This is a genomic window from Enterovibrio makurazakiensis (genome assembly GCF_050336585.1).
GTDB lineage: Bacteria > Pseudomonadota > Gammaproteobacteria > Enterobacterales > Vibrionaceae > Enterovibrio > Enterovibrio gelatinilyticus.
Genome location: NZ_JAKJSE010000017.1, coordinates 1 through 57,671 on the forward strand (window position 1 = coordinate 1; position 57,671 = coordinate 57,671).

Sequence of the window (57,671 nt, forward strand, 5' to 3'; positions counted from 1 at the left end):
GTATTAACTTATTAATATTCCTGATTTTATTTTTCCGTCAATCCCGTTGATTTGTTTATTTGTTGATGTTTTCTAATTTTTTAGATGATTTTAAATTTGTATTTTGTGTGATTGGTAAATATGAAATAAATTTATCTTTCTATTTTTTGAGATTACGTTTCATATTTGGAATGAGTAGGGTGATATAACTAATTTTGGACTTGTCGCTATGTTTTTGTAGCCATACCCCTATGTCCAGATACCCTTATGTCAAGATACGCCTACTGACATGCGTATTCAGGGTGTTTGGGTATGCACTGACACTCATTGTTGTTAGATTAGAGAGTGAAAACAACGAGAAGGAGAACTTGATGTTTACGTTATCATTGGATGATGAGTTGTCCCTTTCCCTGGTTCAGCACTCTTACGCGAAAGATTACTATCGTATTGTTTGTGGTGAGCGCGAGTACCTTTCTGAATGGTTGGCTTGGCCTCCACACGCAAATGGTGAGGCCTTTTTTGAGCAATTCATAAAAGGTGCGCTTCATGGTTATGCCGAGGGAAAATCCCTAACATGCGCCATGATTTACCAAGGCAATGTCGTGGGTAATGTCAGTTTCAACAGTATTTCTCGCTCGCTGAAAAAAGTAGAGATTGGATACTGGTTAAGTAACGAATACCAAGGTAAAGGCATTGCTTCCCGCTGTGTCTTGGCATTGGTTCAACTTGCTTTTGATGAAATGGGGATAGAAAAAGTCCAGATCGCCGCAGCGACAGGCAATCAACCTAGCCGTCGGTTATGTGAACGCCTAGGGTTTCGGTTAGAAGGAGTGATAACGAATGCCGAGGATCTTAACGGACGCATTGTTGATCATGCGATTTACGGACTGAGATCCGGACAAGAGGAACAAGCATGAAGTCACTGGAAGAATGGTTTGATGAGTATGGTGAGAGTCATCAACACCCTACCAACCAGAAAATTCACAAGGTGGCGGTACCGGGGATCTTCTTCTCTGTCGCAGGATTTCTCTGGCTACTGCCATCGTTTTCTGTTGCTGGGTTTCAAGTCGCCCCTTACTTTCTCGTGTTGGCATTTGTCTTGGGATTCTATGCACGGTTGTCTATTAAAGCACTGATTGCCATGGCGTCGTTTTCGGCATTTTGTACTCTGGCGTTGATTCAGCTTGATGCGGCGAACATCAGTATAATCAATTTATCCTTAGTGCTGTTTGTTGCTCTGTGGATATTGCAGTTTGTGGGTCACCACATTGAGGGGAAGAAGCCTTCTTTTCTGAAAGATGTGCAGTTCTTGTTAATCGGCCCCGCTTGGGTATTTCACTTCTATGTGCCGCTTACTCCCCATCAGCAAGACTAATGCGGCTGACATACTAAATTGAGATCTGCCGAAGAACAAAAAAACAGCCATCAGGCTGGTTTTTATCATTTAATCATGAGTCGCTAGTGATGTGTTACGCGCCAATCACGCCGCCATCTTTCCGTGTGATTCGCATGACCGTAGAGCGAGGCACTGAGTCACCGCCATCAGGGAAGTGAGAAGGTGCAAGATTCTCACCTGGGTGTTGAACACCCACGAACATGGTTTTTCCATCAGGGGAGAAGGTGAGCCCCGTGATTTCGCAAGCAATTGGACCCGTTAGGAATCGGCGAATCTCGCCCGTTGTAGGGTCAGCACAGAGCATTTGGTTATTGCCCATGCCAGCAAAATTGTCCTTATTGGAGTATTTACCGTCGGTTAATATCCACATGCGGCCTGCAGTATCAAATCCAAGGCCATCAGGGCTATTGAACATGTTGTCTTTGTTGATGTTCGATGTACCCGCCATTAAGCCTTCGTGCACTTCTGGGTTACCAGCCACTACAAACAGATCCCATTCGAAATCAGTCGCTGTGTGGTCGCCGCCTTTCGGTTCCCAACGAATGATATGTCCATAAGGATTTTTTTCACGTGGGTTAGCGACATTCACTGGCTGATTTTCCCTGACCCCACGATATTTGTTATTCGTGAGCGTACAGAAAACGTGCTTGTTATCAGGATGAACAGCCACCCACTCAGGACGATCCATTGTTGTTGCACCAACGTGTGTCGCTGCTTCACGGGCAAAGATCATCACTTCCGCTTGGCTGTTAAATCCATTTTCTGGTGTGAGTCCATTCTTACCAAAAGTAAGCTCTAGCCATTCACCGTTGCCTTTGAGTTCGCCTTCTTTTCCATCCAATTTAGCCACATATAGCGTACCCTCTTCGAGTAAATCTCGATTGGATGCGTGAGTGCCTGGTTTGTATTTGTTCTTCGATACGAACTTATACAAGTGCTCGCCGCGTTCATCATCGCCGAGATAGACGACAACATGACCGTCATCGTTAATGGCCATTGCTGCATTCTCGTGCTTAAAACGGCCCAATGCCGAACGTTTCTTCGGTGTCGAGTTAGGATCCATCGGGTCGATTTCTACCACCCAACCAAAGCGGTGTGGTTCATTGGGGTTTTTGGCTACGTCAAAACGCTCATCATGTTTCCACCAATCGTAACCCCAATCTTTGTCTCGCACCCCATAGCGCTTGTACGTCTTCCCGAGTTCGACCTCTTCAGAGGCCGCGAAGTAACCATTGAAGTTTTCTTCACAGGCAAGGTAGGTTCCCCATGGGGTTTGTCCGTTTGCACAGTTGTTGTATGTCCCCAGTATTTTGGTTCCTGTTGGGTCGGCTTTGGTTTTTAACAAATCATGACCTGCTGCTGGCCCTGTCATTTCCATTGGGGTGTAGGCGGTGAGCTTACGGTTTAGTCGACCATCAAGGTTAACTTGCCATTCACCGTCTTTTTTCACTAACTCAACAATGGAGACCGCATGCGCAGCTTGAGATTTGCGCACATCATCTGCGGAAATGTTTTTACCTTGGTGGGTATAGAGATATTCATTGTTGGTGTATTCGTTGTTGGCAACTAGCACACCGCGAGTCTCTGAGATAGGAAAAAAGGTCATGCCGTCAGTGTTGTCGCCATACTGCATTTCCTGCGCTTTTGAGTCATTGGACTGACTGAAAGCTGGTGAGTTCACGAACAATGGGTCACCCCAAGAAATGAGGCGTTCAGCCACATAGCCTTCAGGCACGACAACCGTATCTGCGGTGGAGGCGGGAATAGCTTTGAAACCCATTAGCGTGCTTTTGTCCATAGAGCCTGCCACGGCCTGTGCAACCGGGCTGGCCGCGAAGAAGGCAACAGAGCCCGCAGCCCCTGTTGCACGAAGGAAATTGCGGCGATTCATCGCTGCATCAATAAAACGGTTGAAGGCTGGCTCTGCGTCCAGTTCACGTTGATCGTTATGTTGGTTATATTCGCTCACGATAACTTCCTTTACGTGTAGTTTGACGGGAATGAAAACGTTTGGTTTAGGCTGCGAAGTTTGCGTAGGAAGTGTTAAGTATTCGTGACTTGCGAATGAACATAAGATGTCATTTTACGAATACTTGATTGGCATTAAGGGAATGGAGAAAGTTCAAATGCAGTAAATTGCATTTTTATATGCCGTTCGTCCCTGTACAATATGATGCATAAATCATTGTAAAAACATGCATCTTTCTCGCCTGTACACACTCAAGTGTGGTGCAAAAAACTGGGCAAGCGTGAAACATTTTGGAGACGAACCATTGAACAATCTTTTGGGCAGCCTTTTATTTATGGCAGTAGTTTCGAGCCCTGCAGCGGCAAATATGCCTGAAGGAAATTCAGAGCTTGGGATGCAAAAAGCCTACACCTGTCAGTTTTGTCATGGCGCGACGGGAATCAGCCCGCGTGACGATTACCCTAATATGAATGGCCAAAACGCAGAATATCTTTTTGACGCCATGATGGCGTATAAAGAGGGCTACCGTGACGGTGCAATGGGTCGATTGATGAAGCAGCAGATGTCAGTGCTGAATACGCAAGATATGGCGGATATTGCTACCTATTACGCTGAACAATCGCGTTAGAAGGCCCAATTACATTGAATATTTGCGGCTTAACGTTGCCGCTGGTAATGTGCCATCCAAACGTCTTCCAAAGGAAACAATCATGGCAATAATCTGGGTTGATGCTGACGCCTGCCCGACGGTGATCAAAGAAGTGTTATATCGTGCAGCAGAACGTACTCAAACCGAATTAGTGCTGGTGGCTAATCAGTCATTGCGTACACCGCCTTCTCGGTTTATTCGTAGTATTCAGGTGGAGAAAGGCTTCGACGTTGCAGACAACGAAATCGTCCAGCGCGTAGAGCGTGGCGATTTGGTGATCACAGCGGATATTCCTTTGGCATCTGAAGTGATAGATAAAGCTGCCGTGGCATTGAACCCAAGAGGTGAACTGTATACGAAGGAGAATATTCGCCAGCGATTGAACATGCGTGACTTTATGGACACGCTGCGCTCAAGCGGTATTCAAACCGGTGGCCCTGCGACAATGAGCCAGCAAGACAGGCAAATGTTTGCGAATGAGTTAGATAAGTTCTTACAGAGAAGCAAAGCAGCCAAATAGTTTACGGCTGATCATAGCTTACGGCTTATCGAAAAAAGGAGCGACGAATCGCTCCTTTTTTGTGTCGGTTGTTTAACGTCAATTCATCCAATGGTCGAATTAGTTAAAGATCTTGCTCCAACAGCCATTAGTACAGGTAACGTTTTTGTTCCAATGTAACTGAGCACGGTGACCTGTTCTAACGTTGTAGTATTGACCATTAGGGCCTTTGAGTCGTGCCCAAGCAATATCACCTGCGTAGTAATAACGCTCATGATTTCCATGTTGTTCGTAGTATTTACCACCACTGCTGATGGAGATACTGCGAAGGTGTGAGCCAGTTTGGTAAAACTCAAGCGTGGTGCCCGGTGGAATGGTGCCGCTGATATTGGCATGTACGCCACGAATCCACTGGTCTTTTGTAAACCAATTTCCGCCACGGCTACCGTGCCAAGCAACGCCGCTGTTATTTGCAGCGTTCGTCAAGAGTGTGTGTACATCAGGGTCATTGTCCACGATAGTGACATTAGCAGCACTCAAATCGCTCTTGTCTGAAGCCACCCAAGCATTCAACGTAAAGTACTCGCTGTTCTCATGTGTAGAATCGTTAACGGTTGGCACGCCAATACGCACTGAGTCTACACCCTGAGGTAAGCTGATCTCGGTCAATGTAGAAGAAATTGTCGCAGAACCGGTTGAGCCATCAGAGAATAGCAAGGCAACCGTATTACGATAATCGCTGTTTAGTACGGCGGATCCGTTTTTCAGTGCGACACTGAGTTTGGTTGTGGCATCGCCTGTGGCTTTGTCAAAGTTGACAGTGAAGTAGGCTGTTGAGCCTTCGTTCACAGAGCTAGATGCCAATGTGATACCTGAAACCTCAGGCTTCAAATCACTTGGAAATAAGGTTTCCTCGTAACATGTATGATCTTCAGATGTCACTGTCCCCATCGCACTGATGCGGCTAGGGAACAACCCGACTTTCTTTTTCTCACCCGTTGATGCTTTTAAGCGGTAGAGATGGTTACTGTTCACATTGCCGGAAACGTTTTGGTTTTTTGCGGCTAAGAGGATTTGACCATTTTGATCCAACGTTGCGGTTGTTACAAAGTCGATAAAGTGGAATGCCTTAAAGGTCAGTGCACCTGTTGTTGTGTTGACGGCGAAGGTGCGCCCATTCGTGACAAACAACAGCTCCCCATCTTGGAAAACAAAATCCCCCCAGCTGGTATACCCACCAGATTTTAGATCGCTAGAGAAATCTGCAAGGTGAGTGGAATCACCTGTGAGCGGGTCGATTTTGAAAATTGTTCTAGAGTCAGAGGCATACAGCTCACCGCTGTCAGGATCAAAGGCCATACGAAGAATTTGTTTTTTCGTTACAGGGCCAGCAACGTGGTTACCCGTGGCTGGATCCATGTAGGCGAGTTGATACGCTTTATTTTTGTTAGCGTGTAAATCTAGGCTTTTAAACTCGTCAGCGCTGACATCTGCTTCTGGCCCTTGAACATAGTAAGAGGTGGGTTGTGGGGCACTTGCATAATACAGGCGATCTGAAATGCGATCATAGGACATGCTTGACGCACTGAATAAGGCACGTGAATGATACTCTTCGCGGTCAACGGCATCAGCATAGTATTTAGAAGACATTTGTTTTGCTTCTTGAATGTCCATCAGCAACCCAACGTGGCCGCGCCCTGCATTCATTGAATAAACATTACCTGCGCAATTTGCGAAGGCTTGAGCAGAGGTCATTGCCCCAGCAAGAATTGCGGTTGTAAGCAGTGTCTTCTTCATCACGATTACCTGTCATCCATGTAAAGAGTGGCCCGGTTCCAGTGTTGTATCCGGTACAAACATATCGTTTAAGGCATGTCCTTGCCCAATGTGCCTTAGCTGACGATACGTAGCGATAATTGGAGACTATTGAAAAGTGGATAACTTTGTTGTCTCAATATAGAGACGTGTGGTTTTTTGATGACTTTTAAGGAGTAGCCCATGGAACTTTTGGGGAATAAGCATGAAGAAGGACGTAGGGGTTTGGAGCGTGAGACTCGTTCTTTTGTCAGCATCAGGATGTGAAAAGTAGTAGATTATGTTTTCGTCATGTAATGCGCAAAGAGCATATGTTTTCAAAGGCATGTCTGCATTTTTGACTGGAGACTGGCTGGATGGCTAAGTTGTTCGTCTCTAATGTGAGTTGTTTGTCTCTCTGTTAGTGCTTATCAAAATAGTCCTTACGCCGAATGTATTTGTCCATAAAATGATACGCAATCGGTCGCAATAACCAGCTAACGAGTACACGAATGATGCGAACGATCGAAGGCATATTGTGATGGATGCGATCATTGTGGAGCCATAATAGTTCTCCAACGTGCCAAAATAGAAAAGGAAGTCCGGGCAGGAAGGTGACAATATCTACGTCGCAACATATTCGGTATGTTTTTGATTTTAAGCGGTACTTGTCTTTGAATGTCCAATACCCTGTTGCGGGTTGACCAAATGTCACAACGCGCTTTACGGTATTCGGATACTTTTGCTCAATAATTTCAGCGGCAATAACCGCCATGCTTCCGCCAGATGAATGTCCCGTGAATGACAATCTCTTTCCTCGTTCAATTAATGGCAATATACACGACTCGAGCTTTTCAATCACAGAGACGCCATCAACCTGGCTATTTTCAATGGAATGAATGATGTCTGCCTGCTGGGCGGTTGTAAGGTTAGAAGCGTGTCTTTTTCTATTTTGGGGTATAGCGCGACTAGGTTGCTTTAATAGAAATTGAAACCCCCAATGGACATGACCGGCATAATAAGGGGCGTCGACTCGGCTCGGAAAAACAGCAAGATTAAGGACCCAATCCCATAGACTATGTGACCCTTTAAACACGACCACTACGTCCCCGTCTTCCTTCCAAAGCACGCGAATAATGGTTTTTCCCCATCGGTTGCGGATATCTCGCCTGCCATGTTCAGAAAAACCGTATTGGCGGTGGTCAAATTGCACAGGGTAAGCATCACGACAAAGAATGGCGTAACGCTCATATTGATAACGCTTGAGTTTTTCTACCTTTGTATACAATGCCTACTCGTGTTTCATTTATTTGCCCATTGGCAGTGTAGCCACTGAAAATGACGATACGACGACAGTGATTTCGTAAGCGATAACACCAAGGCGGCATGAATAACTGTATGAGCAATGAATGAAGAAAAGAGGGCCTGAAGAAGGTCTCGGAGAACACGGGGAAGGTGAAAGGTAATGCCGCTGACAGCGGCATGCTTGATCAATCGTAGTGTTGCAGAAATGGGGTAATGTGGCTGTTGTAGGTGAGTGCTTTAACGGCACTGTGGTTCTTAAGTAGCCATTCGGCTTTTGTGCAGTTTCCAATGCCAATGATGGCTTGCACAAGCAGCTTGAAATCTCTCAACCAACGATCTTTTTGATCCTCACTCCAATCATCACGATAGGTTTCGTGATAGTGCTCCACCCACCAATAAGCACCACGTATAAAGGATGCGACAATGGTGGTTGCTGGGGCAATTTGTTCGTCTTTTCCATCAATGAAATATTCGTCAGCCAGCGGCGTGCCTTGTGAGAAGGCCGCATAGTTGATGCAGTACTTATATAAAGCGAGTTGTAAGGCTGAAGCCGAATCACAATGGTTGAGTGACAGTGTTGTAATCGGCAAATGCTTGGTATTACTGCGAAATAGCTCAACAGTGCGTTTGCCCGGTAAAAGCCGTTCAATCACAAAAAACAAATCGATACTGATGAGTTTATTGCTCAAAATTGTGGTGTCCTTGTTTCTATACTTTGCCTTAGCGCGATCTTGCGAATGAATGACAAAATGATGATGTTAACCAATATAGACGGAGCATACTCTGTCCACCTGTAAAACGGAATCGCTTTGCTAGAAAGCCAACACATAACTCGCTATAAACTCGTAGAAAAACGTGCGCAATGATGCAAAAACATGTCGGCCTTTCAGCACACTCTCTTTCTAAAAATGGTTACCCTCGCAAACCTCGTAACTTACGTGCTACCAAAACGTCGTTCTGAACATACCCAGCATTTATTTTCATTTAATCGTTGAATAATTAGGCGGTTACTAAATGCATCGTACAAGGAGATGGTATGAAAAAGATAATAGCAGGGGCTGCGCTAAGTGCGTGTTTGACAGTGCCAGCATTTGCAGAGAATCACGTCGTTGGTGGATATTTTGCCGATTGGCAGTATGCAAACCCAGAAAATCCTTACACGGTTGCAGACATACCTGCAGAGAACCTTACTCACATTATTTACGCTTTCTTAAGTATGTGTGGCCCACATGAAAGCGCATCAGAAACCGTTCAACAACAGGTTGCCAAAGCCTGTGAAGGCAAAGCGCCATACTCCGCAATCATTGTTGATCAGAAGTCTGCTTTTGATATCGATTTCGGCGATGTGAGCGTGAATGTTCCTTATAAAGGTCATTTTGCACAACTCGCACAATTGAAGAAAGATCACCCAGATTTGACCATTCTGCCTTCGTTTGGTGGCTGGACAATGTCTGAACCCTTCCATGCGATGGCGAAAGACGATGCCGCTATTAAACATTTCGCGAAAACGGCGGTTGAATTAATTGCAGAATACGATTTCTTTGGTGGTATAGATCTTGATTGGGAATATCCTGGTGGCGGTGGTTTGACGACTTCTCCTTGGAACCCTGATACTAAATTGTCTGATGAAGCGAAAGCGTCAGAGCGTGCTGCATTTACTACCTTGGTAACGGCGTTGCGCGGTGAATTGGACACATTGTCAGATAAAACGGGTTCGGAGTACGAACTATCAACGGCTGTTGGCGTTGGACCTAAGGCCACGCAAATCGATTGGAACGCAGTCGCACCAATGATGACCAACATGTTTGCGATGACGTATGACTTCCTGGGTGGCTGGGGCCCTCAAACAGGGCACTTGACCAACTTGCATGCGACAGACCGCAGCTGGTGGGGTATGGGCGCTGATGTGTTCATCAATCAAATGATTGAAGCCGGTATTCCAAAAGACAAGCTGGTTCTAGGTGCAGCATTTTATGGTCGTGGTTGGGAAGGGTCTGAATTCGATGGTACGTTACCTTCGTCTGATTTGGCTTCGGAAAAAGGCGCAAGCTTTGGTTCAGGTGAGCCGGGCTACTTTATGTACTGGGACTTAAAAGCCAATTACACGAAAGACCAAGGTTATGAATATGGCTACGATGAAGAGTCCCATGCTCCGTTCTTGTGGAATTCAGAGAAGAAGGTATTCATTTCTTTTGAAGACCAACGCTCTGTAAAAGCAAAAGCCGAATGGGCGAAACAGCAAGGTCTTGCTGGTGTGTTTACATGGGAGCTATCTGGTGATCCCAATGATGAACTCACGGGTGTGATGCATCAAGTGCTTCGAAGCAAAACCGCGAAGAACTGATTCATACCAATATATAGTCCGTGCTAACACGGCATTGTAGATAGCCGACCAAATCAGAAAGCCCAGCAAAGTTGCTGGGCTTTTTTGTGAGAATCACATTGCTGTTAGAGGCATTTGTTGTGATGGCCATTTTTCACGGGACGTCATTTGGACTGCTCAGTCCGTACTTCTCCTTAAGTAAGGATATGTAGTGAGTGTTGTCTACCAAGAATTGGTTGAACTGAACCACAAGTTCTGGGTGTTGTGTGCTAGATAGATGTCGCGTGCCGGAGAGAAAGGGAAGGTGACGATTTAACGACATAATGGGTGCGTTGGGGTGATATTTGAGCAGCCTAAGGCGAATAACCGCGGTGTTAGTGTAAATACCATCTATTCGTTTCGTTAAAAGCATTTTAATCAGCGCGTCCATGTCTCCAGCTTCAAACACGTTGATCTTTTTTGCTTGGATATCCGAAAGGAAAGGCCAAGGCGTAAAGCCTGAAATCATTCCGATGTTGCGAAGATCTTCTCTTGGGTTGTTATGATCTTGATCCAACATAACGATACCGTCAACAAATGACACAACAGGTTCGCTGTAAACCACCTCGTGACCTTCTTTTAGATTTTGCGACCATCTAGGGTTGTCAGGGTATTTCGCGTCTATGCTGCCAGAGAGAAGACTTCGATATAGGCGTTTTAGCGGCAAAGCTTGGTACTCAAAGTGATATCCGTTTTTCTCTGCAAAGGCATCGAGTAACTCACGATTAAACCCTTGGTAGTCACCATTTTGATAGCTTGAGTAGGGCGAGTAGTCAGGGAAGGGTTGGACACCGATAGTAAAGGTGACTTTTTGAGCGGCCTGAAGATTAGTTGACATCAAGCTCGCTAAAATGAGCAAACCCCAGTTTTGCCATTTGAAAGAAGAAATCTTCATATGCGGCCCATTCTTAACAATAAGAAAAGTATAGTCAGTATTAAGAGTTAGTCGTGACTAAAAATGGCAACATTCAGAAAGACAAAAACCCCGCATGGCGGGGTTTTGTCTTTTACTAGCAAGCAAAGGTGACTTCGTTTTTTCTTGGTATGCGAAGAATATAGTGACGGATGATCGCGCTGTCCAATAAATAACACATACAATTTAAAGGTTGGACAGTACATCACTTTTATAATGTAACCGACTATGTTGCAGGTATTTTTTGGCGACTCATTTCCAGAAATACGCCAATTTTCGGGCAGAATTAAAAATTTATGCTTGTAATGAATTCTTTACACTTGGCGTTTGGAATGGCTCTTACTGACATTCAACACGCTATTTCATTGGTGTTGGTGAGAGGCGGAGTAAGGCACCATCAGACGAATCCGTTAAAAGATAAATGAGACCATCAGGCCCTTCGGCTACATCTCGAATACGACCAAATTTCCCATCCAATAATTTTTCTTGTGCGACAACATATTTACCTTGTTCGTCATCTATCTCTACACGTACTAACAGACCAAACTTCAGCGAACCAAGCAATAAATCACCTTGCCAATTTGGAAAAGCATTTCCTCTTACCATCTCCAAACCTGAGGGGGCGATGGATGGCACCCAATACTCCACGGGTTGTGCCATACCTTCTGCCGCAGTCCCCTGACCGATTGATGACCCTGTTACATAATTCACACCATAAGTAATGGTAGGCCAGCCATAATTAGTACCAGATTCCATGAGGTTGAGTTCATCTCCGCCCTGAGGGCCATGTTCATGTGTCCAGAGAGTCGCGCCATCATTGTCTAAGGTCATGCCTTGTATGTTGCGATGACCGAAGCTGAATATCTCGGGCTTAGACGTTGGGTCTGAGAGAAAAGGATTGTTGAAGGGAATAGACCCATCAAGATTAAGTCTCACTAACGTACCGATGTGAGTATCATTCTGTTGTGCTTTATCTCGATTGCCACGATCGCCCAACGCAATGTAAAGATGCTGCTCAGTGGCGAGCAAGCGGCCCCCGTAGTGGCGACCACCCGCAACTTTTGGATATTGCTGAAATATCTGGGTGATGTTGGAAAGTGTTTTAGTGTTAGTACTCGTGCTTTCGTCCAGCGTTGCGCTGATAACGCTCGTACCCGATTTTCGATAATTTCCTTTTTCGGCGTACGCGAGGTAGATTTTTCTCGACGTTTTAAAGTCTGGAGATAGCGCTAAACCGAGCAAGCCGCCTTGACCTGAATAATTCAGTTTGTCTGGCAATCCCTTAACGCTCGTCACGACGTGATCCTTCGACACGTGTTTCAACCCACCATTTCGCTCAGAGATGAGCATGGAAGCATCGGGAAGAAAAACCAATGACCAGGGGTGGTTGAGGCCAGAGGTTATCGTGTCGACCGTAAAACTGTGTTTCTGTGATTTGATGGTTTCGCCATGGGCTGGCGTGAGCAACAGCAAGCCAACAGCGAAAAGCAGAAATGCGAATGAGGCAGCGCGTGCAGTCACAATACGACGGAGATGAGGAAAAAGATTGATGGTAAACAATACAATGATCCTTAAAGGTAACCGCGCCAAACAAGCGAAGAGCGCGGTCAAAAAATTAAGTGAATAATGTGTGTCGAATTACGTGAAGTGTTGAGCGAATCGGAATTTCAATCGTCTAACCCCTCGTGATAATCGCTGCACATGATCGGTTAGGTTATTCTTGCTGCTCGTCGTTGAGCCTGATTTTGCATCACTTTCCTTGCTCATGGTGCCTTCAACACGATTGCGACCATTTTGTTTCGCACGGTACAAGAGTTTGTCGACATGACTATGGATGTCAGACAGCGATTGGTCTTTTCCTACCTCGATAACACCAAAACTTGCAGTGACATTAAAGTCATCGCCTTGCTCACTTTGGAACGACAATTCATTGATACGTAGACGCAAGTCTTCTGCGATCACTGAGGCTTTTTCTATGCCACTGTTTGGAAGAAGTAGCATGAATTCCTCGCCACCTACGCGCGCACATATGTCATCACGGCGGAGGTTGTTGTTGAACAACTCTGCAACGCCAACAAGCACTTGATCACCGACTGGGTGTCCATACGTATCGTTAACTTGTTTGAAATGATCAATGTCTAGAAGCAAACAACTGACGGCCATATCACCGGCAGCCATGTCTTTTTGAACACGCTCAAGCTGAGTGCCCAAATAGCGGCGATTGAATAGCCCTGTCAAACTATCTGTGTTGGCGATTTTACCCCAGCGAATACGGCGTCGGTTTACCCAAAGTGCGATGAGAGAGGCAATAATAGCGACACTTATACTCGCAACAATAATGACATTAAGGTATTCCACTTTGTCTTCATTTGTTTTCAATTCAAGCGTTTGTAACACATTGTTCCAGCTTAAATGTTGGTTTTCCGCTTTGAGTTTTTCTAGGTTAAACAGCATTTGTTGTCGCTCTAAACTGTCAACCTGCTCATCTGATGTGAAAGTGTTGAAGCGTTCTTGGTAGTCCAATAACGTCAGATAAGCATTCTTATAGTCTTCCATTCCAAAATGTGCTTTTGACGCTACCAAATAAAGTGCAATTTCGGAGCGATACAGACGGGCCTGCTCCTTGAGCGTTCCCATTAATGGCGTCACCAAATCAATCGCCGCTTGATAGTTATTACTGAGAAGGCTTTCATTGGCTTTTAGGTAATTATATTTACTGATGTAGTAGCGGATGTTTTCGCGTTCACGCAGCGTATCTGTGGCTTTTAAGTAACGCATCATGTTTTTTGAGTCGCCAGATTGCAGGAGTAGATCGGCAATTTGTAGATTGATGCGAAAGCGGTGGGAACCATCACCAAGTACTTCTGCAATCTGCAATGCTTGTTTGTATTCGAGTAAGGCTTGATTTTTGTCGCCTTGTTTTTTTGCCAACTCAGCCATGTCGAGCTTAACCAACAACTGATTAAATGACATTTTACGTTGTCGGAAAAATTGGTATGACTGTTCGAGCAGCAACGAGGCTTTATCAAAGCCATTTAACTGAACCAAAATACCGCCAAGGTTCGATGCAATACGCTCAATAAGCAGCTCATTGTCGGTATTCTTAGCGGCTTCCAACGAACTCATCAATGCCGCCATAGACACATCGTATTCATTCTGCGCTTTGTAGGCTTGTCCCTTGACCAACAAAATCTCAGCCGTTACTTCAGGGTTGTTGAGCGATTGTGACTCCGAAAGTAGATCGTCAAGCTGTGTGAGAACCAGAGCTTCTTCACCTTTAAGAATGCGTGCTTGGCTGAGCCTTAACTGCATCAAATATCTATCGGCTTGAAGTAATGGGTCGCTAGCGGTGAGTTCAATGCCTCTGTTCGCCGCTTCAATGGCGCTTTCTGGATCGTTTAAAATTAAGTCAACCGTCGACTTTTGCAAATAATAGCGGGCCAGAAGCGGTAATGGCTGATTCTCTTTTAGCTCAACTTTTTCTAGTTCACTCAACAGGGCTCTCGCCTTGATGGGCACGGAATAAAGGATAGATTGCACGCCATTTAGCGCGCGCTCGAAAGATTGTGTTTTTTCTACGGTAGCGTGAGCATTCACAGTGAAAAGCACTGCTAGCAACAATAGAGCTGAGTGAATGAGAGGTATACGCATTGATTGAGCTTCCCTGACCGACATCGCGATACATAAATAAATGAATTGACGGTTTATTGTGTTTTTAGAGGCTATAGATTACTCAACCGGAAGGTTTCTCCGTGTCTTATTATGAAGACGATTGTTTAATTATTTAAATCATCTCTCGATAAGCGTAGATAGGGATATGACATTTTTCCTGCTGTGGGTTGAAATTGATATCTAGAAAGTTGGACGAAAACAAAACACCAAGTCGCCCGCACTTGAATGAAATGGAACCTAGTACGGGCTTTGTCTCAGCTATTGGCTGATTTGCTGATAGATGTCATCTTTGAGCTGCACGCGCCGCATTCGTAAATGTCTAAAATTGTCATCATCAGTGGGGATTTTTGCCATTTCTAGGCCGCGAATTTTGTGGTCGAGCTGGTGGTACTCATCAACCATTCTGCAGAACGCTGTATCAGCCATTTTCATTTCGTGAATTTTATCTTTTAACTCTGGGAACTCGAACATGAGTGCGTGATTTTCACCGTGCATAGTCGCTCCTGTAGGTATTTGTTGAACGCCAGACGCTACTGCATAACTCTGCCCACCATTTCAGCGAGGGTGTTAAAGGGCGATGCAGGGCTTTTGGTGAACAAGTCGACGTTACTTTGATCTATTTTGCGTTGTGCTCACTGCACAGAGAATAAGAACAATGAAGATGTGATTCTAGTTGCGAAGATTGGGGGATGAAGGCAAGTCTTGAAGGTAAAACGGGTCTTGCAGATAGGACGGGTAGTGATAACTATCCCGTCACTGACGTTAAGGCGTGAACGGCGCTTAGCGTTTGTCTTTGATTGATGCGGCTTCTTTCTTCAACAGCATGATTTTGCTGAATCCTAACTTGTTGAAGTAGCTGTCTCGGTGGTTTTTCACCGCTTTGCCATCCGCAATCACCTCGAGCTGCCTTTCCATTTTTAGAAAGTCAGTGATGTCGATACCTTCCGCTTCTGCAGCAGCTTCGTGTGGAGAGCGGTGCTGACGGTAAGAGAAAGTCATGACTTTGGTTTCGCCTTTGTATTCATACTGGAGTTGGCGTGACATATCTGCACCTTGAACAAATTTTTTAGGTGGCGGAGTATTTATCAGCCACCACTGCAAGTCAATCCCGCGTCACAGAATCAGAGCGAGAAACATAAGATTCGGTAGGCGCCTCGACCTCTTCGCAGGGATTGAACACAATCTGCTCTCCTGCACCTGTCAGCAGCCCAATGGTCGCCGGGGAACCGTCCGGATATAGTAATACCTCACCAACGGCACTGGCGTTCACTAAAAGCTGGGGGCTACCGTTGTCAGGACGTCGCCTTTCAATACGCATGCGCTTTCGGCGCGTGAAAATATTGAGGGGTGATTCTGGCCAGAATAGCTTGCGGTCAAACCATTCAAAAACGGACAAATAGGGTTCAGGGAACTGATTGCGAAATCCGCTACACGTAATTTGCCAAATTCTTGGGCTGCCTTTACGAAACCGTATACGAATATCGTACGCAAAGGAGTAATGAACATCTCCCGATAGGATAACGAAGTTTTTCGGTGTTTTGGGGTGTTTGAAGATGTTCAACAGTGCATTGGCAGAACCTGGATGCGCCATCCAGTTTTCTGAATCAGTCGCCAGAGGGTGACCACAGAAGGTGACAATACGCTGAAGCGTTTCAATGAACTTTACACCAAACATCGGCGCAGGCGACACGACCACGACAGCATCGGCGTCGATGACGTCTTGCTGAAAATCCATGAGGGATTCCCAGTCCATTAATCCTGACGGTTTATTGCTACTGGACTCAGATCGCCACCTCCGTGTTCGCGTGTCTAATACAACGACTCTTGGAGTGGTGGGAAGCGTGTAATGCCAATGCTCAAAATGAAGAATTAGCTGGTTAACTTCGTTGAGGGAGCGCGGTGTGGGTTCCGCCGCGAATTGGGTAATGGTGTGCCAAAAGCCCGAATCAAATGCGTTTGGGTTGTTTCCCCAGCCTTGACAGAAGAAGTATCCAAGCATGGCATTGGTCAAGATATTCTGCGCCAAAGGCGATTCATACACCGCCCGCTCCCAGCCGACAGTCAGGTTAAAATCATCAGTAACATCGTGATCGTCAAAAATCATGTAAGTAGGAATATGCGCAAATAAGCGCCTTACATTTTTTAACCCTGAACAGAATTGAGAAAGTTCCTGTTTCTCTCTCGTCCATCGCAGCTTATGTTCATCACTCAGTCCCTGCATAGCATCGGCGTCAGGAAGGGGAATATGAGACCACAATGAAGGTGACCACACCAAGATATACATTGCGATGAACTCGTTGAAGCTGATCAGGTGGTTTTCCGTGGTATTGGAACTGAAAACAGGTTCAGGGGCTGATTTGAGAAGACGCTTGATCAGCCCATGGTTCACCGTGGTATATGGTAATCGCTCCGTGCGCCCGTAAAGAGGCATGATGTCGGGTACTAATTGACTGCAATGCGTGATGGTGTCGTCGTCAAGCGCTTGATCACGAAGTCCAAGTATGTCGATAGCTTCTCGAATCGCGTACATCATTGGACCGCAGACATCATCGGCGTAGATTTGATCGCCACCCATGATCAGAAGATCTGCGCGATCTTGGACTGTGATTGCATTGTATTTTGTATCGAGAGCCACGAGTGCGTCATCACATCGATGATGAGGATGTCGACATGAACCATGTGCGATATTTTCAGCGCGTGTTGAAATCACAAATGTTGGACGTTTCTCATCGGAGTACCGCAGACCGTCGATGTCCGTCAATAATGAACCTTGGTCAGTCAGAATGTCATATTGGAGTGGGGTATCAATCGGAAACCCTGCGCTTTTGGGGCTATTTTTATCTGGAGTTTCAGCTGCTGTGGCGTTGTCGCGTGAGAATTGAGCGAGCACAATAAAACATTGCTGCCCAAGTTGAACTTGCTTATGAGCGCTGAAAGAGGCACGAAAAATGGTGTGCTCACTGTCTGGTGAATACAGTGCAAACTCTGCGTCGAGTGGCGCAGAGGTGACTGCCCAAACACAAAGTTCATGTTGAGTGGATCTTCTTATTATAGGCCCAGCTAAAAACAGGGGCAGCGACGTTGACATGTCAGACTCAGTTATTCAGTTCTAATCTCCTTACTCTACGCGGCGGGAAACAGAATTTGTAGCTTCACAAGTGTAAATCGATGCAAATTCGTTACTTAAGCTTATGGGAATTGGGTGTTCTACCCACTAGGGCCTGCCCCGTTAGGCTGTTTGCATTATTTAGCCAGAGTGCAGCCATGACTTCTTCATTTATGCCCTCTAGCGCGTCCGAAAGTGCAAATTGGGCTTGAATGTGGTTTTGGTGCGCGGCAAGACTTAAGAAATAGATGCCTTTCTCTGTATCCTGATCTGTAATAAATCCATCGTGAAGCATTTTACCTAACGCATATTGCTCTACAGGACTATTGCACAAGGCCAAATCTAGTACCCATTTGAATTCATCGTAGTCTATACCGTGCGTCAACTTCTCACTCTGATAAATGCTACTGGCGTTAAGAGCATTGAGATCAGGCGTGTCGTTACAAAAGTCGAGGTAGAGTGTCGACAGTTCGAAGGCGGTTTCTTTGTTCACTGCGGTCACAAAATAGGGCAAAGCCATGTCGCAATTTTGTCTCGGTGAGGCGCCGTGCTGAAGTGTTTTCCAACCTTGATAAAAATCGCTATTAAGAAAAGCCGTTGAATAGTTTTGTTCTGTTGGACATTCGGTGACCAGCGGGAGAGTCTCATCAGAACAACTGGCTGTGCTGGCGATTAACAATGGAAGCAACCACTTCATACTTCGCTCCTTCATACACAAGCAATCTCAATATGTTTGCTCAGCGAGAATGTGTTGTCAGGTAAGCCGCGCCAAGCAGATACGCCAACAATTCCTTTGCAGTATATGAACAGAGGCTTGTTGGGTTGCGTAGCAAAGTTAGGACTTTTCGGAATGGGTTACGCGCTTGCTCAAGAATTGACACAATGATATTGATGTAAGAAGAAGAGACTTCCTTCGACGGTAAATAATGGAAGAGATGATGAAACAAACAAAGATTCGTTGGGGCATGATTGGATGTGGAAGTGTTACAGAGCGCAAAAGCGGCCCTGCATTCTGGCAAGTTGACGCTTCGTCGCTAGACTTAGTCATGGCGCGCCGTGAAGAGCAAGCGAAAGACTATAGTGAGAGACATGGTATTCCTCAATACACAACTGACGTCGCTGAACTGATCAATCATCCCGAGATTGATGCCATTTATGTAGCGACGCCGCCGGATAGTCATCGTGATTACGCCTTGATGGCTGCAAAAGCTGGAAAGCCCTGTGTTGTGGAAAAGCCGATGGCACTGACGACAGCAGAATGTGATGAGATGATTGCTGCGTTTGAACTGGCTAATGTTCCTTTGTTTGTGGCCTACTATCGTCGTTCGCTTCCTCGCTTTAAAACAGTAAGTGAATGGGTTAGTCAGGGTAAAATCGGCAAGGTTCGTCATATCCATTGGACGTATCATCGATCGCCAAACCCTGACGATATTGCTGGCGAAACGAATTGGCGAGTCAACCCTCGCCAAGCGGGTGGCGGCTACTTTGTGGATCTTGCTAGCCATGGTTTGAATCTGTTCCAACAATGGTTTGGTGACATAACATTGGCGCAGGGTATTGCGGTTAATCAGCAAGGTTACTATGAGGCGGAGGATGCGGTATCTGCGTCTTTTGCGTTTGAATCTGGGGTGCTGGGTTCTGGGTATTGGAATTTTGCAGCCGCTACACGAGAAGATCGTGTGGAGATTATTGGAAGTGAAGGTCGCATACTTTGTTCAGTCTTTGGTGATGAAGCCTTTGTGTTGGAAGGCGTCGAGTCGTTGACGTCACTACAAGAAAATCCGGATCCCGTTCAGTATTTTCATGTGGAAAACTTGGTGAAGCATTTAACTGGGCGAGAAACGCACCCAAGTCTTGGAAAGAGTGCGCGAAATACAACGTGGGCCATGGAGCAGATTCTATCTAAATGACGCTGGATTTCACTTTGATCGGGTTGATATGGCTAGAATCGGTTATCAATTAGCCACTTGACTCAAAAAATGCGGCGTATTGTGAATTAGTGCTTGCAAGCCTAGCGCGCATTTCCTAATATCAACCTCGTTCTCAGGAACGCACAATTCCCCCTTAGTTCAGTCGGTAGAACGGCGGACTGTTAATCCGTATGTCGCAAGTTCAAGTCTTGCAGGGGGAGCCAAATWTAAGAAACYCGCCTTCATGGCGGGTTTTTTGCGTTTGGGCGATCGCAACGCGATTTGTCGCAAGCCTAGGCGGCCCYGTTAAGTCTTGCAGGGGGAGCCAAATWTAAGAAACCCGCCTTCATGGCGGKTTTTTTGCGTTTGGGCGATCGCAACGCGATGTGTCTATGAATTTTCCGTTACGGGTTAACGGCGGTGGCCTGTAATGTTATATTATAACATTGCGCTCAAGAAAAGCCTGATGGATCATGCTGCTATTGCTTCGAAAAGTATTACTGCCTCTATGTCTTGCTGTCCTTTTGGGTTGGCAAGGCTTTGTGTTTGCAGAACATCAAGCTAGTCACCAACATACATTCCAATCTGATAATCATTGTGCGCTATGTGCGATAGGCCTCCCTTTTACTACTACTGATAATGCCGTTATTGCAGTGGTGAAAGCCGCTGGTTATGCCTCCTTCGACATTCCTTGTTATCTTCCTCAAACCCTCGCGTTGACTCCCAAAGCGCGCGCCCCTCCGCCAGTGTCTCCAACGTTGATATAGAAACTCATTTTTAAAACTGGAGATAACATGCGTAATAAAACTTGTTTTGCGCTCAGTGCAATTGCGTTGGGTATGACGGCTTCTGTGGCTGCGAAAGACGGCGATTTCATTCAACACGACTCTCATCAACATGGTGTTGTTGAATGGCATATGGCTCAGGATGGGAGTGATTTTTTGGTTGAGATCACCGCACCTGGAAGTGACATTGTAGGGTTTGAACATGCGCCAGACAATGGAGAGCAGGAAGCGGCAATACACAAGGCTATCGACATTCTTAAAAAGCCAGACACTTTGGTGGCGTTGAATGCATCCGCCGATTGTAAGCTGGTCGAAACGCGAGTGACGCAAACTCTCGATGACCACGATGACCACGATGACCACGATGACCACGATGACCACGATAACCACGATGACCACAAAGATCATGACCATGATGAACATGCTTCGCACGAAGAGTATCATGATGAACATGCGGATCACGACGACCACAAAGATCATGACCATGATGCACATGCTTCGCACGAAGAGCATCATGATGACCATGCGGATCACGATGACCACAAAGAGCATGACCATGATGCACATGCTTCGCATGAAGATCACCACGACGAACATGCAGATCATGATGACCACAAAGGGCATGACCACGACGGCCATGAAAAGTCAGGCTCATCACATGGTGAGTTTTCGGCTCAGTACACGTATCACTGCGGCAGTCCCGCAAACATAGAGACAGTAGTAACTGACTGGTTCACAGTGTTTGAAAAGACTGAAAAAATCAGCGTTCAAGCCATTACAGATAAAGGTGTTTTGGCGACAGACCTGACTTCAACATCCAATACCATTCGTTTTTAGCTTTGGGGTGGCCTCATTATTGGGGCCTTAAGATATAAAATGCTATTGATTGAAAATCTATGCTTTAAATGGCCAAGGCAGGCCGAGTGGCAAATTGATATTCCTCACTTTGAAGTCAAACAAAATGAGAAGGTATTTCTTAAAGGGGCAAGTGGCTGTGGCAAGTCGACGTTACTTGGGCTGATCGCCGGTATAAACGTGGCTGAATCGGGCGTATTGCGTATTTTGGATACCGATCTATCGTCGATGAAAGGTGCAAAAAGAGACGCGTTTCGAGCTGATCACTTGGGCTATATCTTCCAGCAGTTCAATTTGCTGCCATACCTTTCTGTGTTAGATAACGTGACGCTGCCTTGTCGATTTTCTTCAAAAAGAAAGCAAAGAGTTGAGGTCAAGCTAGAAGAGGAAGCAACGCGTTTGCTGCGCGCCTTAGCTTTGCCTGACTCGTGCCTCAATAAGCCAGTGACCGAGCTAAGTATTGGACAGCAGCAACGTGTTGCCGCTGCTCGAGCATTAATTGGACGTCCGGCATTGCTGTTAGCGGATGAACCAACCTCTGCGTTGGATCATGACAGCCGTAATGCGTTTATTACGCTGTTGATGAAAGAATGCGAGCGTGCAGGCACCAGCTTGCTTTTTGTTAGCCATGATCACACGCTTGAATCCCATTTTGACCGCGCCGTGTCTCTGACTGACATTAACCGTGGTGCTATGCAAACGGAGGTGTTGTAGATGGCTATTTTCCGTCTGGCGCTTCAAAGCCTTAACAACCGCAAAGCCACGGCCTTTCTTACCATTTTGACCGTCGCCATCTCTTTGCTGCTGTTGTTAGGTGTAGAGCGTGTTCGAACCCAAGCAAAAGAGAGCTTTGCCAACACCATTTCTGGTACTGATCTTATTGTGGGAGCACGTTCAGGTCAGGTGAATTTGCTGCTCTATTCTGTGTTTCGTATCGGTAATGCAACCAATAATATTGATTGGTCTAGCGTGGAAGAAATACAGCGTAATCCCGCAGTGGCATGGACCATTCCAATTTCGCTTGGAGATTCGCACCGAGGCTTTCGTGTGGTAGGAACTACAGGGGAGTATTTTGAGCATTATAAATATGGTAATAAGCAGCCTATTTCCTTTTCTGAAGGCCAGCCGTTTGAGAGCCTGTTCGACACAGTGATTGGCGCAGAAGTCGCGGCAAAGCTTGGCTATAAAATGGGCGATGACATTGTGATTGCGCACGGCCTGTCAGACGTGAAGTTTAGCCGTCACGACAATTTGCCATTTACCATTACAGGGATTTTAGCGCCAACCGGAACGCCGGTTGACCAGAGCGTACATGTTTCTCTTCCCGCGATTGAAGCCGTGCACGTCGGATGGGAACGTGGTGTGCAGATTGGCAATGGGGTGAACGCTCAAAACATTGACCCTGACAAACTCGAAACAGAGCAAGTCACAGCGTTGTTGGTTGGTTTGAAAAGCAAAATTCAAACCTTTGCTCTGATGCGAACCGTCAACGAATATCCAAGGGAGCCATTAACCGCCATTATGCCCGGGATTGCGCTACATGAGCTTTGGGGGTTAATGTCTGTGGCAGAGCAAGCGCTGTTAGTGGTATCGGGATTTGTGGTGATAGCGGGTTTGTTGGGCATGCTTTCCAGTCTTCTTACTAGCTTGAATGAACGTCGACGAGAAATGGCAATACTGCGGGCTATGGGCGCTAGGCCTGCTCATATCTTTGTGTTGTTGGTGAGCGAGGCGGTATTCTTAACACTGCTGGGAATTATATTGGGTGTACTCGCACTGTTTGTCATTCTCGGCGTCTCTGCGCCTTATGTATTGAGTCAGTACGGGCTCCAACTTTCTTCAACATGGCTGAACACACAAGAACTGACATTGATTGGTATTGTTTTGATCGCAGGCTTTTTAGTGGGTGTATTACCCGCACTGCGCGCTTACCGCCAGTCACTCTCTGATGGAATGACGATACGGATATAACATAATGAAAAAATGGTTTTTACTGTTGGCAACTTGTTTGCCCTTGTTGGCGCAAGCCGACGATACATTGACCCTTGATTGGATTGACCTGATACCGGAAGCAGAGCGCAAGATGTTTGCTGAAAATGGTATGCCCATGATTGATCACAACGGTGACGTCACACAGCAAAATTTAGTGGGAAATATACGTGAAGAACTAAACAACAGTCAGGTGAAAATTCCTGGTTTTGTTATCCCTCTTGAAGGAGACGCCAACACAGTGACCGAGTTTTTACTTGTGCCATTTTTTGGCGCTTGTATTCATGTGCCACCGCCACCACCAAACCAAATTGTGTACGTGAAATTTGAAGCGGGCGCACCAGTGCAAGAGCTTTGGGATGTGGTTTATGTGGTCGGTACGCTCAAGACACAAACTGTTTCGCACGACATCGCCCAAGCGGGTTATTTGCTTGAAGGGGTGACAATAGAACCGTATGACGAATAAGTGATTTGGCTCTTGTATGATTAAATTAAACCGCCCGTGCTAGGGCGGTTTTTTGTTATTACTCGCTAACTTTTCACGTTTATACGTTCAGGTTTGGTGTCAACGAGGGTGGGTTACTCAGATAGCCCATCTCGCGAGAGACTGCGCTTAACATTTGAAAAGTAGACTGTCTGTGCGGGAACGCTATCGACATTATTTTCATTTTTATAGCGAGATAGAAAAGAGCGATAAAGACCATATTTGAAATACACGTAGGAGGCATCCATTGTTGCTCCTTCATAGTTTACTTTCTGGTTGCCATTTACCCACACTCTAAAAAAGCCAGTTTGGTTATTCTCCCAGCGTACATTAACTTCGATTCTATGCCAGCGACCACGAAGCTTGTTTTCTTCGATAAGCGGATAATAGTGACTGCTGTGCCCCATGACTTGATTATCTAAGTGATAACCACCTTTGCTGTTTTGGAACATCCAAACGGGGTGAGAATCTTTTTGATGAAACTGGCCGAGGGCAACTTTTGTTGGATACACATTTGGGTAGTCCTTAGGAAAGTAGATCGACCAGCCGTACCAATATTCGCTATGCAGACCGGTTGATTTGTTGGTTTCTGAACGCTCACTTCGTTCTCGGTCGTTCTGGCAATCATTCCATCCAGAATTAAAAGAGCAATCACCAGGACGTACATCGAAGACGTCGATCATTTTTGTCGGTGCCGATCCTGTCGTGTCCGGTGAGATACGATACCCATGTTCAGTGGTACTCAATGAGCGTTGAAATAAATCAAAACTACCCGTTTGAGGTAAGTGATTGTTATTGGTGAGGGAAACACAACCACTGACAAGCAAGCTCATGAGTGGTGGGATCAATTTTATGTTGAAAACCATATTCATACATAAAACTTAGCCGCTGTTTGGCGGTGTGTCTTGCTAGATCACGAGTGCTGGCCGGGAAAGAGTGTATGGAGTGTGCTGTCTATCCATAGCATGACGTTGTCCCAGCCGCGTTTCTTCGTCTTAATTGCACTGAGAGTGAGAAGGGGAGGGCTAGAGAGTTCATTCAGAGATAACAACTTAACCGTACTTTCGAGCCAATCGTGGTTGGCGACGTGAGCAGGTACAAATGCCCAGCCGACTCCCCGCATAACGAGGTTAGCAATGTAAAAATAGCTATCAATATGCCAATAACGTGGCGAGAGGGGTTGCTCTTGGGAATAACCCAAACGGTCACGGATGGCGAGTTGGCGATGCTTTACGAGGTCATCTTCATGTGGGTGCTCAATGTCAGAAAGCGGATGGTCGTACGCTGCAATAAGCACCTGATTAACCGTGGTAATGTCATACCAATCTAAAGACTGTGTAAGTGGTTTTACGCGGAAGATAAACCCCATATCAGCTCTGCCTTCGCTCACCCATGTAGAAATGTCGTCTTGAGAGCCGTTAAGAATCGTCACTTTTAATTCGGGAAAGTGTTCGGCCAACATAGTAAACAGTATCTCAAACGTCTGCATGGGGACGGCTTCGTCCATGGCAACGGTAAAGGCGACGGGATCTCCCTGTGTGACGGCCATAGCGCGCGAATTCATGCGTTGGCACTGCTGCAGGATGGCTTTTGCATCCACCAACATTTCTTTACCGGCTTCAGTTAGCACAGGAAGCTTTGCGCTGCGGTCGAATAAGTCGAATCCAAGGTCGACTTCCAAGTTTGCGATGGCAGTGCTCACTCGTGATTGTGCCTTACCCAGTTTACGTGCGCCCGCCGAGAAAGAGCCTGCTTCTGCTGATTCTACAAAGGCTTTGAGCTGTTCAAGTGTCCACTGCATCGTGATGTCCAACCTATCCGTTTTTAGGATTGATTGTAACTTTTATCTATATCAAAACAACGTCAAAATCGCGCCTGTCTCTTTTTCCCTTTTAAAGTAGTCTTTTATGCATGCTATTGAACCAAAACCAAGTGAATCAATCACGAAAACGTTTTGGCGTTTTACTGTCCCTGCTATTGCGGCAATGATCGTTAACGGGCTCTATTATCTCGTTGACGGTATTTTCATTGGTCACTTTGTGGGAGCAGAAGGCCTAGAGGCGGTGAATATCGCATGGCCTGTCATCTCCATTGTGGGCGGCGCAGGCCTGATGATCGGCATGGGCGCAGGGAGTCTTATCTCTCAATATCGCGGTGAAGAAAATTTGGGTGCGGCTAGAAATGCGATGGCGACAGGTCTGTGGTTGACCGCTCTGTTTGGCGCATTGTCTTCGCTGTATATCTTTTTGCTTGGCGAACCGTTGGTTCAACTCCAAGGTGCAACGGGGCTTGCTGAAGGCTATGCCGTAGATTACTTATATACCTTTGCGTTTGGAGCTGTGCTCACGGTGGCGGCTTCTGCTTTACCTTTTTTGATTCGAAATGATGATAGCCCGATCGTCGCGACTGCCATGATGGTGGCTGGTGCACTAAGCAATATTGCGATGAACTATGTCTTCATTGGTGTATTGGGGTGGGGCCTAAAAGGAGCTGCAATGGGAACCATTGCGGCGCAGTTAATCACTGTCGTTATGGCGTTTGTTTATCTGTTTTCCAAGCATTCGGTGCTTTCAATATTTAAGCACCCAGCGAAGGGTAATTTGTCTGATGCGAAACAAACTATCGTGTTGGGTAGCTCGTCGTTGGCGATGTTTATGTATTACGGTGTGCTGGTTGCATTCCATAATAAGCTGTTTGTGATCTATGGTTCAAATGTCAGTGTGGCGGCGTTTGCGGTTGTTGGGTATTTGATGACACTTTACTACGTGGTCGCTGAGGGCATTGCCGAGGGCATGCAACCACAAGTCAGCTTTTATCATGGTGCGAAACAGTACCAAAATATTGCTAAAGTCGCGAAGCTTGCGACTATCGTGTCGTTAGCTGGTGGTGTGGGCTGGTTAGCAGTGCTAAACGTGTTCCCTGATACTGTGATTGGGTGGTTCAATTCAGGTAACACCGCGTTGATTCAAGAGGCGACAACCGGCATTCGTTTGCATCTGTCTGCAATGTATCTGGATGGGCTTATCATTCTCGCATCCATGTACTTCTTGTCTGTCGGAAAGGGCGGAACATCCTTAGCTATCTCCTTGGGCAACATGTTTATTCAACTGCCATTTTTAGCGGTATTGCCAAGAATGTATGGTGTAGAAGGGGTGTGGATGTCAATGCCACTGTCTAACGTGGTGCTCGCATCTGTAGTGATACCCATTATGTGGCGACATATTCTTAAGCAGCAACCTGATAAAGATTTACCCAATTTGGCTGTCGCATAACGACATCGGAAAAATGAAAGGGAGCTGTCGCTCCCTTTTTCTCAATGAGTCATCCTCTTTTCTAAATCAGAATTCTCCCCACTCTATTTCATCGTCATCGTCATCTTCTTCTTTTTGAACTCGAATTGGCTTTTTGGGGATTGACCTCTTTTGGGTCGATTTAAACGTCGGAGATTTAATCTCTTCTTTCTTGCCTGTGATGGTAAAGAATTCAACGATAGAACTCATATCTCGAGCCTGTGACAGCATACTTTCGCCCGCTGTGGTTGCTTCTTCTACGAGGGCGGCGTTTTGTTGGGTCATGTTGTCCATTCGGGTAACCGCAATATTAACTTGTTCGATGCCTGAGCTTTGCTCTTGCGCAGCAGTGCTGATATCAGACATTTTGTTGCTGACTTCTTCGACCATATTGACGATTTCTTGCAAGGTATCCCCTGACTCAATGACCAACTCGGCCCCATCTTCGACCTTTTTATTGGTATCACGGATAAGCTCTTTGATTTCTTTTGCCGCTTCTGCAGATCGCTGTGCCAAGCTCCTCACCTCACCTGCAACGACTGCGAAACCACGGCCTTGCTCTCCTGCTCTAGCCGCTTCAACGGCGGCATTGAGCGCGAGTAAATTGGTTTGGAAAGCAATTTCATCAATCACCCCAATAATGTCTGAAATCTTGTTACTCGCACCACTGATCTGGTCCATGGCAGTAATGGTTCTCATGACGACATTGCCACCTTCTCGGGCTTTGATTCTGGCATCTTCACTGAGTTTGTTCGCCACTACTGCATTTTCAGCACTTTCTTTCACCGTGTCAGTCATGTTTTCCATACTTGATGCGGTTTCTTGCAATGACGTGGCTTGGTCTTCAGTGCGTTGACTCAAATCGCGATTGCCAGATGCAATCTCATTGGACGAATTTGTAATGGTTTCGGATGCTCGACGAATATCACCAATCACCTGAGTGAGCTTATCAATACTGGTGTTAGCATCGGCTTTTAGCTGGCCAAATCGGCCACTGTAATTTTTCTCGATGCGCTGTGTGAGGTCGCCTCTGGCCATTGCTCCCAGCATTCGCTGCATATCTTCCAGCGCCGTATCAGTATTGGTGGTAAGGGCATTGAGACCTTGAGCGAGTTTGAGCGTAAAGCCTGATTTCTCATCGAGCGATAACTGCTTGGAAAAATCGCCTTGTGCGGCAGCATCGATCATGGTGTCTATTTCCCGCTCAATAGCAACTTCATCGGTGCGATCTGTCCACTCAATGACAGTGCCTATTCTATCGCCCGTCTCATCGATAATAGGATTGACAGAAATTGCCATCATGCGACTGCCAACCGACAATTCAAGCGAATGTGTGTTGCTTAAATTATCGAGTATTCCACGTTGGTGTGATGGGTTTTTGTGGAAAAAATCGATGTTTTTACCCAGTATTTCGTCAGGATTGAAATAGGGGATAACTTGTGTGAAATCGTCCTTTGCTTCATTGAGCAGCGTTTGGTATGCGCGATTGAGGTAGATAATATTATAATTTTGGTCGGTTATCATCGTGTTGGTTGAGACGTTGTCGAGTGCTTGACGGACACGAGCATTTTCTTCTGCTTGAAGTTTTGTATCTCGTTCCAGTTCAGTTTTCATACGCTCTGAAGCTTCAACGTTTTCCAACGATGTGTTTGTAGCGAGTTTAATAGAGAGTAAATCGCCTTTAAGATCGGACTCTATTCGATGGCTGAAATCACCTTCGGCAAGGCCTTCCATCACTTTTTTGATATCGCAGATGGCTGCCTGCATGCTGTTCATGAGGGTATTGAAGGCACTGGCAGACTGGCCAAGCTCATCCTTGCTCTTCACTGCAACCCTTGACGAAAAGTCGCCTGACAGTGCCACTGCCTCTAAATTCTGCGTCAGGGTGAGTATGGGCATGGTCACTGATCGGGTAACCAAGAGCGCGATCACACTGACTATCATTGCACCGACAAGCAGTGCGATACCAATCATCCACTTAAGCGCAATGATTTGACCGAAAGCTTCATCTTCATCGATTTCTGCGATCAACGCCCAATCATTCTCACCAAACTTGATGGGGGCGTAAGCAGTTAAAACTCGGATGTCTCTGTAGTCCAGAACCACGTCGAAGCCGGTTTCATTGTTGAAGGCTCTTTCGGTTGCTAGTGTTTTCACCATTCCATTTATAGGGTTAGAAAAGGACGCAATAATTGAGCGAGAAGTGCTGTCTAGATATGAGTCAGAGCGCATTAAAAAGTCAGGGCCCACCAGATAAGTTTCCCCCGATTTGCCCATCCCTGTACGTTGCAGCATGATCTGATTGATCTCATCCATCGACAGTTGAAGTGCAGCGACGGCCAAAACATTGCCACTCAAATCGGTTATAGGAACGCCAATCAGCGCAATCGGCGTATTGTCTAGAGGCTCGTAACGCTGATAATCCTGTATAATCAACGTGTTGTTTGCGATAACATCTTTATACAGCTTTGCCAATGGACTGCTTTTTAATGGGCCAGAATTGAGGTTGGCGCCTAAGTCACTGTTTCTCTTCGCTGTAAAGACAACATGTCCCGTATCTGCTTGAATGATAAATACATCTGAATATCCATATAGATTGATGAAATTTGTCAGGGTTTTACCGTTACTCTCCCAGATATCTTGGTACTCATAGGTATCGGTTGGAAATACTTCGTTTTGTTCTACCTCTTCATCGCTCGCGTAGAATTGAAGTAATTTTTGAATTCTTTTTGTGTCTTCACTTTCTGCTAGAACCTGAGTGTCTTTAATGGCTCTTTCAAAGTATGAAAGGATTTGATCTTTCTTCACCTCTCGCATACTCACAAGTTGTGCGAAAGCCTGATCTTGTAGCGCAGAACTTGATTGCGAGAGCGCTAAATAACCCACGATCAGTATTGGCAACACACCAATGAGTAAGAAGATCATAAGAAGTTTGATTTTTAGCTTTGAAAACATTCGATACCCTTTCTCACTAAAGAGGGACTGCAAACCGCCGTCCCCGTTTTATCCCATGACTTTTTCAGCCAACAGAATTTTTACTTTGTTGACCAGTGTGTTGGTTTGAGGCTGATTTCCCAAAGTGGAATATTTGCCATTTTGTATGGCGAGTAGTTCACTTGTTTGTTGACGGCTAACACTTTGTTTGGCGTAGGGACAAACAACATGTAGCCATTGTTATAAGCTCTACGCATGATTTTTTCGGAAATAGCGTCAAATTCAGGTGTGCCTACGGACTCTTTGAACATTTGTTCGATGTAATTGTCCATGGTGTTGTCTTGAAAAATCGTGCTCCATGCATTGTGGGTGCGGTAAACGAAGAATGCTGACCAAGGGTGGTTGTAGTACCAATCGTCGTCGCCCCACACGAGCAGATCCCAGTCTTCCGTATTTTTTCTTGCATTGGTCGTGAGCAATTGACCAAACACATCTTTTTCACTGTTAGTGATGTTGAATTTGAGTTTGACGCCGACTTTTCTTAGGTCACGGTCGATGCCTTTCCATATGTACATAAACCGATCTTGGGTATAGACGTTCAGTTCTAGTCCATCGAGGGTTTTCTTGAGTTCGTCGCGGATGGCTTTTGGATTTTCTACTTCAGAATAGGCTTTGAGGTTCTTCACGACTTTGTCGACGCCGGGGTAGAGCGGAGCTGCCAAGGTTGGGCTGATTTGTCCTTCGCCTTGATAGCTTTTTTCAAGCAGTCTTCTTTGGTCTAGCGCCTTATTGAGTGCAACACGTACTTCTTTGTCTAACAGTCGTTTGTTGCCTGTACGCATATTGATATGAATAGCGATGTTATTGGTTGAAGGTGCTGATACTAACTTGGCGTATCGGGATTGAAGAACGCGTTCTTTTTCAGAGAAAGGGATTGGCATAATGTCGAGAGCATTGTCTTTGTCGAGAGTCATCTCGAGCGCCTTTTTAGAATCAAGTTCAGTGAAGACAGTCACGGTCTCAATTTTCGGGTATTCGGGGTTCCAATAATTCGGATTTGCCACCAAAACGGCTTTGGGTGTTTGACGATCCCCTTCAATGTAGCCTTCTTTGAGGATGTATGGCCCCAAGCCATAAGGACCAGGCTCAGCGAGATTTGGGCAGGTCGCTTTGCCATTCCAACCAAATTTCTCTAGATAGGTTTCTGTGTAGAACTGAATCCAAATGGCGTCATTGAGGAATTGGCCATACTTTTCTTTCAAATGAAAGCGCACGGTGTAGTTGTCCACCTTCTCAGCTCTGTCGAACACCGTATCTATTTTGGTGAACAAAAACGGCGCTTCCTTGAAGTACTTCATGTTGAGCAAAACTGCATCCGCATTAAATGGGGTACCGTCTTGAAACTTTACGCCTTGGCGAAGCGAAAATTCATAGGTGGTGTCATCCACTTTTCTGTGTGAGACCGCCATGTCGTAGTCCCAGCCGCGGTCATTGTCGGCGGGCCGCAAGAGGGCGCTATTAATTGAGTGAGAGATATACAAATAGGGCAGGCTAGGAATGAATACATTCAACTGTGAACCTATCGTTGGGGCAGACCATGCCAGTGTTGGAACAAACAAAGATAAAAATAGGCTTGTCGTGATGAATGAATGTAGACATTTCATATCAAATACCTGACCAGGGTTGGGATTAAGCGTTGTTGAACAACGACGATTCTTTAAAAAAGTGTAGTTAATCAATGACTCATTTATGAGGCTGATGACTCAAAATTAGACGTCTTATTCGTAATGGTCTGAATTTAAAGATTTTATTTCCATGTTATTATCGAAGGGTTATGGCGTTAGTGGCTGGCGGATTTCTGTCTGTTTCCGAGTGCATGTTTCGGAGATCTGAAAAGTAATACGAGTAGTAAGTTGCTTAAACGTTAAGATGAAAATCAACGTAAAAACAATCATTTTGGAGAATGGTATGAAGCTACTGGCTTTCGCGGCATCGAGCAGTAAAAAATCAATCAATAAACAATTGGTGACTCATGCGGTGAGTTTGATTGATGGTGCCGATTCTGAAATCTTGGACATTAACGACTATGAACTTCCGTTGTTTAGTACTGATAGGGAAGAAGAGCTCGGTCATCCGGAAAAAGCACAGGAGTTTTTCAACAAGATTGGTGAGTGCGATGCGTTGGTTATCTCGTTTGCAGAGCACAATGGATCGTATGCGGCGGCATACAAAAACCTGTTTGATTGGGCTTCTCGCATTAACCAAAAAGTGTTTCAAGGCAAGAAAATGGTGTTGCTATCAACCTCTCCAGGGCCTGGCGGTGCGAAGAACGTATTGGCCGCGGCGTCTGCGTCTTGTCCCCATTTTAATGGCGACTTAAAAGCGTCACTTTCCATTCCTTCATTCTTCGATAACTTTGATAGTGAAGCTGGCGTGTTAAGCAACGATGCGCTATCTGCGGAATTAGCCGAAGCGATGAACATGCTTCGTTAACAGAAAATGATATACCCAAGCATCTTGTTGTTGCTTGGGTATAGATCTTATCGTTTAAGCTGGCTCGAGTTTTAATTATGTCAGCTTCAATAGATCATCCCTGTCTCACTTCCCGCACCGCAATTGATTGGTTTATTTTCTAACGTTTTAATCGCAATTTCTTCGCTCATACAGCTAGCAGTAAGGAATGTTTGGCATACTTCCGTCGTCATGTGCATTTTTGTCACACTCGTTACTTTTACGGGACAGGCTGCACATGCTGTTTTGACTCAATAATCCCATTAAAAATAATTCAATTCCTTGTTGGTGTGGCGTGTAGTCAGCGAAAAGGGAAGGAGAGAACCATGATTAAACGGAAGTTATTGCTTCCCGCGCTTATTGGCGCTTCGTTACTTGCTGGATGTGGAGGACAAGAAACGGGTCAAAAAGGCGGTTTTTCACCGTTAGTGACTGCGCAGTCAGCCAAAGTCATCGATTATCAAGCGCAGCAAACCTTTGTTGGTCGTACTGAAGCGGTTGAAGACGTGAGTATCGTTCCGCAAGTGTCAGGCTACCTGACAGCGAGACATTTTAAAGAAGGTGAAATGGTTCAGGCTGGTCAGCCGTTGTTCCAAATTGACCCATCAATTTATGAAGCCAAGATGGCGAGCGCTTCAGCGGCTGTTGCTCAGGCAAACGCGGGTGTGACGAATACAAATCTTGATTTTAAACGCGGCGAAGATTTACTTCCTCGCGGTGGTATTAGCCAATCTGAATTTGACCGCCTCACAGCGGCAAAACTGCAAGCCGAGGCAGCGCTTAAATCTGCGGAAGCTCAACTACAAGCGGCAGAGCTCGATTTGTCCCACACTCAGATTGTGGCTCCTTTTACAGGACGAATCAGTGAAAGTCGCGCCAGTTTGGGCGATTTAGTTTCTCCTTCTACGGGCGTGCTTACCACCATCGTTAGCCTCGACCCAATGCAAGCGTCATTTTCAATGAGTGAGAAGCAACGGTTAAATGCAGGTGCTGACCGTGTCACTGGCGGTGGTCAAGGCAACAGTGGCCGAGTCGAAGTGTTCCTAAGCTTAGGTAAAGGCTACGACTATGAATACCCAGGCAAATTGGATTACCTCGGTAACCGTATCGACACGAAGACGGGCACTATTGCACTTCGTGCTTCCTTCCCAAACCCTGAGCACCGCTTGCTGCCGGGTCAATATGTTGAAGTTATCGTGAAAGATAAAGAAACGACACCAAGCATTGTTGTGCCGCGTCTTTCTGTTCAAACCGATCTGGAAGGTGACTTCGTGATGGTGTTGCAAGAAGGCAACATTGCTGAGCGTCGTAACGTCAAGTTGGGCCCACAAACAGACCAGGGTGTGATTGTACTGAGTGGACTTAATGATGACGAACAAGTGCTGACCAAAGGTCTGCAACGCGTTCGTAATGGCATGACGGTTCGCCTTCAAGGGCAAGGGGCATAAGCTGATATGTTAAGTCGCTTTTTTATCCAGCGCCCTAAGTTTGCGCTGGTGATATCCATTATTCTGACGCTGGCTGGTTTCATCGCATTGTTGAACCTTCCTGTTGCAGAATATCCGCGGATCAGCCCGCCTTCTGTTAGTGTCAGTGCCGTTTATTCTGGTGCAAGTGCAGAGGTTGTTGAACAAGCCATCGCTGACCCGATTGAAACGTCGGTGAATGGCGTGGAAAACATGATCTACATGTCTTCCAAGAGTGCGAACGACGGCTCTTACAGTCTGAACGTGACCTTCGATATTGGCACTGACCCTGACATGGCGCAGGTCAACGTACAGAACCGTGTTGCTCAAATTGAATCAAAGCTTCCGCCTGAGGTTCGTCAGGTGGGTGTGACGGTGAAAAAACGTTCGCCCGATCTGCTGATGGTTCTGAACTTCTACTCACCGGATGGTAAGTATGATGATCAGTTTTTGGTTAACTACATTAACTTGAATGTAAAAGACCAAATCGCCCGTGTGAAAGGCATCAGTGAAGTGAACGTGCTGGGTGGCGGCGAATACGCAATGCGTGTTTGGATGAATCCAGAGAAGATGGCCAACCTTGGTATTACGACCTCTGATGTGCGTTCAGTACTCGCTGAACAAAACGTTCAGGTGGCAGCGGGTGATATCGGTGCGCCACCGTTTAACAACGCACAGGAAATGACCTTTAAATTGGTGACGCAAGGGCGTTTAGGCTCTGCTGAAGAGTTTGAAAATGTCGTTGTTCGTGCGAATGCCGATGGTTCGATGGTCTACCTAAAAGACATTGCTGATGTCTCTTTGGGACGTAAGTTTTACACGGGCAACGGCCAGTTCCGCGATCAGCCAGCTTCTATCGTGATCTTAAACCTGCAATCTGATGCTAACGCTTTAGAAAGTGGTGGTTTAGTGATGGAGCGATTGGAAGAACTGTCTGGGAACTTCCCAGAAGGGATGACTTATGAAACCAGCTACGACACAACGTTGTTCGTGGCTGAGTCTATCAAGGGTGTATTGAAAACCCTGATAGAAGCGGTATTACTGGTTATTGCGGTAACGTATTTGTTCCTAGGTAGTTTCCGTTCGACGTTGATCCCCGTGGTTGCTATCCCTGTGTCGTTGATTGGTACTTTTGCCATCATGCTCGCAGCGGGTTTCACCATCAACACCGTTACCTTGTTTGGCCTAATTTTGGCTATTGGTATTGTGGTCGATGATGCCATCTTGGTGATTGAAAACGTTGATACCAATATGGCAAAAGACCCGTCGCTGACGCCTCGACAAGCAACCTTGCTGGCGATGAAAGAAGTGACCGGTCCTATTATCACGTCTACCTTGGTATTGCTTGCGGTGTTCTTGCCTGTTGCAATGCTGCCGGGTATTACAGGGATCATGTATCGTCAGTTTGCGTTGACCATCTGTATCTCAGTATTGATTTCTTCAATCAACGCATTGACCTTGTCACCAGCGATGTGTGCATTGGTGCTCAAGCAAGGCACAGATAACCATGCTCGTTGGTTTACAGCGTTTAACCGTGGCCTTGATAAGGTAACCAACAAATATGGTTCTGTTGCAGGCTTCTTGGTACGCAAAACTGCGGTTCTGGGCGTGTTGTTTTTGGTTGCGGTCAGTGCGGCGGGTTACTTTGCGAAAACCACATCGACGGGCTTTGTTCCTCAGGAAGACAAAGGCGTCTTGCTGATCAACATCCAGTTGCCTGATGCGGCATCATTATCACGAACTGAAGAAGTCACCGGCAAGCTAAATGAAATTGTGACACGTGAACCGGGCGTGGAAGGTGCAACCGTTGCGAATGGTTATGCGTTTCTGACTGGTGCAGCGGCATCAAACGGTGCGTCGATGTTTGTGAAGTTGAAAGATTGGGATACGCGCCAGCAACTTGATGGCGACCATTCATCCTTTGATATCATCAACCGCATCAATATGGCTGCTGCAATGCAATTGCCAGAAGCCATTGTGTTCGCGATGGGGCCACCAGCGGTTCCGGGCATGGGCCCTGCTTCCGGTTTCGAGTTTGTGTTGGAAGATACCTTAGGTCGAAGTCGTGGTGACTTGGCGATGGTGATGCAGCAGATGATGGAAGCGGCGAATGAGCAACCAGAAATTGCACGTACGTTCAGTACATTCCGCGCAAACGTTCCTCACTTCTATGTTGATATTGACCGTGAAAAGGCTAAGCAATTAGGGATCCCACTGTCTGAAATATTCACGACACTTCAGGGTAACCTAGCGTCAATGTACGTGAATGACTTCAGCCTGTTTGGTAAGAACTACCGAGTGACCATTCAAGCGGATGCTGACTTCCGTAATGACATTGATTCACTTGGTCGTTTCCACGTGCGTTCAACCTCGGGCGATATGGTTCCACTCAGCACCTTGATTGATGTTGAGCAGGTGTTTGAACCTGATGTTGCGTGGCGCTATAACATGTATCGTTCTGCGGTGATCCAAGGCTCTCCAGCACCAGGTTATTCATCGGGCGATGCGATTGCGGCGATGGAACGTGTTGCTGCTGAAATTCTGCCACAAGGCTACCAATATGAGTGGACAGGTATGGCGTATCAAGAGAAGCAAGCGGGCAATCTTGCCATCTACGCGTTTGCTCTCGCGCTGATCTTTATCTACCTGTTTATGGTTGCGCAATATGAGAGTTGGAGTATTCCACTTGCTATCATATTGGTGGTTCCGGTTGCGACGTTAGGTTCGTTCCTTGCCCTTGCAATGACAGGTACACCGCTTAACTTGTATGCACAAATTGGTTTGGTGTTGTTGATTGCGATGGCGGCGAAGAATGCCATATTGATTGTCGAGTTTGGCAAGAATGAACGCGAGCAGAATGAGCACTCTATCGAGAAAGCGGCGGTAATGGGCGGTAAGCTTCGTTTCCGTGCTGTGAATATGACGTCTTGGTCATTCATTCTCGGTATCATGCCGCTGATATTTGCTAGCGGAGCGGGCCATATAAGCCAGAACTCACTGGGTATATCGCTAACGGGCGGCCTACTTTGTGTGTTGTTGGCGGGTACGTTCTTGATACCTGGCTTCTTCGCCTTGATCCAGCGACTGCGTGAGAAACATCATGGCGGCTCAACCAAATTGGTGGATCTGGAAGACTAGTTAATACGGTAACTGGACGAACAAAAAGAGGCATCCTTGGATGCCTCTTTTTTTATTCTGTTCACCAATAATTAGGTTTGTGGTAAATCGGGTTTGGGTTTTACTCTGATCAAGCCTTCGACAATAGAAATCGCCAGACCTAACCAAATTAGGCCAAAACTGACGGTTTTGACGCTATCAAACGCTTCACCAAACAACACCACGGCCAGAACAAATTGCAGGCTTGGTTCGATGTACTGCATCAGTCCAATCATTGATAACTTTGCATGCTTAAGTGCTTCAGAGAAGAAGAACAGCGGGGCTAGGGTTATCGGAGCGGCGCCAAGGTATAGCAGTAGGGTCGACATGTCACCGGATACAGCGATACTTGTACCTGTTCCAATTTTGTACGCCATATAAACTGCAGCGAAAGGCATCAGTGCAATCGCTTCGACCAACAGGCTAGAGATAGCATCATATTTCACATGGCGTTTGCACCAGCCATATAACGTAAAGAAAACCGCCATCAATACTGCCGCGACGGGCACCTCACCGTATTGCCACACTTGGTAGCTCAAGCCTAAAGCGCCAAATACGACGGCTGCTTTTTGGCCTAAACTCAGTGACTCTTTAAATGCCACCACGCCAAGACCAATAACCAATAATGGATTAATGAAAAAGCCTAGGCTTGCGTCTAATACACGATCATTGGTCATCGCCCATGTAAATGCACTCCATGACACACACATCATTACCGACGCTAGCGAGGCAAACATAAACGAACGTTTGTCTGCGGTGAGGGTTTTCCATGTCGGTGCATTCCCTTTTCTACATTGCAGCATGAGTAATAAGAAAGGCACTGATGCAGCGATTCGCAACGCAAGTAACTCATCCATCGCGGCGTTGGGCATAAATTGATAGTAAAGCGGCATTGCGCCCCACAACAGAAAGGCAACAGCCGCCATCACGTTACCAAAACGTGTCGGATTCATAGAAATATACCGGAATGAAAATGAGAAAAAGGAGGCGAGATTGTAGGGCGAAAAATAAAATAGTAAACCGAATACGGTCACTAAATGATGGCTTTTCGTTATGACATTATTTTTGCGCCAATGAGAATGTTTGAATCTAAATTATAAGTAATAAAAACAGACAATTATGCGAAACTTGAGTGTATTAAATATGTTGGTGGCTTGTGGTGTTTTTGTGTCTATTTTTATGTTGTTAGATAAATGAAAAATGCCAATAAAAAAACTTGGTTCGGTGAGTATATTCCTTTAACTTTTGCTGCTTAGGATTGTTCTATGATTTTGGATATTCATGCTCGAATTGAAAAACGCTGTGCTCAACTATTTTGAAGAACTGAATTACCGTGTTGTGTCTGAGGTTGGTGGGGTTTACCACGTAAAACAGAACAGAATTGGGCTGGAAGTTGAACTTGATTTCTCAGTGCTTGGCAAAGGGATACTGCCGCGCAATACCGTTTTGTCACACCACAAGAAGCTCATCTTTATGGGTATCAATGATGTTGAAACCGTTGGGTTTGAATCATTAGAACGCTTTGCATCGACCTTGGATCAACACTGCTCACTGACGGTGTTGGAAGACGAGTTTTTCGACCAAACAATGAAAGAAATTTGGATGTTTTTGTCGCAAGATCCGCGCGAACGAGATGTGTTCAACGACAGCCGATTTTATAAGCCTTAAAGGTCAAAGACCCAAGCAGTGTTGTATTGCTTGGGCCTTGTCTCGTCAAAAATGGTGTTTCAACAAATAGCAATCATGGAAGATTGGCGATCTGCTCACCCATATCTATCAACTTACCTAGAATTCTCTCTCCATCCGCTCGAAGGCCATTGTGTTCATACTCGTTCGTGATCCAAGCGCGACTGTTGGGAATTCCCTTAAGCGTTTCACGTGAATAATCCATTTCGACATACATATCGTCTGCATAAACAGCGCACGTGACGGGTACGGTATTCTTAGCCAATGTTTCTAGGTCATAAAGTTCTGGCCAATCGCTTTTGGATGCAAGAATGTCAGCCGCCGCTTTTAATGGCGTTAAGGTCTTCATTTGGTCGAACATCCACGGATAGACCATTTCACCGGTAAATAAGAAGGGTTTGCCATCTTCGTAGTTGAATGCAGTGAAGTGCTCATTACGCACACGATGGGCAGACCAAGTGGATGCGTCACCTTGGTTGTATATCGGTTCATGTAAGAAGGCGTAAATTGGGTTGGTTTGATGGCTCTGCTCAGTCAGCATGGCATTTAAGAAGGAGTAGCTTAGGTATTTTCCCTGGGCTGTTTCAACAAATGCATCTTCTAACAGATAGTACATGGGCAAGTTAGCGCCACTTCGACCTAGGTTGATGCCGATCAGTTGGAACTGTTCTACGGTGAACGTTTGGCCGTTAGGTAAACTGACATCGTTTGCGGCTAAATAATCAGCAATCTCAATACAACGTTGCTGGGCACTTGGGAACTGAGCGAAGAACGCCGTATTCTTGTCCAGCACGCGCTGATAGGTGGCGCGATAAACATCATCTGCAGGACGCTTAAGAGAAGGGACACCGCCTGTGATATAAACACGAGACAGGCTACTCGGTGCGAAAGACAAGTAAGTGAGCGCGCAAAACCCGCCAAAGCTTTGCCCTAAAATAGACCACGTATCGACGCCGAGCTTTTCGCGAATGGCTTCTGCGTCACGAATAATGTTATCAGCGCGAAAATGTGAGATGTAATCGGCTTGGGCAGTAGGACTGAAATGCGCAAGGGTTTCGTGAGTAAGGGGGGTGCTAAGGCTTGTACCTCGCTGGTCTAACAAAAGAACACGATATTCTTGCAAGGCACGTTTGAGCCATCCACTTTTTCCTTCGGGGCGCGGAGAAGGAAAGCCTGGACCACCTTGAAAATAAACCAACCAAGGAAGTGAAGCATTGTCACTGTCCAAATTAACCACTTCACGTGCAAATACCTTTATCGTTTTGCCGCTTTTTTTATTGTAATTTAGTGGTAAATCAAAGTGATGCTGACGAAAGAGTAAGCCATCGTCTATGAAAGAATTTTGCATTCTAACTTCCTGTTTTGTGCGTGTATGAGAGTAAAAACGTTAAGCCACGGTAGATATATCGCTAGTCGAGTTTGTTGCATCAAGTTCGGTGGACAAAATGAGCCTAGCAAGCACGTCGCGTGATTGATGGGTTCGTTCATCATTGAATGTTATACCTAACTGAATACCTTCACCACTGCTACTCACAGAGGCGACCGTTCCGTTGAAATAGACAGTTTCATCCAGCAAGTTACTGATGCTAAAACGCACGCTTTCGCCTTTGTCGACAAACTGGCTATTCGATACCCTAATGGCACATCCTCCGAGCGAGAAATCTGCAAGTTTGGCCAACGTATTTCGACCGTTAATGGCAAGTTTGACTATTCGTGACACGGTATAGCGAGCAAATCTTCGCATTCTATGGATGCTAACAGAGCTAGGGATGGCAATGGCGAGCATCTTTTCAGGTCGATGCATTACGCTGAGAATATGAGATCGTAACGCGAAGATCTCGCCATAGCGAGAAGATGAAAGCCCACGAATAACCACTTCCCAATCTGCAGGTTCAAGAAGTAGTTTCCCGAGTTCAGGGTCGGCAGGTGTTTCTAATAGCATGTATTTTTTATCACGATACCCAATGAGACGTGACGTGCCGCCAAACGCTTTATGGTTATCTTTATATTTCAACTCAAACGTGAGTGCCGTGCCTACCGGAATCGTCGGTAAAAAGACGGAAGGAGAAAGAGAATCAGTGGTCTTCATTTGATCTTGAAAATTTGAAGTTGAAGTGAATCGGCAATTTTGAGCGGCAATTAGGCGTGTCTCAAATTTACGACATCTATATTGCTGACGATGGTGCGACTAATTTATCGATTAGTCAATAGAATGATTGTTACCGTAATTGTATGTTTTATCGATGCTAACGGCGGCGAAGGTAGCATTGAGAGGGTGTTGCGGTGTCATTAAATGAATGCTCAGTGACGCGTTTATTGGGTTGATGAATTTTGCGTCGCTTTACCGCCAATGTCGCATTTACCTTTTGAGCAGGGCTCGCAGCGAGATTGTCCCGTGAAAAGATAAGAAATGCGGTAACGGTTACGAGCAAAGTACAAATATGCGTGATCGGCAAACCAACGAATAACAGGCCAACGTAACACCGCAATCCAGCGTTTTTTACCCACCAAAGACCACGCTTTATGGGTGACGTCTAAACCCAGCAGTAACTGACTGTTTTCTTTCGTGAGAGAGTCGTTATCGTGAAGGATGGCGTGAAGAATGTTGCTTGCTGCAGCGGGATCGATAGCTGGATAACGCGATTGAAAATCCGGCGCGAGAATATCTTCAAAACTTAGAAGGTGTTTAGTGTTGAATGTGCGAAGCTGATCCATTTCTGCCACACAAAGTGGGCAACTGCCATCATAGAAAATTGTGAGCGTCATCCAATAAGCTCCTGTAGAGTGCAATAAAAAATGATACGGCGTTGAATTCAATTCGGATTGACAGAATATCACTCGTTGAACAAGAAATAATCATAAGGGGTGACGACATGGAATTTTACCAAGCATTTTTGACGTTAACATTGGTACATTTGTTGGGGGCTGCCTCGCCAGGGCCAGATTTTGTGATGGTGTCTCAGCAGTCGCTGGTGCATGGTCGTCGTGCTGGCTTGCTCGTCAGCCTTGGTATTGCGCTTGGCCTTTCCGTTCACATTATTTATTCCTCCATTGGATTGGCAACAGTGATTAGTGAGTCATCTGCGATTTTATCTGTGATGAAGTATCTGGCAGCTGCTTACTTGATTTATTTAGGCTGGAAAGGCATTCGTAGCAAAGCATCGGTGGGGGATGATGTACAACAGGCCGATGTAAAGCCACGTTCTGCGGGTAAACTGATCTCTATGGGATTTGTGTGCAACGCACTGAACCCGAAAGCGCCTCTCTATTTCCTTTCTGTTTTTACTCTTGTGTTATCACCAGATATGCCAATCATCGAGCTTTCATTGTTGGGTGCGTGGATGATGTTTATCCAGATGGTCTGGTTTGGTTCTGTTGCGCTCGTACTTTCCAAGCCAGCAGTTCAAGCCAAATTCAAAAAAATAGGGCATTGGGTAGATAGGGTGTTGGGGTCAGTGATGTTGGTGTTTGGACTGAAGCTACTGTTCACCAGCTCAACTAAGTAATGGATGAAGGCGGTCATTGATGCTGCATATTAACAATAAAAAAGGGGCGCATAGCAGAGCCCCTTTTCTTTGCGTCAAAACGCGTTACGTCATAAATGCAGTTTGAGCGGTATTAATAAGGCGCTGTACCACGGATGGGGTAGTTATTGTCAGGGTTACGAATCCAAGTCAGACCGTTTACTAGGGTCTGTAAATCTGGTCGAGAGAACGGATTGTTGGCAATATCAACGACTTGGACTGTGTCTTGTTGGTTTATCACAAACAGCCCAGGTTCGGCAAAGTTGTGGTCAGTTTCTTGTTCTGAGCGCGGTACTGAAATATACAAGCCTAACTCACGCATTTGCGCTTCGTGTAGGCCAAAAACAAATGGAAATGATACAACCACGCGTGACAGGTGTTCTTCTAGCTGTGCTTTGCTATCGCCGGAAACCGCGAGAATATCTACACCAATATCCGCGAGGGATGACTTGAATGTTTCGAGTTGATTGAGGTATTTGGTACACAAGGGACAATGGCGACCTCGATAGACAACCACCATTTGCCATGTCGCCCCCTCACGCGGTTTGCCCAAGGTGTGTGCATTGCCATCCAGATCTGACAGTGTGATGCTCGGGAATGCACCACCCGCTTGAAGTTTGTTGGTATAGCTCATGGTTATACTCCCAGTTTGTCTCGCTATTGTCGGAATCCTGAGTTTTTGCAGCATGACTTCGTTAGTTTTCAATAGTTACTTTGTTGCCGAATCGAGTCACTGTCAACCAGTATACTTTAAGTAACCTAGTGACTTTTTTTGCCAATTGCTTTGGCTGATCCAAAAGTAATGACTCCCGTCGTTTATTCGCTGTTTCCCTGAATCCCTGAATCCTGCATCTTCAGGTTGTTTGGGTATATGTCTGCTTGATAGCTTGTATCCAATAAAAGTCTAAATTAGTTCTTTTTTCATCAGTCCTATTTTTGCTACGACACTTATCTAAAAAAATCGATATAACTCTCTGACTTTATTCAAGCTATCTGGTTTTAGTGCCTATATGGATTAATACAATCTCAAATTGGGTGCGGTTGAAAAATGCGCAGGTGCTTTGTTACCATCAGTTACATATATTTACCAGGTTACTTTAAGTAACTATTTGTTTGGGGAAGCATGAAAGTGACCTTGAAGGTATGCGTGGAAAATGGAAAGCAATAAAACAGCGCCTGCTGCTACAACAGGAAAAAAGAAACTTACCACTTGCTTAGAACCGTGCCCGATAGAGCGTGGCATGCGCATTATCGGTGGAAAATGGAAGGCGTCTATCTTGTGGCATCTAAAAGATGAACCCGTAAGATTTAACGATCTCTGCCGCCAGTTGGGCGGTGCGAGTAAAAAAATGGTCGATCAACGGCTCAAGGAAATGGAGCAATACGGCTTGGTTAATCGAAACGTACTGAGTACACGACCGATTGCTGTGAGCTATGAAATCACGGATTTTGGCCGTTCCGCACTTTGTGTGTTGGAAAAGCTGAGAGACTGGACAGAAGAACATGGGGTTTAGTTAACCCCTGATCACAATGACGACTATTTTTCTTATAAGTAAACCGAGACCAATAGACGTTAAGCGTGATGGAGAAAGGACAAGACATGGAAAACGACAAAAACAATGACGCTAACATCACGCCCAAAAAGGTGCTGGTGCTATTCGCACATCCTTCGCTGCGTCGTTCGGAAGTGAATGCCCCTTTGTTCAATGTTGCAAAGCTGGCAGAAGGCGTAACGGCTGTCGACCTTTACGCCGAATACCCGACGTTGCACATTGATATAGATCGCGAGCAAAAACGCTTGATAGCGAATGACATCGTGATTTTTCAATTTCCATTGTACTGGTATTCGACACCGTCAATTTTGAAAGAGTGGCAGGATCTGGTCTTGGAATACGGTTTTGCTTATGGTTCAAAAGGAACTGCACTTCATGGTAAAACTTTCATGTGCGCAATTTCCGCCGGTGGTAAAGAAGAGTTCTATAAAGCTGACGGCTATAACCACTTTAAAATTCGCGAACTGTTGCATCCCTTAGAGCAAATGTCGAATTTGGTGGGTATGCGTTATATGGCACCGTATTCGCTATTCGGTTCTCGCACAGCGGCGGAAGACGGGAAAGTTACCAGCCATACCGAAGGCTATCGCCAATTGTTAACGGCGTTGGTGAATGACACGCTGGATCTAGATGTTGTCGCGAAACGTGAAAAAGTGACGGCGGCGAACCTCAGCACCATGATGAAAGGAGCGACGTCATGACGGGTATATTTCTACAAGCCTTCATTTACTTGGTCGCTGCTGTTATCGCAGTGCCAATTGCAAAACGTCTTGGCTTAGGCTCAGTGTTGGGTTATCTCATTGCGGGTGTGGTCATTGGCCCTGTTGTTGGCCTTGTCGGTGATGAAACCACGACCATTCAGCATTTCGCGGAATTTGGTGTCGTCATGATGTTGTTTTTGGTCGGCTTGGAGCTTGAGCCAAAAATGCTTTGGGCCATGCGTAATCGCCTAATGGGATTGGGCGGTTTACAAGTGGGTTTAACGACTGTGGCCGTGATGGGCATTGCACTCGCCTTTAGCTTGCAGTGGAGTATCGCACTGGCGATTGGCTTGATCTTCGCGCTTTCTTCAACCGCTATCGTGCTTCAAACCTTTAATGAAAAAGGGCTGACAAAGACAGAAGGCGGACGTAATGCCTTCTCTGTGCTGCTGTTTCAAGATATTGCTGTTATCCCAATGTTAGCGTTTATTCCACTGCTGGCATTGCCTGAGTTAGTGGCAGCTGCGCAATCGGCAGCAGCTAACGCGGCGGAACACCATGAAGAAATGAGCTTAGTGGCGGGCTTGCCGGGCTGGGCGATGGGCCTAGTGATCACGGGTACCATCGCGGGTGTTGTGGTTGGTGGGCATTTCTTGAGCCGTCCATTATTCCGCTTTGTTGCCAGTTCCGGCCTTCGTGAAATCTTCACTGCTACCGCATTAATGCTGGTGATTGGTATCGCCGCGTTGATGAGTCTTGTCGGTTTGTCGCCAGCACTGGGTACATTCCTTGCGGGCGTTATCTTAGCAAACAGCGAATTCCGCCATGAATTGGAATCAAATATTGAGCCGTTTAAAGGCCTATTGTTGGGGCTTTTCTTTATCACGGTAGGGGCTGGCATCAACTTTGGTATTTTGTTCGAAGACTTCTTGTTGATCATCGGCCTCACTATTGGATTGATGGTACTGAAAGCCCTCATTTTATTGCTACTGAGCTTTATCTTCAAAATCAAAGGTAGCAGCCGTTGGTTGTTCGCGTTAAGCCTTGCACAAGCGGGTGAATTTGGCTTTGTTCTCCTGAGCTTTACGACCCAAAACCATGTGTTACCAATGGACATCGCGCAGTTGCTTTCGCTGGTGGTTGCGATCTCTATGTTCCTAACACCCGGGCTATTTATCTTGTATGACAAAGTCATCTTGCCGCGCTACGAGAAAGCCTCGAATGATCGCGAAGCGGATGAAATTGATGAGCAAGGCACAGCCATTATTGCAGGTGTCGGTCGTTTTGGTCAGGTGGTTAACCGCTTACTAACTGCTAACGGCGTGAAAACTGTTGTTCTTGATTACGAAGCCACACAAGTTGAGAACCTGCGCCAAATCAATATTAAGAGTTACTTTGGAGATGCGACGCGACCTGACTTGCTACATACCGCGGGTATCGAAGAAGCGTCGTTGTTGATTGTTTCAATGGATAATCAAGAAACCACCATTGAGCTGGTGAAGTACGTAAAACATACTTATCCAAACGTGAAGATCATCGCGCGCGCGTTTGACCGTGGGCACGCGTACATGCTGAGAGCAGCAGGTGCGGATTATGTTGAGAAGGAAACCTTCCACTCAGCCCTTGAAGTGGGCGCAACCTCTTTACGTTGTCTGGGTATTCACCCATTCTTGGTGGAGCAGCAAAAAGCGAAGTATCTGCGTCTAGAAGCGAGCAGTTCGGAGATGTTGTATGAGTCTTGGATGGGTGGTGAAGAAACACAAGCTTATGATAACCACTTTCAGCACCTGTTTATTCAGCTGGAAGAAACCATTCGTGATTCCATGGATGAAGACCGAATGGATAAGCATGGTTTGAGTGAACGTGAGTGGACACCACCACCGAAGGACTATCTTGATGACTTTACCGAACATCCGTTAGATGAAGTGGTCGATGATGAGGATGATCTTTCTGGAAGCGAGAAGCCAGCATAATGGAACTTGTGCCGTTTAGTGAAAGCGATGCGGCACAACTTTGTGCATGGATCCCCAATGAAAAAGCGAATTTTCAGTGGGGAGGGCCAACGTTCTCATTCCCACTGACGCCTGAGCAAATCTGCGAGCATATTGCACGCGAAGAAGTAAAACCGTATTTGCTCACACATGATAAAGAGCCTATCGGTTACATAGAACTGTTTCGTGTGTCTGACAGCGAATATCGGCTGTGTCGAGTTTTAGTCGCTTCACCCGCTCACCGAGGCAAAGGTTGGGGATATCGGCTGGTGGAATTGGCGTTGGAACAAGCGCGGATGATCTCGAAAGTCTATAAGGTTTCATTAGCGGTATTTGCACACAATACAGCAGCGATTGCTTGCTATTCCTCGTTGGGTTTTGTTGTGTTGCCTGAACTGACCAAAACACGGTTCTTCAACGGAGAAACGTGGACCTTGTTACGAATGGAAAGGTGGCTATAGTTAGCTACAAGTTAGTGACAGTGTCACTGATTTGGCATTGATAAATAACTAAAGCAACATGAGAAAGCCAGACATTCTGTCCAGTATGTCTGGCTTTTTTGTTTGTAATCAGCGCAGTATGGTTTCTAATCGCATTGTTCGATATGGCATCAATGAGATATTTTATGCCTTAATGTTAGTGTGATTTATATCACATATATAGATCTATTAACCTTAACAATACAGGAAAAGATTGTCTCAGCGCATTTTCTGAATACTCTTGCGACCGTTCCACAATTATCGGCAAACTGCTTGAAAAAGCAGGACGCAAAGCTTCCGGTCTAAGGGCAATTACCCAGAAAGAGGTAACAGCTTATGGCAGCGGGGCCGCCATTTTCTTGGCTTATCAAGAGCCAGTGCGCGAATACCTGCTTCTGTGAATAACAGGGCAACCAATCGCGTGCTTGAGGAAATGTTCAATTGCGACGCTTGTCCGTGCTGTGGGTGAATTTATAAACACTCAGGAAGTACAAACATGCTCAAATTACGATCTACACTTCTTCCCCTTGCGGCTGCACTGTTCAGTGCAGGTGCTATGTCTCATGGCTACATCAGTGCGGTTGATAACGGCACTGCAGGTCGCGCTGCTCTGTGCAAATTGAGCACAGAGTCGGGGCAACAAAATACCGATTGCGGTCAAGTGCAATGGGAACCGCAAAGCGTTGAAGGCCCAGAAGGCTTTCCTGAGTTCGGCCCGGAAGATGGCAAACTGGCAAGCGCAGGTCTCATTCAGTTTTCTCCCCTAGATGAACAAACGGCATCACGTTGGGTGAAGCGTTCTATTTCAGCAGGTAAGAATGATTTCGAATGGACGTTCACTGCGAACCACGTCACTCGCACTTGGAAATATTACATCACCAAACCTGATTGGAATGTAAACCAACCTTTGGCGCGTGCGTCGTTGGATCTGAACCCATTCTGCGTGGTGCAAGGCAACATGGAAAAGCCACCTAAGACCATGGTGCATGCGTGTGATGTACCAGTGCGCGAAGGTTACCATGTCATTCTTGCAGTATGGGATGTGGGTGATACGGCAGCAGCCTTTTATAACGCCATCGATGTGCAATTTGATGGCGATCAACCAGTACTACCTGAATGGCAACAAGCGGGTCAGATTTTCCCTGGGATGAACTTGGCGCAAGGTGATGCCGTATTTACTCGCGTGTTTGATAACGAAGGTGAACGCCCTGAGCTTTCTACGCGTTTGACGATTGAAAGCGATAAGGCCGGTGTAGCAAACACTTGGTCTTATGATCTTGCGACGAAAATCAATCAGGCTCACCGCCAAATTAAAGCGGGTAAACATGTTGGCAACGGCGACTTCACGCCAGTGTATGGCGCGAACCCAATTTACTTGAACAAAGACAGCGGTTTAGCGCGTGTTGAAGTAGGCTATGAGATCGCTTCTCCTGAACCTGACTTTGGTGTGACCATTGATGGTTTGGCGGCAGAATACATGATCGTTGACGAAGGCGTTGAACTGGATTTCACCGTGACAGCGTCAGGTGACGTTGGTGTTGAAATGACAGTATATAACCATGCACAAGATGCTTTGGCTTATGAAAAACTGGCATTGTCGGATGGGGTGTCTGAAAGCGTCAGTATGTCGCTGACCAAAGCCAATGCAGGTCACCACATGCTAGTAACACGCGTGAAAGACAGCGAAGGCAACCTTGTAGACCAGCAAACATTCGACTTCCACCTTGTCGAAAAAAGTGACGAGTGTGGCGTCGACCCAGATGCTGTTAATCATCCAAACTGGGAAAGTTCGGTCACTTACACGGGTGGCGAGAACGTCAATTTCAATGGCCTAGTGTGGGAAGCGAAATACTGGGTGAAAGGTGAAGTACCTAGCAACAGCGATGCGTGGAAGCTTGTCAGTAAAATGCCAGTGGCTTGGACAGCTGGAAAAGCCTACAACGGTGGAGAAGAAGTGATCTTTGATGGTCGTCTTTATGCCGCGAAGTGGTGGGTAAATAGCAGCCCTGCTTCATCGCCTGAAGCGTGGGAAGACAAAGGCGCGTTTGATTGCGAATAACTGTTCGTTACTGAAATAGCCGAATGCATACTTTGGGTGCAAAAGCTCAACAAATGCTTTTGCACTCAAATAGAAAATGAAAGCCCGTCGCTAACTGTCGCGACGGGCTTTTTAGTTTGGCTGGATGAGACTGTAAACGCGTCGTAGAGTTACCATTCGATATCGATGGGTGTACCTAGTTTGACTAAGCGAAGAAATTCGTCCATTTCTGTATTGGCAATTGCAATGCAGCCGTCTGTCCAATCGGCACCACGTTGCTCGCTTGGGTGGGGACCATTGCCGTTCTTTTGCCCGTGTATCATGATTTGCCCACCCGGGTCGACGCCCAGCAATTGTGCACGTTTGATGTCTCTATCGTTTGGGTAGTTGATGCGAATAGAGCGATAGAAACGAGACTCTTCGTTTAATAGGTCGAGAGTATATTGGCCTTCTGGCGTGCGTTTATCACCTTCACGAAGCTTGTGCCCTTTGGGGTTTGCACCCAGAGCAATGGAGTAAGACTTCAAAATCCTATCGCCTTGGATTAGGTGCATTTTTCTAGCGGACTTATCGACTTTAACCAAATCAACATCGATGATGCTTATGTTCGAGGAAACGAGGACTGTTTGCTCTCTGGCGATGGCATCTGCCGGAGTCACCAAAAGCAATGAGAGTAACAAGATAAGCAAAGGTTGCATGACGTTGAACTGGCTCCCTGACGTGAGTCGTACTCGATTCAAAATTCTTTGTTAATTATTAGAACAAAATCCCCGCTATGACCTCCCGCGACAGTTATCAAGCCGACATTTCTTCGTCAAATTACTCTGACATGACATCAATACACGCATCCCAAACACCTTCTGACGGGTTTTGAGCCTTGGAGGTATTGTCATAAATGCTGTCGATCACCTCATAAGGGCGGGTGGGCTTGTAGCTGGCAAAGGCGAGATAAGCATCCATTTTTGGCGCGCCGCTTTGCTTTAGCTCATACGTTCCACTCGCCACAATGGATTTTTGTGCGCAGAAATTCGCGACTTTTATTCGAGTGGGGGAGACGTTGACGACTTTCAATGCACATTGCTCAAAGAGGTCCGTAGCATAATCCATGGCACTATCGACACTAATGCTATAAATGCGCTCTACGGCGTTGATATCTATCTGAGCTGTTGCGCCAGTGGTGAAATGATTGATTAACTCCTGCTTGGGCCGGTCATTGAGCTTTGCAGATGCAATGTAGTAAGCCGTGTCCGCCAATTCTGAGCAGTAGGAGAGTTGGATCACTTCCTTTTTCGAATAGAGTTGAATCGGTTTTACGGGTTTTGGGGCAGTGGTACAGGCAACCAAGTTAATTGAAAGTAGCAAAGTGGCCAGAGTCAAACGAGTCGGAGACATCATACATCCTTATTGACAGAAATCAGTTCGAGTCCGTGAGGTAAAAACCAAACATGAGTATACCGCTGTCGGTTTGCTGCTTTTGTTCCCAAATTGAGACCGTTAGTCATGGCTGGTCACGGTTCGATTCTTTGACAAAATGTGTTCTTCTTCACTTATTGCGGCTTTGATTGAATCGAGTGCTCTAAATGATTTTTTTACGAATTAATATGTTTATCTTGGTGGAAAATTGAGTATTAAATGTTCAAGTTTATGATCGTTACTTATTGAAATTAAGCCATTACTGTTAAACATTAGTTTTTGGTTATATGTTGACCACATTAAGTGGTGTTATTGGTTATAACCACAAAAATCTCTGATTGGAGCTGGGTTTGGCGCTTTCGTATACTCGGGGTGTCTATCGGCAAAAGCCGGTGACCATCATTAATATATAAATGCCGTGTAGAGGGCTCCATGATTGATTTTTGGCCATTGATTGGCGTGGTAATAATTACGGTAGGGTTAGCGTTAAAGCTCAACACCTTACTGGTAATATTGGTGGCAGGTGTAGCAACCGGCTTGGTTGCAGACATTGCAGTTATGGATATTCTTTCTACCTTGGGACAATCATTTACCCAAAACCGCTATATGTCCCTGTTTATTCTTATTCTTCCAATGATAGGAATTCTTGAACGCTTTGGACTTCGTCAACGTGCTGAAGCACTGATTGGTTCAATGAAAAAGGCGTCGGTCAGTAAGATTCTAATGACATATTTACTGCTGAGAAAAGTCACAAACGGTATGGGATTGAGCATTGGTGGTCATCCATCCATGATTCGCCCTTTGATTGCACCAATGGCTGAGGCAGCGGCAGAAAAAGACGCGCCAAATCTATCTGACGCCAAACGTCAGTCAATACGTGCGCTTTCTGCAGCCAGTGAAAACTTTGGTAACTTCTTCAGCCAACTACTGTTTATCGGTACTGGTGGCATTCTATTGATCAAGGGTGTGATGGCTGATAACCAACTGGATGTTAAGTTGGAAACGATGGCACTGTGGGCGCTTCCTACCGCCATTGCTTCATTCGTCGTGTTTGTTATTTTCAGTAAGATCATGGAAGCGAGGCTTCTTAAGTCTTCGGTTCAATCTGATGTTAAAGCGTCTGCAAGCGCGAATACGCAGAAAGAAGGAAAGTAACCGATGTTAGAATACATTTACCAAACCACGGGTTTACTGCTTCTCGCTTTTTCTCTCCAAAGTTTCCTCGATAAGGAAAACCCTAAACGTATCGGTAGCGGCCTCTTTTGGCTTATCTACGGTATGACGTTCTTGTTTGGAGCCATTATCCCTTATTGGGTCACTGGCTTGATGGTGCTTGCGCTAACTGCATTGGCAGCAGGCGGCTTTATGGGTGTGGGTAACTATCGCACTACAACAGAAGAAGAGCGTAAACAAACGGCGACGGTGCTGAAAAACAAACTCTTTATTCCCGCTGCAATTGTCCCTGTGGGTACGGTCGCTATCAGTCAGTTGACGTCTCTGGGTGCATTAGTGGGTCTTGGCATTAGTTCGATTGCGTCGATTGCAGTTGCATTGATGATCACCAAAACTAAACCGATGCATAGCCTCAATGAAGGCCGACGATTAATCGACTCGATCGGCTGGGCTGCCATCTTGTCACAGTTTCTCGCTGCCCTAGGTTATCTTTTCAATCAAGCGGGTGTGGGTGACACCGTTGCGCAGATCGTGAAAATGATGATCCCGGAAAATATGCTTTTGGTGAACGTGATTGCGTACTGTGTGGGCATGACCATTTTCACTGTGGTCATGGGTAATGCATTTGCAGCTTTTGCCGTGATAACAACGGGTATCGGTATTCCATTGTTGGTGCTAGAAAACGGCGGCAACGCGGCGATCATTGGTGTGTTGGGTATGCTTTCCGGTTACTGCGGTACGCTAATGACACCTATGGCTGCCAACTTCAATGTTGTGCCAGCAGCCTTGCTTGAACTCAAAAACAAGCACCATGTTATTTTGATGCAGGTGTTGCCAGGTCTAAGTATTTTAGCCTTCAACATCTTCGTGATGTATAGCTTTGCATTCTGAGAGAAGTGATGAGAAAAGTATTGATTACGGGCTTCGAGCCTTTTGGTGGTGCATCCGTTAACCCAGCGCTTGAAGCGGTACAACGACTGGATGGGCTTAAGTTGAATGGTGGCGAAATTGTCACGTGCGAAGTGCCAGTGACACGGTATGACGCAATTGACGCGGTAACAAAGGCGATTGAGCATCACCAGCCAACATTTGTTATTACCGTGGGACAGGCAGCAGGTCGCAATGCGATTACTCCCGAGCGCATCGCGATTAACATTGATGATTTTCGCATTCCGGACAATGGTGGCAATCAGCCCATTGATGAGCCTATTTTTGACGATGGCCCAGATGCTTACTTCAGTACGCTACCGATTAAAGCGATGACGCAGGCGATGCAGGAAAAAGGGATCCCTTGTACGGTTTCAAATACCGCGGGCACGTTTGTTTGTAACCATGTGTTCTACGGTGTGCAGCACTTTTTGCGTGACACGGATATTGGACATGGATTTATTCACATTCCATTGTTACCTGAGCAAGCGGCAGCGACAGATCAGCCGTCTATGTCTCTTGAAACCATTGTGGAAGGCTTGAAAGTGGCTGCGCAATCTGTACTAGATAACAAGCATGATATCGCTGTTGGTGCTGGTAAAATCTGCTGATTTTACGGTGGCATACTCATCGATTTAGTTGAATCATACTAGGTCGATAAGCAGTCCAGCTAAAGTAATATCTCTTGAGCCCATCTCGGATTTTTTCTGTGATGGGCTTTTTTACATGCAGACATCCTCAAAGCCTACATGGTGTGCCGTTTTGGTGACGTAAAATCAGGGAGGTTGATGTTTAGCGTTATCGGAGGTGAATTTGTTACCGATAAAAAATTACCCCACGATGCAAGTCGCCAAAAAGACGCTGATGTAAGCAAATATCTGGGTAGCAAGCGGCCACTGGGGTGAATAGAAAACGATCGTTTGAAGCCTTTGCGAAATATATACGCTGATGTTGGGACTTTCACGCAAGATACTACCTATTCTGAAGGTGATAACTAGGTGTTAATTATGAGACTTATTGTAAAGCATGTGTGTCTAATGGATTGATTTCTAAATTAGTATTTAATGTATTTACCCGCTCGCTCTACATGGAGAAATGGCAACAAAGTCTGCAAATCCACATGCTCTCGTTAATCAATATATCGCGGCAGTTTCACTGGTGTGCACCAGAAAGAAAGGAATCGGTGGATGAGGTCGGCATAAAAAAACCGCTCTTTTGAGCGGTTTTTGGTATCTGTATAAAATATAGATAGAGGTATGGCGGTGGTTATTCGCCAGTTTTAAGGCGAAGGAAATAATTCTCGTATTTCTCAGTCAATTCGCCAACAGCATCTTGCCACTCACCTTGGTCGATATCTTCCTGTGGTGGGAACAGTGTTGGGTTGTCTTTGTATGCAGAGTTTGATTTCTCAACCGCTGTTAGATAACCCGTATCTGCGCTGATTTTCGCAGCAATCTCTGGACGTAGAAGGAAGTCGATCATTTTATGTGCCGCTTCAACGTTCTTTGCGTTCTTTGGAATAGACAGGCTATCTACCCAGAAAATACCGCCTTCTTCCGGCCACACAAGCTCAATAGGCAAGCCTTCGCGTTGCGCTGCAGCCGCAGAGCCGTTCCACAACATGCCTAGGCCAACTTCACCAGACATGTATGGGTTCGCAGGGTTATCAGAGTTAAACACTAATACGTTTGGCATCAGTTTTTTCAACTCTTCGTACGCTTCGTCGATTTGCTTAGGATCGGTTGAGTTACCCGAGTAACCCAGTTTACGCAATGCAATGTGGAACACCTCACGGGTGTCGTCCATCAGCATGATTTGACCTTCTAGCTCTGGGTTCCACAGGTCAGCCCAGCTTTTGAAGTCGTCAGGATTGTACATATCAGTGTTCACTGCCAGACCCGTCATCGCAATCACGTGAGGGATCGAGTAGTCATTGTTTGGGTCGAATGGCTTGTCGAGGTAGTTTTTGTCTAGTTCGTTGAAGTTATTCAACTTAGAAAGGTCAAGCTTCTGCAACATATCCTCATCGCGCATTTTGGCAACGAAGTAAGTTGATGGCACCACAAGATCATACCCTTCAGGGTGCGTCTTCATTTTTGCATACAGGGTTTCGTTTGACTCATAAGTTGAGTAAATCACCTTGATGCCGGTTTCGCGTGTGAATTGCTCAAGCAACTCGGTGGAGAGGTAAGGTCCCCAATTCGCGAAAATAAGTTGATCGTTTTCTGCTTTCGCAGGTGTGGTGAACATAGCAACTGCACAAGCAGCGCTGGCCAGAATCGCAGACCATTTCTTCATTGGTGTTATCCACTCCAAGTCCCGTGTGTCGGGAGCATTCATACAGCGAAAAGAGAGGTTTCTCCATCACTTAGTGTTTGAAAATGTCGGCCATTTTCGTAGGTTTTTCGGGTGTTAAAACCCTTCGCATCGTAGAGCTGATGGGCGCTTCGGGCGAAAAGTCGCGGGATATTACCCATGAAATACGGTTCAGGCAACACAAAAGCAACAACACAAAGAACAATTTTTAGGGAAATGAAAAAGGGAGACGGATTATTACCAATGAGTAAGGATGATTTGCTGGAATTGCTGATTATCTCGCTGACGAAAAAGACTACAATTTCACCATCAAATTGAAGGGAGGTATCGCTGATGAACCAAGCACGCGCAGAGAACCTATACTACTTCCTGCGAAAACAAAACACGCCTCAGGCTGAAATTAATACCGTTATTGAACGTCTTCTCGATTTACATGGCATTGACCTTAAAAAGTTAGATCTGCATTACCGAATGAGTAGAGGTTATTCCCCAAATCGTTATGACATTAACACCTATGGAGGCGCGGGTTCGCGCACCATGAATCAAACCCGACAGATGCAACGATCGGAGCGCTAAGTTATCGCACCGTGAATGTTGATCCCTCGGTGACAACCAAAATTGGTAAGCGGTACTTCAACCGCTCGTTCTTGTTTGTCGGTTTGAACGGTCCATGTTTGGTCAGATGATCATCGTGTAATCACTCTGTGTACAAAATTGACGTTGAAGCCCTCCTTGAGAGGGCTTTTTAGTGCGAGCTGGGTTGAGAAAAAAATTCATGGTTTTCCCTTGGGTTTTTCTTTACCAAACCGACATTACTGTATCAACAAGGAAATCTGGAAATAATTCATTTATAACAATGAGTTATGTTTTTATTGGAAGTGACTGTGGGTGCTGGCATGAATAACGTAATTACTCTAAACATAAGTGTTTTGTAAAATATAATGACATTCATGTTTATTATTTGAGCCAATAATTCTTTAAAGAACACATTTGTCCTTTTAAAAAACAACATTCTGGTCAAAGCTAAAAGCGTAGAAAGAAAACGCGATTATTTAATAGGGTAAATAATCGTATTTATAAAGAACATTAGGTTTCCACTCCTTTCCTGATGTTCTTTATAATTGGCTAGGTTGTCTTTCTACGGGGAATGGCTCTTTTTATTTGGATGAAAGTTTTACATAAAAACACAATAAATATAAATAACAGATCAAATAACATCGTTAACTGGGGAGTGTTTCCCATGCAAATGATAAAGTATGTACTAATACCTCTGCTAGGGTTAGCAATTTCTTCTTGTGTAAATCAGGATGGTGTTAAAGAAGCAAAACTAAATGCGACATTGAAAATTGATGGGTATTACTATTCAGAGTTCGACGAAGATACGACGCTGGCGAAGGAAACGCTGCGGTTTGTTGATACGGTGAATCGAGAAGTTGTTGTGTCTAAAGTCGTGATGAAGCCAATGGTGGGGGAGTCGAGACAGTATGTTACTAAGATACGAGAGTTAGGTAATTACCACATCGATTGTCGTCAAGGTCGTAAGTTTTGTTTCTTAACTATCGATGGTGAGTCGGGCGTGGACGAATTTAGATATCGACTAAGCTATAGCGGCGCTTTGGTTAGAGATGATGGTACAAGGAAAAGATTTATCTCTGATACATTAAATAAGAGTTAGAGCATGTAGAGAGGGAATAGTTATCGTATTCAGTTTGGGCAGGTAGACAAAAACAGAAAAATGAAAGACTCCATTTTGCCTGCCCATTTTTATTCTTTAAACGCAGACTGCGTTTAATTTACTAAGTTATCGTTGACATGGATAGTCAGTATGTGTGTTCTCAAAACACATTTGAAATAGGTTTGTCTGAGTGATGAAGTGTAATGTTTCCCTATTTCATCTTTTATATAGAATGTGTGCTCGTCAACAACGAGCAATATAGCCCTCTTTATGAGGGCATTTTTTATTTGGTGTTCCTACATTAATTTGCAACGCCGCCTTTCGTTAGCGTTGTTGGGTCTAGCAAGCGTTCTAGTGTATCTCTGTCTAAGTCAGTCTCTTCTACCGCCACATCAATGATTGCTCGTCCTTCCTTGTAGGCTTTCTTCGCGATTTTAGCCGCTTTTAAATACCCGATCACCGGGTTTAGTGCCGTGACTAAAATCGGATTCTTTGCCAAGGCTATGTTGAGGTTGTCCTCTCGCACGGTAAAGTTTTTGATGGCTTTGTCGGCGAGCGCGTTTGCGGTGTTTGCCAGTAAGTCGATACTTTCTAGAATGTTATGCGCGATAACCGGTAGCATGACATTGAGCTGGAAATTACCCGATTGACCTGCAATGGTAATGGTCGTGTCGTTACCTATCACTTGTGCTGACGCCATCGCTGCGGCTTCAGGTATGACAGGATTCACTTTCCCCGGCATGATCGACGAACCTGGCTGCAACGCTTGAAGCTCAATTTCACCCAATCCGGCTAACGGGCCTGAGTTCATCCAGCGTAAATCGTTGGCAATCTTCATGATGGCGACCGCGGCGGTTTTTAACTGGCCTGAGAGCGCCACTATGGCGTCTTGACTACTGAGATTAAAGAAGAAATTCACGCTTGGCGTGAAGGAGGTCTTCGTCAGCTGTGACAGGTTATCCGCGAATATCGCGGCAAAACGTGGGTCAGCATTAATACCCGTACCGACGGCTGTACCACCTTGTGCAAGGGCGCGTACCGCAGGCAAGCTTTGCTCAATAGCGCATTTTGCGTGGTCAATTTGATATTGCCATCCAGCCAGTTCTTGGTCGAAAGTAACGGGCATAGCATCCATTAAATGGGTACGACCCGTTTTTACCGTGCGCCCAAT

Annotated in this window: 52 protein-coding genes, 1 tRNA gene and 1 riboswitch (1 of these 54 running past the window's edge); of the genes, 29 read left to right on the forward strand and 24 right to left on the reverse strand. The window is 45.8% G+C overall.

Annotated elements, in window-relative coordinates; genetic code table 11:
* Positions 1-350: 350 nt before the first annotated feature.
* Together L4D06_RS13475 and L4D06_RS13480 are read left to right on the forward strand one after the other, a co-directional pair.
* Entirely contained in the window at positions 351-896 is a 546-nt protein-coding gene (locus L4D06_RS13475) for a GNAT family N-acetyltransferase (protein ID WP_274164572.1), read from the forward strand.
* Positions 893-1,354: an Mpo1 family 2-hydroxy fatty acid dioxygenase gene (locus L4D06_RS13480; protein ID WP_429739932.1), complete on the forward strand. Its 462-nt coding sequence runs from the start codon at positions 893-895 to the stop codon at positions 1,352-1,354. The genes L4D06_RS13475 and L4D06_RS13480 overlap by 4 nt, the downstream gene beginning before the upstream one ends.
* A gap of 94 nt (positions 1,355-1,448) precedes the next feature.
* On the opposite strand, the gene L4D06_RS13485 is transcribed toward L4D06_RS13480, so the two are convergent.
* Entirely contained in the window at positions 1,449-3,266 is a 1,818-nt protein-coding gene (locus tag L4D06_RS13485) for a PhoX family protein (protein ID WP_274164650.1), read from the reverse strand.
* 412 nt (positions 3,267-3,678) lie between these two features.
* On the opposite strand from L4D06_RS13485, the gene L4D06_RS13490 reads away from it, so the two are divergent.
* Positions 3,679-3,972: a c-type cytochrome gene (locus L4D06_RS13490; RefSeq protein WP_429739934.1), complete on the forward strand. Its 294-nt coding sequence runs from the start codon at positions 3,679-3,681 to the stop codon at positions 3,970-3,972.
* A gap of 82 nt (positions 3,973-4,054) precedes the next feature.
* Complete coding sequence (locus L4D06_RS13495; protein ID WP_274164569.1) at positions 4,055-4,513, forward strand: YaiI/YqxD family protein; 459 nt, start codon at positions 4,055-4,057, stop codon at positions 4,511-4,513.
* A 99-nt stretch (positions 4,514-4,612) separates the two neighbouring features.
* Here the strand turns inward: L4D06_RS13495 and L4D06_RS13500 are convergent, their stop codons facing one another.
* The 3 genes from L4D06_RS13500 to L4D06_RS13510 form a co-directional block, all read right to left on the reverse strand.
* On the reverse strand, positions 4,613-6,289 hold the full coding sequence (locus L4D06_RS13500; RefSeq protein WP_274164568.1) for a hypothetical protein: 1,677 nt from the start codon (positions 6,287-6,289) through the stop codon (positions 4,613-4,615).
* 418 nt (positions 6,290-6,707) lie between these two features.
* Positions 6,708-7,574: a lipase family protein gene (locus L4D06_RS13505; protein WP_429739936.1), complete on the reverse strand. Its 867-nt coding sequence runs from the start codon at positions 7,572-7,574 to the stop codon at positions 6,708-6,710.
* 202 nt (positions 7,575-7,776) lie between these two features.
* Positions 7,777-8,280 (reverse strand): hypothetical protein, encoded by a 504-nt coding sequence (locus tag L4D06_RS13510; RefSeq protein ID WP_274164566.1) that lies wholly within the window; start codon positions 8,278-8,280, stop codon positions 7,777-7,779.
* A 347-nt stretch (positions 8,281-8,627) separates the two neighbouring features.
* Between L4D06_RS13510 and L4D06_RS13515 the strand changes: the two genes are divergently transcribed.
* Positions 8,628-9,935, forward strand: a complete 1,308-nt coding sequence (locus L4D06_RS13515; protein WP_274164565.1) for a glycoside hydrolase family 18 protein — start codon at positions 8,628-8,630, stop codon at positions 9,933-9,935.
* Positions 9,936-10,068: 133 nt separating this feature from the next.
* Here L4D06_RS13515 and L4D06_RS13520 read toward each other — a convergent pair whose 3' ends face one another.
* From L4D06_RS13520 to L4D06_RS13550, 7 genes are all read right to left on the reverse strand, one after another.
* The gene (locus L4D06_RS13520) at positions 10,069-10,791 is read right to left on the reverse strand and encodes a substrate-binding periplasmic protein (RefSeq protein WP_429739938.1); all 723 of its coding nucleotides are present in this window, start codon (positions 10,789-10,791) and stop codon (positions 10,069-10,071) included.
* Positions 10,792-11,223: 432 nt separating this feature from the next.
* The gene (locus tag L4D06_RS13525) at positions 11,224-12,426 is read right to left on the reverse strand and encodes a PQQ-dependent sugar dehydrogenase (RefSeq protein WP_429739940.1); all 1,203 of its coding nucleotides are present in this window, start codon (positions 12,424-12,426) and stop codon (positions 11,224-11,226) included.
* A gap of 78 nt (positions 12,427-12,504) precedes the next feature.
* A complete protein-coding gene (locus tag L4D06_RS13530) occupies positions 12,505-14,517 on the reverse strand; it encodes a GGDEF domain-containing protein (RefSeq protein WP_274164562.1) in 2,013 nt (670 codons plus the stop codon).
* 279 nt (positions 14,518-14,796) lie between these two features.
* Positions 14,797-15,033, reverse strand: coding sequence for an HP1242/YdcH family protein (locus L4D06_RS13535; protein WP_274164561.1), 237 nt, complete (start codon positions 15,031-15,033; stop codon positions 14,797-14,799).
* A 285-nt stretch (positions 15,034-15,318) separates the two neighbouring features.
* A complete protein-coding gene (locus tag L4D06_RS13540) occupies positions 15,319-15,582 on the reverse strand; it encodes a DUF2960 family protein (RefSeq protein WP_274164560.1) in 264 nt (87 codons plus the stop codon).
* 58 nt (positions 15,583-15,640) lie between these two features.
* Positions 15,641-17,626, reverse strand: a complete 1,986-nt coding sequence (locus L4D06_RS13545) for a metallophosphoesterase family protein (RefSeq protein ID WP_429739943.1) — start codon at positions 17,624-17,626, stop codon at positions 15,641-15,643.
* Between the two features lie 91 nt (positions 17,627-17,717).
* The gene (locus tag L4D06_RS13550; RefSeq protein ID WP_274164558.1) at positions 17,718-18,341 is read right to left on the reverse strand and encodes an SEL1-like repeat protein; all 624 of its coding nucleotides are present in this window, start codon (positions 18,339-18,341) and stop codon (positions 17,718-17,720) included.
* A 241-nt stretch (positions 18,342-18,582) separates the two neighbouring features.
* Between L4D06_RS13550 and L4D06_RS13555 the strand changes: the two genes are divergently transcribed.
* The 7 genes from L4D06_RS13555 to L4D06_RS13585 all read left to right on the forward strand — a co-directional run bounded on the left by L4D06_RS13555 (position 18,583) and on the right by L4D06_RS13585 (position 23,649).
* Positions 18,583-19,554, forward strand: a complete 972-nt coding sequence (locus L4D06_RS13555; protein WP_429739945.1) for a Gfo/Idh/MocA family protein — start codon at positions 18,583-18,585, stop codon at positions 19,552-19,554.
* 148 nt (positions 19,555-19,702) lie between these two features.
* Positions 19,703-19,778 (forward strand) — tRNA-Asn (locus L4D06_RS13560).
* A 249-nt stretch (positions 19,779-20,027) separates the two neighbouring features.
* Positions 20,028-20,321, forward strand: coding sequence for a hypothetical protein (locus L4D06_RS13565; RefSeq protein WP_429739947.1), 294 nt, complete (start codon positions 20,028-20,030; stop codon positions 20,319-20,321).
* Positions 20,322-20,348: 27 nt separating this feature from the next.
* The gene (zrgA, locus tag L4D06_RS13570) at positions 20,349-21,176 is read left to right on the forward strand and encodes a zinc uptake protein ZrgA (RefSeq protein WP_429739949.1); all 828 of its coding nucleotides are present in this window, start codon (positions 20,349-20,351) and stop codon (positions 21,174-21,176) included.
* A gap of 39 nt (positions 21,177-21,215) precedes the next feature.
* Positions 21,216-21,908, forward strand: a complete 693-nt coding sequence (locus L4D06_RS13575; RefSeq protein WP_429739951.1) for an ABC transporter ATP-binding protein — start codon at positions 21,216-21,218, stop codon at positions 21,906-21,908.
* Positions 21,909-23,165 carry an ABC transporter permease gene (locus L4D06_RS13580; RefSeq protein ID WP_274164554.1) on the forward strand — a complete coding sequence of 419 codons (1,257 nt, stop codon included), beginning with the start codon at positions 21,909-21,911 and terminating at the stop codon, positions 23,163-23,165. It begins immediately after the preceding gene.
* 4 nt (positions 23,166-23,169) lie between these two features.
* Entirely contained in the window at positions 23,170-23,649 is a 480-nt protein-coding gene (locus tag L4D06_RS13585) for a DUF3299 domain-containing protein (RefSeq protein ID WP_274164553.1), read from the forward strand.
* 113 nt (positions 23,650-23,762) lie between these two features.
* Here the strand turns inward: L4D06_RS13585 and L4D06_RS13590 are convergent, their stop codons facing one another.
* Both L4D06_RS13590 and L4D06_RS13595 read right to left on the reverse strand, forming a co-directional pair.
* Positions 23,763-24,539, reverse strand: a complete 777-nt coding sequence (locus L4D06_RS13590; RefSeq protein ID WP_429739954.1) for a heparin lyase I family protein — start codon at positions 24,537-24,539, stop codon at positions 23,763-23,765.
* A 41-nt stretch (positions 24,540-24,580) separates the two neighbouring features.
* Positions 24,581-25,468 (reverse strand): LysR family transcriptional regulator, encoded by an 888-nt coding sequence (locus L4D06_RS13595; RefSeq protein WP_274164551.1) that lies wholly within the window; start codon positions 25,466-25,468, stop codon positions 24,581-24,583.
* Positions 25,469-25,574: 106 nt separating this feature from the next.
* Here L4D06_RS13595 and L4D06_RS13600 point away from each other — a divergent pair, with 106 nt between their 5' ends.
* Positions 25,575-26,939 (forward strand): MATE family efflux transporter, encoded by a 1,365-nt coding sequence (locus tag L4D06_RS13600; protein ID WP_274164550.1) that lies wholly within the window; start codon positions 25,575-25,577, stop codon positions 26,937-26,939.
* Between the two features lie 66 nt (positions 26,940-27,005).
* On the opposite strand, the gene L4D06_RS13605 is transcribed toward L4D06_RS13600, so the two are convergent.
* Positions 27,006-29,912: a methyl-accepting chemotaxis protein gene (locus L4D06_RS13605; RefSeq protein ID WP_429739957.1), complete on the reverse strand. Its 2,907-nt coding sequence runs from the start codon at positions 29,910-29,912 to the stop codon at positions 27,006-27,008.
* A gap of 80 nt (positions 29,913-29,992) precedes the next feature.
* Positions 29,993-31,555 (reverse strand): ABC transporter substrate-binding protein, encoded by a 1,563-nt coding sequence (locus L4D06_RS13610; RefSeq protein WP_429739959.1) that lies wholly within the window; start codon positions 31,553-31,555, stop codon positions 29,993-29,995.
* A 304-nt stretch (positions 31,556-31,859) separates the two neighbouring features.
* Here L4D06_RS13610 and L4D06_RS13615 point away from each other — a divergent pair, with 304 nt between their 5' ends.
* The 3 genes from L4D06_RS13615 to L4D06_RS13625 all read left to right on the forward strand — a co-directional run bounded on the left by L4D06_RS13615 (position 31,860) and on the right by L4D06_RS13625 (position 37,006).
* Positions 31,860-32,384, forward strand: a complete 525-nt coding sequence (locus L4D06_RS13615) for an NADPH-dependent FMN reductase (RefSeq protein WP_429739961.1) — start codon at positions 31,860-31,862, stop codon at positions 32,382-32,384.
* A gap of 344 nt (positions 32,385-32,728) precedes the next feature.
* A complete protein-coding gene (locus L4D06_RS13620; RefSeq protein WP_274164546.1) occupies positions 32,729-33,850 on the forward strand; it encodes an efflux RND transporter periplasmic adaptor subunit in 1,122 nt (373 codons plus the stop codon).
* A gap of 6 nt (positions 33,851-33,856) precedes the next feature.
* On the forward strand, positions 33,857-37,006 hold the full coding sequence (locus L4D06_RS13625) for an efflux RND transporter permease subunit (RefSeq protein ID WP_429739963.1): 3,150 nt from the start codon (positions 33,857-33,859) through the stop codon (positions 37,004-37,006).
* A gap of 71 nt (positions 37,007-37,077) precedes the next feature.
* On the opposite strand, the gene rarD is transcribed toward L4D06_RS13625, so the two are convergent.
* Entirely contained in the window at positions 37,078-37,977 is a 900-nt protein-coding gene (rarD, locus tag L4D06_RS13630) for an EamA family transporter RarD (protein WP_429739964.1), read from the reverse strand.
* A 328-nt stretch (positions 37,978-38,305) separates the two neighbouring features.
* Between rarD and L4D06_RS13635 the strand changes: the two genes are divergently transcribed.
* A complete protein-coding gene (locus L4D06_RS13635) occupies positions 38,306-38,692 on the forward strand; it encodes a hypothetical protein (protein WP_274164543.1) in 387 nt (128 codons plus the stop codon).
* A gap of 73 nt (positions 38,693-38,765) precedes the next feature.
* Here L4D06_RS13635 and L4D06_RS13640 read toward each other — a convergent pair whose 3' ends face one another.
* The 3 genes from L4D06_RS13640 to L4D06_RS13650 all read right to left on the reverse strand — a co-directional run bounded on the left by L4D06_RS13640 (position 38,766) and on the right by L4D06_RS13650 (position 41,476).
* A complete protein-coding gene (locus L4D06_RS13640) occupies positions 38,766-40,058 on the reverse strand; it encodes an alpha/beta fold hydrolase (RefSeq protein WP_429739966.1) in 1,293 nt (430 codons plus the stop codon).
* A 39-nt stretch (positions 40,059-40,097) separates the two neighbouring features.
* Entirely contained in the window at positions 40,098-40,799 is a 702-nt protein-coding gene (locus L4D06_RS13645) for a PilZ domain-containing protein (RefSeq protein WP_429739968.1), read from the reverse strand.
* A gap of 224 nt (positions 40,800-41,023) precedes the next feature.
* The gene (locus tag L4D06_RS13650) at positions 41,024-41,476 is read right to left on the reverse strand and encodes a thiol-disulfide oxidoreductase DCC family protein (RefSeq protein ID WP_429739970.1); all 453 of its coding nucleotides are present in this window, start codon (positions 41,474-41,476) and stop codon (positions 41,024-41,026) included.
* A 107-nt stretch (positions 41,477-41,583) separates the two neighbouring features.
* Here L4D06_RS13650 and L4D06_RS13655 point away from each other — a divergent pair, with 107 nt between their 5' ends.
* Positions 41,584-42,216, forward strand: coding sequence for a LysE family translocator (locus L4D06_RS13655; RefSeq protein WP_429739972.1), 633 nt, complete (start codon positions 41,584-41,586; stop codon positions 42,214-42,216).
* Between the two features lie 112 nt (positions 42,217-42,328).
* Here the strand turns inward: L4D06_RS13655 and L4D06_RS13660 are convergent, their stop codons facing one another.
* Positions 42,329-42,868, reverse strand: coding sequence for a redoxin family protein (locus tag L4D06_RS13660; RefSeq protein WP_429739974.1), 540 nt, complete (start codon positions 42,866-42,868; stop codon positions 42,329-42,331).
* Between the two features lie 520 nt (positions 42,869-43,388).
* Here L4D06_RS13660 and L4D06_RS13665 point away from each other — a divergent pair.
* The 5 genes from L4D06_RS13665 (at position 43,389) to gbpA (ending at position 49,017) form a co-directional block, all read left to right on the forward strand.
* Positions 43,389-43,748 carry a winged helix-turn-helix transcriptional regulator gene (locus tag L4D06_RS13665; protein ID WP_274164537.1) on the forward strand — a complete coding sequence of 120 codons (360 nt, stop codon included), beginning with the start codon at positions 43,389-43,391 and terminating at the stop codon, positions 43,746-43,748.
* A gap of 86 nt (positions 43,749-43,834) precedes the next feature.
* Positions 43,835-44,488: an NAD(P)H-dependent oxidoreductase gene (locus L4D06_RS13670; RefSeq protein WP_429739976.1), complete on the forward strand. Its 654-nt coding sequence runs from the start codon at positions 43,835-43,837 to the stop codon at positions 44,486-44,488.
* A complete protein-coding gene (locus tag L4D06_RS13675; protein ID WP_274164535.1) occupies positions 44,485-46,461 on the forward strand; it encodes a monovalent cation:proton antiporter-2 (CPA2) family protein in 1,977 nt (658 codons plus the stop codon). The genes L4D06_RS13670 and L4D06_RS13675 overlap by 4 nt, the downstream gene beginning before the upstream one ends.
* Entirely contained in the window at positions 46,461-46,940 is a 480-nt protein-coding gene (locus L4D06_RS13680) for a GNAT family N-acetyltransferase (RefSeq protein ID WP_274164534.1), read from the forward strand. Before L4D06_RS13675 ends, L4D06_RS13680 begins: the two co-directional genes overlap by 1 nt.
* A 271-nt stretch (positions 46,941-47,211) precedes the next feature.
* A riboswitch (cyclic di-GMP riboswitch) is annotated at positions 47,212-47,314 on the forward strand.
* Between the two features lie 140 nt (positions 47,315-47,454).
* On the forward strand, positions 47,455-49,017 hold the full coding sequence (gbpA, locus tag L4D06_RS13685) for an N-acetylglucosamine-binding protein GbpA (RefSeq protein WP_429739978.1): 1,563 nt from the start codon (positions 47,455-47,457) through the stop codon (positions 49,015-49,017).
* Between the two features lie 149 nt (positions 49,018-49,166).
* Here gbpA and L4D06_RS13690 read toward each other — a convergent pair whose 3' ends face one another.
* Both L4D06_RS13690 and L4D06_RS13695 read right to left on the reverse strand, forming a co-directional pair.
* Positions 49,167-49,694, reverse strand: coding sequence for a L,D-transpeptidase family protein (locus tag L4D06_RS13690; RefSeq protein ID WP_429739980.1), 528 nt, complete (start codon positions 49,692-49,694; stop codon positions 49,167-49,169).
* A 121-nt stretch (positions 49,695-49,815) separates the two neighbouring features.
* Complete coding sequence (locus L4D06_RS13695; RefSeq protein WP_274164531.1) at positions 49,816-50,388, reverse strand: hypothetical protein; 573 nt, start codon at positions 50,386-50,388, stop codon at positions 49,816-49,818.
* Between the two features lie 453 nt (positions 50,389-50,841).
* On the opposite strand from L4D06_RS13695, the gene L4D06_RS13700 reads away from it, so the two are divergent.
* The 3 genes from L4D06_RS13700 to pcp are packed head-to-tail and all read left to right on the forward strand — an operon-like array spanning position 50,842 to position 53,120.
* On the forward strand, positions 50,842-51,564 hold the full coding sequence (locus tag L4D06_RS13700) for a DUF969 domain-containing protein (protein WP_274164530.1): 723 nt from the start codon (positions 50,842-50,844) through the stop codon (positions 51,562-51,564).
* A gap of 3 nt (positions 51,565-51,567) precedes the next feature.
* On the forward strand, positions 51,568-52,473 hold the full coding sequence (locus tag L4D06_RS13705) for a DUF979 domain-containing protein (protein WP_429739983.1): 906 nt from the start codon (positions 51,568-51,570) through the stop codon (positions 52,471-52,473).
* A gap of 8 nt (positions 52,474-52,481) precedes the next feature.
* Positions 52,482-53,120: a pyroglutamyl-peptidase I gene (gene pcp / locus L4D06_RS13710; RefSeq protein ID WP_274164528.1), complete on the forward strand. Its 639-nt coding sequence runs from the start codon at positions 52,482-52,484 to the stop codon at positions 53,118-53,120.
* Between the two features lie 655 nt (positions 53,121-53,775).
* Here pcp and L4D06_RS13715 read toward each other — a convergent pair.
* A complete protein-coding gene (locus L4D06_RS13715) occupies positions 53,776-54,807 on the reverse strand; it encodes an extracellular solute-binding protein (protein WP_429739985.1) in 1,032 nt (343 codons plus the stop codon).
* Between the two features lie 177 nt (positions 54,808-54,984).
* Here L4D06_RS13715 and L4D06_RS13720 point away from each other — a divergent pair, with 177 nt between their 5' ends.
* The 3 genes from L4D06_RS13720 to L4D06_RS13730 all read left to right on the forward strand — a co-directional run bounded on the left by L4D06_RS13720 (position 54,985) and on the right by L4D06_RS13730 (position 56,500).
* Positions 54,985-55,143 (forward strand): hypothetical protein, encoded by a 159-nt coding sequence (locus L4D06_RS13720; protein WP_274164526.1) that lies wholly within the window; start codon positions 54,985-54,987, stop codon positions 55,141-55,143.
* Between the two features lie 15 nt (positions 55,144-55,158).
* A complete protein-coding gene (locus L4D06_RS13725) occupies positions 55,159-55,401 on the forward strand; it encodes a hypothetical protein (protein WP_274164525.1) in 243 nt (80 codons plus the stop codon).
* Positions 55,402-56,065: 664 nt separating this feature from the next.
* A complete protein-coding gene (locus tag L4D06_RS13730; protein WP_429739988.1) occupies positions 56,066-56,500 on the forward strand; it encodes a hypothetical protein in 435 nt (144 codons plus the stop codon).
* A gap of 301 nt (positions 56,501-56,801) precedes the next feature.
* Here the strand turns inward: L4D06_RS13730 and L4D06_RS13735 are convergent, their stop codons facing one another.
* On the reverse strand, positions 56,802-57,671 hold the 3' portion of the coding sequence (locus tag L4D06_RS13735; RefSeq protein WP_429739990.1) for a class II fumarate hydratase. Its footprint extends 516 nt past the window's final position; the window shows 870 of its 1,386 coding nt (coding positions 517-1,386); its start codon lies beyond the right edge, outside the window; the stop codon is at positions 56,802-56,804.

Excerpts from the sequence above, each read along its gene's own strand:
- L4D06_RS13675 (WP_274164535.1), top strand. The coding sequence starts at position 44,485 with ATGACGGGTATATTTCTACAAGCCTTCATTTACTTGGTCGCTGCTGTT.
- L4D06_RS13555 (WP_429739945.1), top strand. The coding sequence starts at position 18,583 with ATGAAACAAACAAAGATTCGTTGGGGCATGATTGGATGTGGAAGTGTT.
- L4D06_RS13485 (WP_274164650.1), bottom strand. The coding sequence starts at position 3,266 with ATGAATCGCCGCAATTTCCTTCGTGCAACAGGGGCTGCGGGCTCTGTT.
- L4D06_RS13615 (WP_429739961.1), top strand. The coding sequence starts at position 31,860 with ATGAAGCTACTGGCTTTCGCGGCATCGAGCAGTAAAAAATCAATCAAT.
- L4D06_RS13730 (WP_429739988.1), top strand. The coding sequence starts at position 56,066 with ATGCAAATGATAAAGTATGTACTAATACCTCTGCTAGGGTTAGCAATT.
- L4D06_RS13515 (WP_274164565.1), top strand. The coding sequence starts at position 8,628 with ATGAAAAAGATAATAGCAGGGGCTGCGCTAAGTGCGTGTTTGACAGTG.
- L4D06_RS13700 (WP_274164530.1), top strand. The coding sequence starts at position 50,842 with ATGATTGATTTTTGGCCATTGATTGGCGTGGTAATAATTACGGTAGGG.
- L4D06_RS13490 (WP_429739934.1), top strand. The coding sequence starts at position 3,679 with ATGGCAGTAGTTTCGAGCCCTGCAGCGGCAAATATGCCTGAAGGAAAT.
- gbpA (WP_429739978.1), top strand. The coding sequence starts at position 47,455 with ATGCTCAAATTACGATCTACACTTCTTCCCCTTGCGGCTGCACTGTTC.
- L4D06_RS13660 (WP_429739974.1), bottom strand. The coding sequence starts at position 42,868 with ATGAGCTATACCAACAAACTTCAAGCGGGTGGTGCATTCCCGAGCATC.
- L4D06_RS13535 (WP_274164561.1), bottom strand. The coding sequence starts at position 15,033 with ATGCACGGTGAAAATCACGCACTCATGTTCGAGTTCCCAGAGTTAAAA.
- L4D06_RS13575 (WP_429739951.1), top strand. The coding sequence starts at position 21,216 with ATGCTATTGATTGAAAATCTATGCTTTAAATGGCCAAGGCAGGCCGAG.
- L4D06_RS13670 (WP_429739976.1), top strand. The coding sequence starts at position 43,835 with ATGGAAAACGACAAAAACAATGACGCTAACATCACGCCCAAAAAGGTG.
- L4D06_RS13650 (WP_429739970.1), bottom strand. The coding sequence starts at position 41,476 with ATGACGCTCACAATTTTCTATGATGGCAGTTGCCCACTTTGTGTGGCA.
- L4D06_RS13585 (WP_274164553.1), top strand. The coding sequence starts at position 23,170 with ATGAAAAAATGGTTTTTACTGTTGGCAACTTGTTTGCCCTTGTTGGCG.
- L4D06_RS13720 (WP_274164526.1), top strand. The coding sequence starts at position 54,985 with ATGAAATACGGTTCAGGCAACACAAAAGCAACAACACAAAGAACAATT.
- L4D06_RS13520 (WP_429739938.1), bottom strand. The coding sequence starts at position 10,791 with ATGTCAACTAATCTTCAGGCCGCTCAAAAAGTCACCTTTACTATCGGT.
- L4D06_RS13645 (WP_429739968.1), bottom strand. The coding sequence starts at position 40,799 with ATGAAGACCACTGATTCTCTTTCTCCTTCCGTCTTTTTACCGACGATT.
- zrgA (WP_429739949.1), top strand. The coding sequence starts at position 20,349 with ATGCGTAATAAAACTTGTTTTGCGCTCAGTGCAATTGCGTTGGGTATG.
- L4D06_RS13625 (WP_429739963.1), top strand. The coding sequence starts at position 33,857 with ATGTTAAGTCGCTTTTTTATCCAGCGCCCTAAGTTTGCGCTGGTGATA.
- L4D06_RS13475 (WP_274164572.1), top strand. The coding sequence starts at position 351 with ATGTTTACGTTATCATTGGATGATGAGTTGTCCCTTTCCCTGGTTCAG.
- L4D06_RS13595 (WP_274164551.1), bottom strand. The coding sequence starts at position 25,468 with ATGCAGTGGACACTTGAACAGCTCAAAGCCTTTGTAGAATCAGCAGAA.
- pcp (WP_274164528.1), top strand. The coding sequence starts at position 52,482 with ATGAGAAAAGTATTGATTACGGGCTTCGAGCCTTTTGGTGGTGCATCC.
- L4D06_RS13655 (WP_429739972.1), top strand. The coding sequence starts at position 41,584 with ATGGAATTTTACCAAGCATTTTTGACGTTAACATTGGTACATTTGTTG.
- L4D06_RS13550 (WP_274164558.1), bottom strand. The coding sequence starts at position 18,341 with ATGAAGTGGTTGCTTCCATTGTTAATCGCCAGCACAGCCAGTTGTTCT.
- L4D06_RS13695 (WP_274164531.1), bottom strand. The coding sequence starts at position 50,388 with ATGTCTCCGACTCGTTTGACTCTGGCCACTTTGCTACTTTCAATTAAC.
- L4D06_RS13530 (WP_274164562.1), bottom strand. The coding sequence starts at position 14,517 with ATGCGTATACCTCTCATTCACTCAGCTCTATTGTTGCTAGCAGTGCTT.
- L4D06_RS13725 (WP_274164525.1), top strand. The coding sequence starts at position 55,159 with ATGAACCAAGCACGCGCAGAGAACCTATACTACTTCCTGCGAAAACAA.
- L4D06_RS13600 (WP_274164550.1), top strand. The coding sequence starts at position 25,575 with ATGCATGCTATTGAACCAAAACCAAGTGAATCAATCACGAAAACGTTT.
- L4D06_RS13640 (WP_429739966.1), bottom strand. The coding sequence starts at position 40,058 with ATGCAAAATTCTTTCATAGACGATGGCTTACTCTTTCGTCAGCATCAC.
- L4D06_RS13620 (WP_274164546.1), top strand. The coding sequence starts at position 32,729 with ATGATTAAACGGAAGTTATTGCTTCCCGCGCTTATTGGCGCTTCGTTA.
- L4D06_RS13500 (WP_274164568.1), bottom strand. The coding sequence starts at position 6,289 with ATGAAGAAGACACTGCTTACAACCGCAATTCTTGCTGGGGCAATGACC.
- L4D06_RS13540 (WP_274164560.1), bottom strand. The coding sequence starts at position 15,582 with ATGTCACGCCAACTCCAGTATGAATACAAAGGCGAAACCAAAGTCATG.
- L4D06_RS13610 (WP_429739959.1), bottom strand. The coding sequence starts at position 31,555 with ATGAAATGTCTACATTCATTCATCACGACAAGCCTATTTTTATCTTTG.
- L4D06_RS13715 (WP_429739985.1), bottom strand. The coding sequence starts at position 54,807 with ATGAAGAAATGGTCTGCGATTCTGGCCAGCGCTGCTTGTGCAGTTGCT.
- rarD (WP_429739964.1), bottom strand. The coding sequence starts at position 37,977 with ATGAATCCGACACGTTTTGGTAACGTGATGGCGGCTGTTGCCTTTCTG.
- L4D06_RS13690 (WP_429739980.1), bottom strand. The coding sequence starts at position 49,694 with ATGCAACCTTTGCTTATCTTGTTACTCTCATTGCTTTTGGTGACTCCG.
- L4D06_RS13635 (WP_274164543.1), top strand. The coding sequence starts at position 38,306 with ATGCTCGAATTGAAAAACGCTGTGCTCAACTATTTTGAAGAACTGAAT.
- L4D06_RS13480 (WP_429739932.1), top strand. The coding sequence starts at position 893 with ATGAAGTCACTGGAAGAATGGTTTGATGAGTATGGTGAGAGTCATCAA.
- L4D06_RS13680 (WP_274164534.1), top strand. The coding sequence starts at position 46,461 with ATGGAACTTGTGCCGTTTAGTGAAAGCGATGCGGCACAACTTTGTGCA.
- L4D06_RS13665 (WP_274164537.1), top strand. The coding sequence starts at position 43,389 with ATGGAAAGCAATAAAACAGCGCCTGCTGCTACAACAGGAAAAAAGAAA.
- L4D06_RS13495 (WP_274164569.1), top strand. The coding sequence starts at position 4,055 with ATGGCAATAATCTGGGTTGATGCTGACGCCTGCCCGACGGTGATCAAA.
- L4D06_RS13545 (WP_429739943.1), bottom strand. The coding sequence starts at position 17,626 with ATGTCAACGTCGCTGCCCCTGTTTTTAGCTGGGCCTATAATAAGAAGA.
- L4D06_RS13580 (WP_274164554.1), top strand. The coding sequence starts at position 21,909 with ATGGCTATTTTCCGTCTGGCGCTTCAAAGCCTTAACAACCGCAAAGCC.
- L4D06_RS13605 (WP_429739957.1), bottom strand. The coding sequence starts at position 29,912 with ATGTTTTCAAAGCTAAAAATCAAACTTCTTATGATCTTCTTACTCATT.
- L4D06_RS13590 (WP_429739954.1), bottom strand. The coding sequence starts at position 24,539 with ATGAATATGGTTTTCAACATAAAATTGATCCCACCACTCATGAGCTTG.
- L4D06_RS13705 (WP_429739983.1), top strand. The coding sequence starts at position 51,568 with ATGTTAGAATACATTTACCAAACCACGGGTTTACTGCTTCTCGCTTTT.
- L4D06_RS13565 (WP_429739947.1), top strand. The coding sequence starts at position 20,028 with ATGCTGCTATTGCTTCGAAAAGTATTACTGCCTCTATGTCTTGCTGTC.